53 protein-coding genes, 1 tRNA gene and 2 pseudogenes (2 of these 56 only partly in view) are annotated in these 54,425 nt (G+C 73.9%); 29 read left to right on the forward strand and 27 right to left on the reverse strand.

Features of this window, described 5'->3' with window-relative positions:
• Positions 1-189, forward strand: the 3' portion of a protein-coding gene (locus ACFY32_RS10125; RefSeq protein WP_390673866.1) for a helix-hairpin-helix domain-containing protein. Its footprint begins 2,112 nt before the window's first position; the window shows 189 of its 2,301 coding nt (coding positions 2,113-2,301); its start codon lies beyond the left edge, outside the window; the stop codon is at positions 187-189.
• 70 nt (positions 190-259) lie between these two features.
• Here ACFY32_RS10125 and ACFY32_RS10130 read toward each other — a convergent pair whose 3' ends face one another.
• Positions 260-1,003 (reverse strand): hypothetical protein, encoded by a 744-nt coding sequence (locus ACFY32_RS10130; protein WP_359202203.1) that lies wholly within the window; start codon positions 1,001-1,003, stop codon positions 260-262.
• Between the two features lie 47 nt (positions 1,004-1,050).
• Here ACFY32_RS10130 and ACFY32_RS10135 point away from each other — a divergent pair, with 47 nt between their 5' ends.
• Entirely contained in the window at positions 1,051-1,239 is a 189-nt protein-coding gene (locus tag ACFY32_RS10135) for a DUF5703 family protein (protein ID WP_359202201.1), read from the forward strand.
• A 75-nt stretch (positions 1,240-1,314) separates the two neighbouring features.
• Here the strand turns inward: ACFY32_RS10135 and ACFY32_RS10140 are convergent, their stop codons facing one another.
• The 3 genes from ACFY32_RS10140 to ACFY32_RS10150 all read right to left on the reverse strand — a co-directional run bounded on the left by ACFY32_RS10140 (position 1,315) and on the right by ACFY32_RS10150 (position 4,039).
• The gene (locus ACFY32_RS10140; protein WP_390673867.1) at positions 1,315-2,172 is read right to left on the reverse strand and encodes a chaplin; all 858 of its coding nucleotides are present in this window, start codon (positions 2,170-2,172) and stop codon (positions 1,315-1,317) included.
• 148 nt (positions 2,173-2,320) lie between these two features.
• Entirely contained in the window at positions 2,321-2,554 is a 234-nt protein-coding gene (gene chpH, locus ACFY32_RS10145) for a chaplin ChpH (protein WP_359202197.1), read from the reverse strand.
• A 159-nt stretch (positions 2,555-2,713) separates the two neighbouring features.
• On the reverse strand, positions 2,714-4,039 hold the full coding sequence (locus ACFY32_RS10150; RefSeq protein ID WP_359202195.1) for a M20/M25/M40 family metallo-hydrolase: 1,326 nt from the start codon (positions 4,037-4,039) through the stop codon (positions 2,714-2,716).
• Positions 4,040-4,226: 187 nt separating this feature from the next.
• Between ACFY32_RS10150 and ACFY32_RS10155 the strand changes: the two genes are divergently transcribed.
• Both ACFY32_RS10155 and ACFY32_RS10160 read left to right on the forward strand, forming a co-directional pair.
• Positions 4,227-4,311 (forward strand) — tRNA-Leu (locus ACFY32_RS10155).
• A 77-nt stretch (positions 4,312-4,388) separates the two neighbouring features.
• On the forward strand, positions 4,389-4,763 hold the full coding sequence (locus tag ACFY32_RS10160; RefSeq protein ID WP_390673868.1) for a YchJ family protein: 375 nt from the start codon (positions 4,389-4,391) through the stop codon (positions 4,761-4,763).
• A 19-nt stretch (positions 4,764-4,782) separates the two neighbouring features.
• On the opposite strand, the gene ACFY32_RS10165 is transcribed toward ACFY32_RS10160, so the two are convergent.
• Entirely contained in the window at positions 4,783-5,484 is a 702-nt protein-coding gene (locus ACFY32_RS10165; protein ID WP_359202191.1) for an FCD domain-containing protein, read from the reverse strand.
• A gap of 137 nt (positions 5,485-5,621) precedes the next feature.
• Between ACFY32_RS10165 and ACFY32_RS10170 the strand changes: the two genes are divergently transcribed.
• The 3 genes from ACFY32_RS10170 (at position 5,622) to ACFY32_RS10180 (ending at position 8,722) form a co-directional block, all read left to right on the forward strand.
• The gene (locus ACFY32_RS10170; protein ID WP_390673869.1) at positions 5,622-6,146 is read left to right on the forward strand and encodes a gluconokinase; all 525 of its coding nucleotides are present in this window, start codon (positions 5,622-5,624) and stop codon (positions 6,144-6,146) included.
• Between the two features lie 51 nt (positions 6,147-6,197).
• On the forward strand, positions 6,198-7,595 hold the full coding sequence (locus ACFY32_RS10175) for a GntP family permease (RefSeq protein WP_390673870.1): 1,398 nt from the start codon (positions 6,198-6,200) through the stop codon (positions 7,593-7,595).
• 83 nt (positions 7,596-7,678) lie between these two features.
• On the forward strand, positions 7,679-8,722 hold the full coding sequence (locus ACFY32_RS10180; RefSeq protein WP_390673871.1) for a hypothetical protein: 1,044 nt from the start codon (positions 7,679-7,681) through the stop codon (positions 8,720-8,722).
• Position 8,723: 1 nt separating this feature from the next.
• Here the strand turns inward: ACFY32_RS10180 and ACFY32_RS10185 are convergent, their stop codons facing one another.
• A complete protein-coding gene (locus ACFY32_RS10185; protein WP_390673872.1) occupies positions 8,724-10,268 on the reverse strand; it encodes an APC family permease in 1,545 nt (514 codons plus the stop codon).
• Between the two features lie 103 nt (positions 10,269-10,371).
• The gene (locus tag ACFY32_RS10190; RefSeq protein ID WP_390673873.1) at positions 10,372-11,322 is read right to left on the reverse strand and encodes a hypothetical protein; all 951 of its coding nucleotides are present in this window, start codon (positions 11,320-11,322) and stop codon (positions 10,372-10,374) included.
• Between the two features lie 247 nt (positions 11,323-11,569).
• Here ACFY32_RS10190 and ACFY32_RS10195 point away from each other — a divergent pair, with 247 nt between their 5' ends.
• From ACFY32_RS10195 to ACFY32_RS10220, 6 genes and pseudogenes are all read left to right on the forward strand, one after another.
• Positions 11,570-12,079: an NUDIX hydrolase gene (locus ACFY32_RS10195; protein ID WP_390673874.1), complete on the forward strand. Its 510-nt coding sequence runs from the start codon at positions 11,570-11,572 to the stop codon at positions 12,077-12,079.
• Between the two features lie 387 nt (positions 12,080-12,466).
• Positions 12,467-12,859: a YidH family protein gene (locus ACFY32_RS10200; protein WP_390673875.1), complete on the forward strand. Its 393-nt coding sequence runs from the start codon at positions 12,467-12,469 to the stop codon at positions 12,857-12,859.
• Positions 12,856-13,224, forward strand: a complete 369-nt coding sequence (locus tag ACFY32_RS10205) for a DUF202 domain-containing protein (protein WP_390673876.1) — start codon at positions 12,856-12,858, stop codon at positions 13,222-13,224. Before ACFY32_RS10200 ends, ACFY32_RS10205 begins: the two co-directional genes overlap by 4 nt.
• Positions 13,225-13,307: 83 nt before the next feature.
• Positions 13,308-13,622, forward strand: a pseudogene (locus tag ACFY32_RS10210) (hypothetical protein); the annotation flags it as partial.
• A 157-nt stretch (positions 13,623-13,779) separates the two neighbouring features.
• Positions 13,780-14,802, forward strand: a complete 1,023-nt coding sequence (locus ACFY32_RS10215) for a phosphotransferase family protein (RefSeq protein WP_390673877.1) — start codon at positions 13,780-13,782, stop codon at positions 14,800-14,802.
• A gap of 6 nt (positions 14,803-14,808) precedes the next feature.
• On the forward strand, positions 14,809-16,023 hold the full coding sequence (locus ACFY32_RS10220) for an acyl-CoA dehydrogenase family protein (protein WP_390673878.1): 1,215 nt from the start codon (positions 14,809-14,811) through the stop codon (positions 16,021-16,023).
• Between the two features lie 6 nt (positions 16,024-16,029).
• Here ACFY32_RS10220 and ACFY32_RS10225 read toward each other — a convergent pair whose 3' ends face one another.
• The 3 genes from ACFY32_RS10225 to ACFY32_RS10235 are packed head-to-tail and all read right to left on the reverse strand — an operon-like array spanning position 16,030 to position 19,083.
• Positions 16,030-16,623 carry a TetR/AcrR family transcriptional regulator gene (locus ACFY32_RS10225; RefSeq protein ID WP_359202167.1) on the reverse strand — a complete coding sequence of 198 codons (594 nt, stop codon included), beginning with the start codon at positions 16,621-16,623 and terminating at the stop codon, positions 16,030-16,032.
• Between the two features lie 19 nt (positions 16,624-16,642).
• Positions 16,643-18,316 carry a class I adenylate-forming enzyme family protein gene (locus ACFY32_RS10230; RefSeq protein WP_390673879.1) on the reverse strand — a complete coding sequence of 558 codons (1,674 nt, stop codon included), beginning with the start codon at positions 18,314-18,316 and terminating at the stop codon, positions 16,643-16,645.
• Positions 18,313-19,083 (reverse strand): SDR family oxidoreductase, encoded by a 771-nt coding sequence (locus ACFY32_RS10235; RefSeq protein ID WP_359202163.1) that lies wholly within the window; start codon positions 19,081-19,083, stop codon positions 18,313-18,315. Before ACFY32_RS10235 ends, ACFY32_RS10230 begins: the two co-directional genes overlap by 4 nt.
• A 208-nt stretch (positions 19,084-19,291) precedes the next feature.
• Here ACFY32_RS10235 and ACFY32_RS10240 point away from each other — a divergent pair, with 208 nt between their 5' ends.
• The gene (locus ACFY32_RS10240) at positions 19,292-20,533 is read left to right on the forward strand and encodes an exo-beta-N-acetylmuramidase NamZ domain-containing protein (RefSeq protein ID WP_390673915.1); all 1,242 of its coding nucleotides are present in this window, start codon (positions 19,292-19,294) and stop codon (positions 20,531-20,533) included.
• An 82-nt stretch (positions 20,534-20,615) separates the two neighbouring features.
• Here the strand turns inward: ACFY32_RS10240 and ACFY32_RS10245 are convergent, their stop codons facing one another.
• Complete coding sequence (locus ACFY32_RS10245) at positions 20,616-23,417, reverse strand: penicillin acylase family protein (protein ID WP_390673880.1); 2,802 nt, start codon at positions 23,415-23,417, stop codon at positions 20,616-20,618.
• A 276-nt stretch (positions 23,418-23,693) separates the two neighbouring features.
• On the opposite strand from ACFY32_RS10245, the gene ACFY32_RS10250 reads away from it, so the two are divergent.
• Entirely contained in the window at positions 23,694-24,296 is a 603-nt protein-coding gene (locus ACFY32_RS10250; RefSeq protein WP_359202157.1) for a hypothetical protein, read from the forward strand.
• 414 nt (positions 24,297-24,710) lie between these two features.
• On the opposite strand, the gene soxR is transcribed toward ACFY32_RS10250, so the two are convergent.
• Positions 24,711-25,190 carry a redox-sensitive transcriptional activator SoxR gene (gene soxR / locus ACFY32_RS10255; protein ID WP_359202155.1) on the reverse strand — a complete coding sequence of 160 codons (480 nt, stop codon included), beginning with the start codon at positions 25,188-25,190 and terminating at the stop codon, positions 24,711-24,713.
• 120 nt (positions 25,191-25,310) lie between these two features.
• On the opposite strand from soxR, the gene ACFY32_RS10260 reads away from it, so the two are divergent.
• Positions 25,311-25,772 carry a MaoC family dehydratase gene (locus ACFY32_RS10260; protein WP_359202153.1) on the forward strand — a complete coding sequence of 154 codons (462 nt, stop codon included), beginning with the start codon at positions 25,311-25,313 and terminating at the stop codon, positions 25,770-25,772.
• Here ACFY32_RS10260 and ACFY32_RS10265 read toward each other — a convergent pair.
• The 3 genes from ACFY32_RS10265 to ACFY32_RS10275 all read right to left on the reverse strand — a co-directional run bounded on the left by ACFY32_RS10265 (position 25,763) and on the right by ACFY32_RS10275 (position 27,983).
• Entirely contained in the window at positions 25,763-26,407 is a 645-nt protein-coding gene (locus ACFY32_RS10265) for a TetR/AcrR family transcriptional regulator (RefSeq protein ID WP_359202151.1), read from the reverse strand. The genes ACFY32_RS10260 and ACFY32_RS10265 overlap by 10 nt on opposite strands.
• Positions 26,408-26,482: 75 nt before the next feature.
• Positions 26,483-26,770, reverse strand: a complete 288-nt coding sequence (locus ACFY32_RS10270; RefSeq protein WP_359202149.1) for a YiaA/YiaB family inner membrane protein — start codon at positions 26,768-26,770, stop codon at positions 26,483-26,485.
• Positions 26,771-26,831: 61 nt separating this feature from the next.
• On the reverse strand, positions 26,832-27,983 hold the full coding sequence (locus tag ACFY32_RS10275; protein ID WP_390673881.1) for an acyl-CoA dehydrogenase family protein: 1,152 nt from the start codon (positions 27,981-27,983) through the stop codon (positions 26,832-26,834).
• 64 nt (positions 27,984-28,047) lie between these two features.
• Between ACFY32_RS10275 and ACFY32_RS10280 the strand changes: the two genes are divergently transcribed.
• Entirely contained in the window at positions 28,048-28,689 is a 642-nt protein-coding gene (locus tag ACFY32_RS10280; RefSeq protein ID WP_359202145.1) for a TetR/AcrR family transcriptional regulator, read from the forward strand.
• An 18-nt stretch (positions 28,690-28,707) separates the two neighbouring features.
• Here ACFY32_RS10280 and ACFY32_RS10285 read toward each other — a convergent pair.
• Positions 28,708-28,875: pseudogene (locus ACFY32_RS10285) on the reverse strand (transcriptional regulator); the annotation flags it as partial.
• Between the two features lie 61 nt (positions 28,876-28,936).
• Between ACFY32_RS10285 and ACFY32_RS10290 the strand changes: the two are divergent.
• Both ACFY32_RS10290 and ACFY32_RS10295 read left to right on the forward strand, forming a co-directional pair.
• Positions 28,937-29,356 carry a hypothetical protein gene (locus tag ACFY32_RS10290; RefSeq protein ID WP_390673882.1) on the forward strand — a complete coding sequence of 140 codons (420 nt, stop codon included), beginning with the start codon at positions 28,937-28,939 and terminating at the stop codon, positions 29,354-29,356.
• Between the two features lie 65 nt (positions 29,357-29,421).
• Positions 29,422-30,132 carry a winged helix-turn-helix domain-containing protein gene (locus ACFY32_RS10295; RefSeq protein WP_359202141.1) on the forward strand — a complete coding sequence of 237 codons (711 nt, stop codon included), beginning with the start codon at positions 29,422-29,424 and terminating at the stop codon, positions 30,130-30,132.
• Positions 30,133-30,238: 106 nt separating this feature from the next.
• Here the strand turns inward: ACFY32_RS10295 and ACFY32_RS10300 are convergent, their stop codons facing one another.
• The 8 genes from ACFY32_RS10300 to ACFY32_RS10335 all read right to left on the reverse strand — a co-directional run bounded on the left by ACFY32_RS10300 (position 30,239) and on the right by ACFY32_RS10335 (position 41,403).
• Positions 30,239-31,327: a Zn-dependent alcohol dehydrogenase gene (locus tag ACFY32_RS10300; protein WP_359202139.1), complete on the reverse strand. Its 1,089-nt coding sequence runs from the start codon at positions 31,325-31,327 to the stop codon at positions 30,239-30,241.
• A gap of 16 nt (positions 31,328-31,343) precedes the next feature.
• Entirely contained in the window at positions 31,344-32,732 is a 1,389-nt protein-coding gene (locus ACFY32_RS10305; protein ID WP_359202137.1) for an aldehyde dehydrogenase family protein, read from the reverse strand.
• A 109-nt stretch (positions 32,733-32,841) separates the two neighbouring features.
• Entirely contained in the window at positions 32,842-34,230 is a 1,389-nt protein-coding gene (locus ACFY32_RS10310) for an ABC transporter ATP-binding protein (protein WP_359202135.1), read from the reverse strand.
• A gap of 730 nt (positions 34,231-34,960) precedes the next feature.
• Positions 34,961-36,181, reverse strand: coding sequence for an MFS transporter (locus tag ACFY32_RS10315; RefSeq protein WP_390673883.1), 1,221 nt, complete (start codon positions 36,179-36,181; stop codon positions 34,961-34,963).
• A 23-nt stretch (positions 36,182-36,204) separates the two neighbouring features.
• On the reverse strand, positions 36,205-37,587 hold the full coding sequence (locus tag ACFY32_RS10320) for a citrate:proton symporter (RefSeq protein WP_359203120.1): 1,383 nt from the start codon (positions 37,585-37,587) through the stop codon (positions 36,205-36,207).
• 123 nt (positions 37,588-37,710) lie between these two features.
• Positions 37,711-39,942, reverse strand: a complete 2,232-nt coding sequence (locus ACFY32_RS10325; RefSeq protein ID WP_359203122.1) for a molybdopterin oxidoreductase family protein — start codon at positions 39,940-39,942, stop codon at positions 37,711-37,713.
• A gap of 286 nt (positions 39,943-40,228) precedes the next feature.
• Entirely contained in the window at positions 40,229-40,849 is a 621-nt protein-coding gene (locus tag ACFY32_RS10330; RefSeq protein WP_390673884.1) for a TetR/AcrR family transcriptional regulator, read from the reverse strand.
• Positions 40,846-41,403, reverse strand: a complete 558-nt coding sequence (locus ACFY32_RS10335; protein ID WP_359203128.1) for a hypothetical protein — start codon at positions 41,401-41,403, stop codon at positions 40,846-40,848. The genes ACFY32_RS10330 and ACFY32_RS10335 overlap by 4 nt, the downstream gene beginning before the upstream one ends.
• Before the next feature lie 125 nt (positions 41,404-41,528).
• Between ACFY32_RS10335 and hmgA the strand changes: the two genes are divergently transcribed.
• The 3 genes from hmgA to ACFY32_RS10350 are packed head-to-tail and all read left to right on the forward strand — an operon-like array spanning position 41,529 to position 44,801.
• Positions 41,529-42,845, forward strand: coding sequence for a homogentisate 1,2-dioxygenase (gene hmgA, locus ACFY32_RS10340; RefSeq protein ID WP_359203130.1), 1,317 nt, complete (start codon positions 41,529-41,531; stop codon positions 42,843-42,845).
• A gap of 28 nt (positions 42,846-42,873) precedes the next feature.
• Positions 42,874-43,623 (forward strand): GntR family transcriptional regulator, encoded by a 750-nt coding sequence (locus ACFY32_RS10345; protein ID WP_390673885.1) that lies wholly within the window; start codon positions 42,874-42,876, stop codon positions 43,621-43,623.
• A gap of 23 nt (positions 43,624-43,646) precedes the next feature.
• A complete protein-coding gene (locus ACFY32_RS10350; protein WP_390673886.1) occupies positions 43,647-44,801 on the forward strand; it encodes a type ISP restriction/modification enzyme in 1,155 nt (384 codons plus the stop codon).
• Positions 44,802-45,081: 280 nt separating this feature from the next.
• Here ACFY32_RS10350 and ACFY32_RS10355 read toward each other — a convergent pair whose 3' ends face one another.
• On the reverse strand, positions 45,082-45,351 hold the full coding sequence (locus tag ACFY32_RS10355) for a hypothetical protein (protein WP_359203137.1): 270 nt from the start codon (positions 45,349-45,351) through the stop codon (positions 45,082-45,084).
• A gap of 358 nt (positions 45,352-45,709) precedes the next feature.
• Between ACFY32_RS10355 and ACFY32_RS10360 the strand changes: the two genes are divergently transcribed.
• Positions 45,710-47,341, forward strand: a complete 1,632-nt coding sequence (locus tag ACFY32_RS10360; RefSeq protein WP_390673887.1) for a serine/threonine-protein kinase — start codon at positions 45,710-45,712, stop codon at positions 47,339-47,341.
• 4 nt (positions 47,342-47,345) lie between these two features.
• On the opposite strand, the gene ACFY32_RS10365 is transcribed toward ACFY32_RS10360, so the two are convergent.
• Positions 47,346-48,158 (reverse strand): SGNH/GDSL hydrolase family protein, encoded by an 813-nt coding sequence (locus ACFY32_RS10365; RefSeq protein WP_390673888.1) that lies wholly within the window; start codon positions 48,156-48,158, stop codon positions 47,346-47,348.
• 512 nt (positions 48,159-48,670) lie between these two features.
• Here ACFY32_RS10365 and ACFY32_RS10370 point away from each other — a divergent pair.
• From ACFY32_RS10370 to ACFY32_RS10390, 5 genes are all read left to right on the forward strand, one after another.
• Entirely contained in the window at positions 48,671-49,489 is an 819-nt protein-coding gene (locus tag ACFY32_RS10370; protein WP_359203143.1) for a glycosyltransferase family 2 protein, read from the forward strand.
• Positions 49,486-50,526 carry a glycosyltransferase family 2 protein gene (locus ACFY32_RS10375; RefSeq protein WP_390673889.1) on the forward strand — a complete coding sequence of 347 codons (1,041 nt, stop codon included), beginning with the start codon at positions 49,486-49,488 and terminating at the stop codon, positions 50,524-50,526. Before ACFY32_RS10370 ends, ACFY32_RS10375 begins: the two co-directional genes overlap by 4 nt.
• Positions 50,519-51,319, forward strand: coding sequence for a polysaccharide deacetylase family protein (locus ACFY32_RS10380; protein WP_390673890.1), 801 nt, complete (start codon positions 50,519-50,521; stop codon positions 51,317-51,319). Before ACFY32_RS10375 ends, ACFY32_RS10380 begins: the two co-directional genes overlap by 8 nt.
• Positions 51,320-51,386: 67 nt before the next feature.
• Positions 51,387-52,484 carry a DUF5925 domain-containing protein gene (locus tag ACFY32_RS10385; RefSeq protein WP_359203151.1) on the forward strand — a complete coding sequence of 366 codons (1,098 nt, stop codon included), beginning with the start codon at positions 51,387-51,389 and terminating at the stop codon, positions 52,482-52,484.
• 16 nt (positions 52,485-52,500) lie between these two features.
• A complete protein-coding gene (locus ACFY32_RS10390) occupies positions 52,501-53,259 on the forward strand; it encodes a DUF72 domain-containing protein (protein WP_390673891.1) in 759 nt (252 codons plus the stop codon).
• An 82-nt stretch (positions 53,260-53,341) separates the two neighbouring features.
• Here the strand turns inward: ACFY32_RS10390 and ACFY32_RS10395 are convergent, their stop codons facing one another.
• Positions 53,342-53,710 carry a GntR family transcriptional regulator gene (locus ACFY32_RS10395; protein ID WP_359203157.1) on the reverse strand — a complete coding sequence of 123 codons (369 nt, stop codon included), beginning with the start codon at positions 53,708-53,710 and terminating at the stop codon, positions 53,342-53,344.
• A 96-nt stretch (positions 53,711-53,806) separates the two neighbouring features.
• On the opposite strand from ACFY32_RS10395, the gene ACFY32_RS10400 reads away from it, so the two are divergent.
• Positions 53,807-54,425, forward strand: the 5' portion of a protein-coding gene (locus ACFY32_RS10400; RefSeq protein ID WP_359203160.1) for a GNAT family N-acetyltransferase. 311 nt of this gene lie beyond the right edge of the window; only the first 619 of its 930 coding nucleotides appear in the window; its start codon is at positions 53,807-53,809; the stop codon falls past the right edge of the window.

Consider the following 54,425-nt stretch of genomic DNA (forward strand, 5'->3'; position numbering starts at 1 on the left):
CCCGGCGACGCGGTGCGGGCGCTCAGCCGGCCCTGGGTCTACACGGCGTTCGGGCGGGCGGCACGCCATCTGTCCGTGGTGCAGGGCGTGGAGCAGGCGCTGCCGCGGGCTGTGGCGGAGGTCACGGCCAAGCCGCGGACGACCCGGCTGCCGGTGCTGCTCGCCCCGCAGGCGCCGGCGGAGGGCTGAGGACGGCGACGGCGGTGGCCCGGGGAGGTGTCTCCCCCGGCCACCGCCGTCCTGCCGGGCGCCGTCCGCTCTAGCGGTCGGCGTCCAGTGGCTCCAGATCCTCCTCGTCGTCGTCCACGAGTTCCTCGTCCAGGTCGGTGTCGAGGTCGTCGTCCCGCCCGGTGTGCACCGGGTCGCCGAGGTCATCGTCGTCGTCGAGGCCGTGGCCGATGTCGTCGAAGACCGCGCTGACGTCGAACCGGCACACCACCCGCTGGGGGTCGGCCTGTTCGAACGGCGCCTCCAGCCACTCACCGGCCTCGGGGGGCTCGTCGGCGGCGGTCACCCACAGCGTGGAGTCGCCCTCCTCCAGGCCGAACTCCTTGTGCCGGGAGGCGATCTCGTCCGGTTCGAACTCGCCGAACAGGATGCCGAGCGCCCCGTGGACGGTGCTCGCGGTGTCCACGGCCGGGCCCTCGTCGTCGTCAGCCGCCGCCACCCGCCGGGCCTGCGCCAGCAGCCGCTGGGGCTCCGCCACGGCGTAGTCGCGGCGGATCAGCACGCTCAGCGCGTTCGGTTCCTCGGGCCCCGTGTACGGCGGCATCGTGTCCTCCGCGCCGGGGATCTCGAAGGGGGTGACCTCGTCGTAACGGTCGTAGAGCAGCTCGTCGTACGCCTCGGCGGCAGCGGCCAGGTGGTTGAACGCGTCGTAGACGGCCGGGTCGTCCTCACCCGACCGTTGCTCGACCGCGGCCAGGTGGCGGTCGAGCGCGGTCTTGACCGCCTCGGCGGCGGCGCGTACCTCGGCAGCGGTGGGCTGCACAGCATCAGACATACTGCAGACGCTATCCGTACCGGGCCCCAGACCGCACAATAGATGCGATGCCGGAATACGAATTTGTCGACGTGCACCTGCCGCGCGGGGTCTCCCGCAAGGAGACCACACGTCTGCTGACCGACCACGCCGAGTACGGACACTGGGAGTTGTACCGCCTGAGCCTGTTGCGCGACGGCAGCCGCAGGGTGCGGTTGCGTCGGCGGATCATCCGACAGGTGCGCGCCACCTGGTGAACCGGGACGGACCGCAGGCCACGGAGACGGAGCGGGCCCCGCCGGGGCGGGGGCCGCTCCGCTCGCGCGGGGGTGTCAGGCCGAGGCGCGGGCCCTGCGGTAGAGCACCGCACCGGCGAGCACCGCGCCGGCCGCGGCCGGGAGGGCGAGGCCCAGCGGCAGGTCGCTGCCGGTCTGCGCGAGCTGCACGCTCTCACGGGGCCGGCTGACGGACTGGGCGCCGGGCCCGTGGGGCTGCCCGTCGTCCGAGCCGGGCGGGGTGCCGGGCCGCTCCGGGGTTTCGGGAGCGCCGGGCTCACCAGGCTGACCGGGTTCACCAGGCTCCCCGGGTTCACCGGGCTCACCGGGCTGGCCCGGTTCTCCGGGCTCTCCCGGCTCACCGGGGTGACCGGGCTCACCCGGCTCGCCCGGGTGTTCCGGCTCCCCGCCCGGTGGGTTCGTGTGGTGGTGGCCGCCGTTGGCGCAGTCGTTGCCCGTCGAGGCGTTGCCGACGCCGATGACGTCGACGCTGTTGCCGCAGACGTTGACCGGCGCGTCCACCGGTACCTGGACGTGGTTGCCGGAGGCGACGCCCGGCGAGTCGGTGGCGTGGCCGGCGGCGTCCGAGCCGCCGCCTCCCGCCCCGTGGCCGCCGTAGCCGCCGTGGCCGCCGTAGCCGCCGTGGTCGCCGTAGCCGCCGGAGCCGCCGCCCCGGTTGGCGCAGGTGTTGCCGACCGAGGGGTTGAGGACGCCGACGACGTCGACCGTGTTGCCGCAGAGGTTGACCGGCACGTGCACCGGCGCCTGCACCGTGTTGCCGGAGAGTACGCCGGGCGAGCCCGTGGCGGAGCCGTGCGCCCCGGCGTCCGTGGCGTGGGCGGTGCCGCCCGCGGCGGCGAGCACACCGGTGGCGGCGGCCATCGTCATCAGACCCTTGCGGGTGACCTGTCGCATGTAGTGAATCCCCTGTCTTCGACCTTGTGCCGACGAAAGTCTTGGTATTTCGCGCTGTCGCAGTTCCGAAAGGCCGGTCGGCCCCGGAGCGCATGGCACGCGCTCCGGGGCCGACGGGCTCAAGCCCTCACGGGGCGAGGCACAGACGTCACTTGTTGACGCAGGTGTTGCCGAAGGCGGGGTTCAGCAGCCCGATCACGTTGACCGTGTTGCCGCAGACGTTGACCGGCACGTGCACGGGCACCTGTACGACGTTGCCGGACGCGACGCCCGGGGAGTGGGCGGCGACGCCCTGGGCGCCCGAGTCGGCGACGGCCAGTCCCGCACCGGCGAGAACGAGACCACCGGTGGCGGCGGCAGCGGCGACGACCTTCTTGAACATTTATTCCTCCTAGTTGGCAAGCGCGATCCCAAAATGCGGATCACATGACCAGTAACGAGGAGGGAGTAATGGGGCTACGAGCTTATGGTCGCATTCACCCTTCCCGGTCGGACCCCGTACGTCCGAACGATTAAAGGAGTGTCGTTTCAGTGGCCCAAATCAGGACGCATCGATGAAGCGGTCGAGGACGCGCACGCCGAACTTCAGGCCGTCGACCGGGACCCGCTCGTCCACGCCGTGGAACATGCCCGCGAAGTCCAGCTCCGGCGGCAGCTTCAGCGGCGCGAAGCCGAAGCCCCGGATGCCCAGGTCGTCGAAGGACTTGGCGTCGGTGCCGCCGGAGAGCATGTAGGGGATGGCCTTGGCGGCCGGGTCCTCCGCGATCAGCGCGGACTGCATGGCGTCCACCAGCGCCCCGTCGAAGGTGGTCTCGACGGCCTTGTCGGCGTGCACGTCCTCGCGGCGCACCTTCGGGCCGAGGATGCGGTCGAGGTCGGCGAGGAACTCCTCCTCGTGACCGGGCAGGAACCGTCCGTCGATGTGCGCGGTGGCCTCGCCGGGAATGACGTTGACCTTGTAACCGGCGCCGAGCTGGGTGGGGTTGGCGGTGTTGCTCAGGGTCGCGCCGATCAGCTTGGCGATGCCGCCGAGCCTGGCGAGGGTCCCCTCCATGTTCTCCGGGTCCAGCTCGGTGCCGAGCGCGTCGCCGAGTTCGTCCAGGAAGGCCCGGGTCGTCTTGGTGACGCGGACGGGGAACTCGTGCCGGCCGAGGCGGGCGACGGCCTCGGACAGTTCGGTGATGGCGTTGTCGCGGTGGATCATCGAGCCGTGCCCGGCGGTGCCGGCCACGGTCAGCTTCATCCAGTGCATGCCCTTCTCGGCGGTCTGGATCAGGTAGAGCCGGCGCTGCTCGCTCACGGTGAAGGAGAAGCCGCCCACCTCACTGATCGCCTCGGTGACGCCCTCGAAGAGGTCGGGGTGCTGGTCGACGAGGTACCGGGCGCCGTACGTGCCGCCCGCCTCCTCGTCGGCGAGGAAGGCGAGGACGATGTCGCGGGGCGGCTTGCGTCCGCTGCGCAGCCGGTCGCGGACGACCGCGAGGGTCATCGCGTCCATGTCCTTCATGTCGACGGCGCCGCGGCCCCACACGCACCCGTCGGCGACCTCGCCGGAGAAGGGGTGGTGGGTCCAGTCGTCCGCGTTGGCCGGAACGACGTCGGTGTGGCCGTGGATGAGCAGCGCGGGCCGGGTCGGGTCCGCGCCCTCGATGCGGGCCACCGTGGAGGCGCGGCCCGGGTGGGACTCGAAGATCCGCGGCTCCAGGCCCACCTCGGCGAGCTTCTCGGCGACGTACTCCGCCGCCTTGCGCTCGCCCGGTCCCGAGTGGTCGCCGTAGTTGCTGGTGTCGATCCGGATCAGCTCGCGGCAGAGGTCCACGACCTCGTCCTCGCCGGTGACGCTCCTGGTCGTGCCCGTCTCGCTCACGTGCTTCCTCCCGCTGTCACTGCTGGTGGGTCCCCCTCATCCTCCCTCTCCGCGAGGGCGACCCCCAAGACCGGTCCCGGCCCGTCACACGCCGTTCACACCGGATCGGGGGGTGATCGGACACCCCGGAAAGCCTGGTAATGTTTACGTCGTCGCCGCGGGCAACGTCCCGTGCGGCAGACACCTTGTCCGGGTGGCGGAATGGCAGACGCGCTAGCTTGAGGTGCTAGTGCCCTTTATCGGGCGTGGGGGTTCAAGTCCCCCCTCGGACACATCGGATGCGAGGGCCGTGACCGCGAGGTCACGGCCCTCGCGCGTTGACTCACCGAGCTGTCGCGGAGGGGTGGCCATGACCACGCGTTCCTGCCCGTGCGGGCTGCCCGAGCCGTACGAGAAGTGCTGCGGCCGCTTCCTCTCCGGTGCGGCGGCGGCGCCGACGGCCGAGGCGCTGATGCGGTCCCGCTACACGGCGTTCGTGCGGCGGGACCCGGTGTATCTGCTGCGGACCTGGCACCCGCGGACGCGGCCGGCCCGGCTGGACCTCGATCCGGGGACGCGCTGGAGCGGGCTGGAGATCCTGGACACCGCCGACGGCTCGGCGTTCCACTCCACCGGCACGGTGACCTTCCGCGCCTCGTACCGGGGCGGGTCGCTGCACGAGCGCAGCCGCTTCCAGCGGGTGGACGGGGCGTGGGTGTACGTGGACGGGGAGTTCCTCGCCTGACCTCGCTCGACCCGCCCGACTAGGGCGCGAGGATGTCCAGTTCGTGCAGGGCGCCGACGGTGATCTCGCGGGTGAGCCGTTCGGCGCGCTCGGCGTCGCGGGCGCGGACCGCCTCGGCGACGCGGACGTGCAGGGTGACGGCGGCCGGGTCGGGGTCCTCGAACATCACGTCGTGCTGGGTGCGGCCGGTGAGCACCTCGGCGACCACGTCGCCGAGGCGGGCGAACATCTCGTTGCCCGAGGCGTTGAGGATGACGCGGTGGAAGGCCACGTCGTGGAAGAGGTACCGCTCCAGCCTGTGACCACTGGAGTTGGCGACCATCCCCAGGGCGCACTCGGTGAGTTCGGCGCACTGCTCGTGGGTGGCGTTCCGCGCGGCGAGGCCGGCCGCCACCGGTTCCACCGCCGAGCGCAGCACGGTCAGCGAGCGCAGTTGGCGCGGCCGGTCGGCGCCGGCCAGGCGCCAGCGGATGACCTGGGGGTCGTAGACGTTCCAGTCGCGCTCGGGCAGGACGGTGACGCCCACCCGGCGGCGTGAGGCGACCAGGTGCATGGACTCAAGGACGCGGACGGCCTCGCGCATCACGGAGCGCGACACCTCGAAACGCTGGGCGAGTTCGTCGGTGCGCAGAACGCTGCCCGCGGGGTACTCACCCGCGGTGATCGCGGGGCCGAGGGTGTCCAGTACGCGGCCGTGCAGCCCCCTGCCCGGTGTGCTCATGCACTCAGCGTACGGGGCGGATCACGGGATGAAAAAGTCAGACTTATATGTCACACCCTCTTGAATTCGTCGTACCTAATGCGTTTCAGTTGCGTCTACATCACGTGTCGACGAAGACAGCAGACAGCGAGAGCACGATGCAGCAACCGCAGACCTCCCATGTCGTCGTGGTCATGGGCGTGGCGGGCACCGGGAAGACCACGATCGGTCCCCTGCTCGCGGCCCGGCTCGGCGTTCCCTACGCCGAGGGCGACGACTTCCATCCGCCGGCCAACATCGCCAAGATGACCGCCGGCACGCCCCTCACCGACGACGACCGATGGCCCTGGCTGGACGCCATCGGCGCCTGGGCGCACGGGCGGGCGGGGCTCGGCGGGGTGGTCAGCAGCTCGGCGCTGAAGCGGTCCTACCGCGACCGGCTGCGGGCCGCCGCGCCCGGTATCGTCTTCGTCCATCTCACGGGCAGCCGCGAGCTGATCGAGGACCGGATGTCCCACCGGCAGGGCCACTTCATGCCGACCGCCCTGCTCGACTCCCAGTTCGCCACGCTCCAGCCCCTCCAGCCCGGCGAGGCCGGTGTCGCGGTGGACGTCTCCGGCTCCCCGGAGGAGATCACCGAACGGGCGGCGTACGCCCTGCGGACCCTCCCCGACCCCGCGTAACCCCTTTCACGCGCCCCTCCCCCGCATCCCCATCACCGCAAGGAAAACACCGTGACCAGACTCAGCGTCGAGATGCTGGCAGCGGACACCGTCGAGCCGATCACCTCGGCCGGTCATGCCCAGTTGGGCATCGCCGTGCTGTTGGGCATCGCCGTCATCGTTCTGCTCATCACCAAGTTCAAGCTGCACGCCTTCCTGGCGCTGACCATCGGCTCACTGGCGCTCGGCGCGTTCGCCGGGGCGCCCCTGGACAAGGTCATCACCAGCTTCACCGCCGGACTCGGCTCCACCGTGGCCGGCGTGGGCGTGCTGATCGCCCTGGGCGCGATCCTCGGCAAGATGCTCGCCGACTCCGGCGGCGCCGACCAGATCGTGGACACCATCCTCGGCCGGGCGAGCAAGCGCTCGATGCCGTGGACGATGGTGCTGATCGCCTCCGTGATCGGGCTGCCGCTCTTCTTCGAGGTCGGCATCGTGCTGCTGATCCCGGTGGTGCTGATGGTCGCCAAGCGCGGCAACTACTCCCTGATGCGCATCGGCATCCCGGCGCTGGCCGGTCTCTCCGTGATGCACGGCCTGGTGCCGCCGCATCCCGGTCCGCTGGTCGCGATCGACGCGCTGGGCGCCAACCTCGGTGTGACGCTGGCGCTCGGCGTGCTGGTCGCGGTCCCGACGGTGATCATCGCCGGCCCGCTGTTCTCCAGGTACGCCGCCCGCTGGGTGGACGTGCCCGCCCCGGACCGGATGATCCCGCAGCGCGCCTCCGAGGAACTGGAGCGGCGTCCCGGGTTCGGCGCCACGCTGGCCACCATCCTGCTGCCGGTCGTCCTGATGCTGGCCAAGGCCCTCGTCGACATCATCGTCGACGACTCGGACGCCCTGGTGCAGCGCACCTTCGACGTCATCGGCAACCCGCTGATCGCCCTGCTCGCCGCCGTGATCGTGGGCATCTTCACGCTGCTGCGGCCCGCCGGGTTCGCCAAGGACCGCGTCTCGGGCCTGGTGGAGAAGGGGCTCGCGCCGATCGCGGGCATCCTGCTGATCGTCGGCGCGGGCGGCGGCTTCAAGCAGACGCTGATCGACTCCGGCGTGGGCAGGATGATCCTGGAGATCTCCGAGGACTGGTCGATCCCGGCGCTGCTGCTGGCCTGGCTGATCGCGGTGGCGATCCGGCTGGCGACCGGTTCGGCGACCGTGGCGACGGTCTCGGCGGCCGGTCTGGTCGCGCCGCTGGCCGCCGACATGTCGACCACCCACACGGCCCTGCTGGTCCTGGCGGTCGGCGCCGGCTCGCTGTTCTTCAGCCATGTCAACGACGCCGGTTTCTGGCTGGTGAAGGAGTACTTCGGCCTGAACGTCGGCCAGACCGTCAAGACCTGGTCGGTGATGGAGACGATCATCTCGGTGGTCGCCGGGGCCCTGGTGCTGCTCCTGTCGCTGATCATCTAGCGGGACTTCCCCCGCGGGGCGCGCTTCCGGATGATGGGAGCGCGCCCTTTCCATGTCCGGGGGTGTTCACGACGGGGGGCGTCATGGGGGTTTCGCTCGGCACGCGGATCACGGGGCTGTGCCTGGCCGGCACGCTGGCGGTGATCGCGGCCTCCTGCGCCGGTGACCCGAGCGGGCCGCCACCGTACGTCGCGCTGCCCAGCGTCCCGGGCGGAGCGGCGGACGGCGGCCCGGCCGGCGGGCCGCCCGGCACGGTGGCCGCGCCCCGGCCCGTCCCCTCCTGGCGGGCGGACGGCGCCCCCGGCCCCGTCGCCACCCCCCGGCCGCCCGCCCCGACCCGCGCTCCCGCCTCCCCCCGCCGCGCCCCGGCCGGCCCGTCCCCCGCGGCCAGCCCGGCGCCGAGCGGTGAACCCCGGCCGCCGACCGCCCCCGCCTGGCTGCCGCCGGGCCCGGTCTCGCCGGACACCGACGCGCTCCCCGACCCGCAGAGCGCGTACGACCGGCTGCGCTCCCCCGAGCGGTGCGGCGAGGTCCGCGACACCCTCGCGAACACGCCGCCGACCGGCGAGTGGCGGGTGCTGCGCGGCCTGGCCGAGGGCTGCCTCGCCGTCCAGGGCCGCGGCGGCGACTGGGAGGCGGCGGCCCGGGAGCACGCGGCGCTGGCGGGACGGCTGGACACCTGCAAGGGCCGGGCCGCGTACGCGGTCCTCGACGGGCTGCTGCGCTTCCACCGGCGCCACCCGGGGGCCACCGCGCGGCTCGCCGCGCCCTCCGGCGGCGGGACGGCGTGCGCGTACGGCATCACCGGGGCGGACGCGGGCGAGGACGGGACGGTCCGGCCGGGCGAGACGGTCCGCGTCCACCTGCGCGGCGCCTACTTCGACCCCGCCGAACTGCCGCGCGACGGCGGCGTGTCCGTCGGCGGGGTGCCGGTGCCGGGTCCGCCGGTCGTGGCGGCCCGGTCCGGCGACCGGCTGACGCTCGCCGTCCTGGTCCCGGCGCTGCCGGCGGACCCGGCCGCGCCGGTCGACGTGCGGGTCCGCCTCGGGGCGGCGGAGGCGGTGCTGGAGGGGGCGTTCCGGATCGCCGGGGTGGCGTCCCCGCAGCCTTCCCCGGCCGCGTCCTGAGTCACTCCGGGCGGCTCGACGCGGCGTTGTCCAGCCGGAACGCCTCGTTGCCCAGGCCGATCCGGGCGTGCCGTTCGGGGGCGCGGGAGCGCAGCAGCAGGCCCTGGACCAGGCCGGCGACGAGCGCGAGGCCGATGACGCCGGGCAGGACCCAGCTCAGCGACGAGCCGGGGCCGGCGCCGACCAGGACGTCGAAGTCCTTGACCGTGTAACCGGCGATCACCAGCAGGGCGAGGCCCGCGAGGGCGGACGCCGCCAGCCGGGCGCCCTGCGCGCGTCCGGCGCCCCGGCGGACGAAGAAGGCGACCACCGAGAAGGAGGCCGCCGCCATCAGCACGATCACGCCGAGGGCGCCGATGTTGCCGGCCCAGGTGAACAGGTGCAGGACCGGTTCGGTGGGGTCGCCGGCCGGGCGGTCGTCGGCGATCGCGAAGCCGACGACGACCAGCGCGGACACGGCCGTCTGGAGCACCGAGCCGGTGCCCGGGGCGCCGCTGGTGCCGCTGGTCCGCCCGAACGCGGCCGGCAGCAGCCCCTCGCGGCCCATGGCGAAGGCGTACCGGGCGACGACGTTGTGGAAGCTGAGCAGCGCCGCGAACATGCCGGTGACGAACAGCACGTGCAGGACGTCGGTGAAGGTGCCGCCGAGCCGTGACTCGGTGAGGGAGAACAGCAGCCCGGCGCTCTGCTCCCGGGCGGCGCCGACGATGTGCGCGGGGCCGGTGGCGACGGTCAGCGCCCAACTGCTGAGCGCGAAGAACACGGCGACGCCGCCGACCGCGAGGAACATCACGCGCGGCACCAGGACGTGGGGGCGGCTGGTCTCCTCGGCGTACACCGGCGCCTGTTCGAAGCCGAGGAAGGCGGCGATGCAGAAGCACAGGGCGGTGCCGACGCCCGCGCCGGTGAGGGTGTCGGGGTCGAAGGCGTGCAGGGACAGGCCCTGCGCGCCGGGGTCGGCGACGGCGGCGACGTCGAAGGCGACGACGAGGGCGACCTCGATCAGCAGCAGGACGCCCAGCACGCGTGCGTTGACGTCGATCTTCAGCCAGCCCAGCGCGCCGACGGCCAGCACGGCCGCCAGTGCCGGTATCCACCAGGCGATCTCCAGGTCGGCGTAGGTGGCGAGGAGACCGGAGACCTCGAAGCCGAAGATGCCGTAGATGCCGACCTGGAGGGCGTTGTAGGCGAGCAGCGCGACCAGCGCGGCGCTCGCGCCGGCGGTGCCGCCCAGGCCGCGGGAGATGTACGCGTAGAAGGCGCCCGCGTTGTGCACGTGCCGGCTCATCTCGGCGTACCCGACGCTGAACAGGACCAGCACCACGCCCAGCACGACGAAGAGCAGGGGCTGTCCGACGATGCCCATCACCGCGAACGTGGTGGGCATGACCCCGGCGACCACCATCAGGGGGGCGGTCGCGGCGAGGACGGAGAGCAGCAGGCCGCCGGTGCCCAGGCGGTCGGCACGCAGCGCCCGCTCCTCCCCCTTGAAGGTGCTGATGCGGTCGGGCGCGGACGTGGCCGTGCGCGAACTGTCCGTGGTCATCCAGGGCCGTCCTTCTCTCGTTGGCTGCGTGGGACTGCGATTGCCGTGCGGGTTGCCGTGCGGGTTGCCGTGCGGTGGCGGTGCGGAGGCCCGCGCGGTCGCCTCAGGCCGTGCCGAGGGCGGCGGCGCGGGCGGCGCGGAAGGCGGAGTACGGGTCGCGGTCGGGGTAGGACCACGGGGCCGGTGTGACGTGGTCGCCGATGCGGTGGAACAGGGCGGCGGCCTCGGCGCCGCGGCGGCCGCAGGACTTGGCGTGGGCGAGGTAGTTCAGGTCGATCAGGCGGCGCGGGTGGCCGTCCTGCTCCCACTCCAGCCACCAGTCGAACGCGGCCTTCATCACCTGCCGGGCGCGGCGGCCGGACCAGTGGCCCGAGGCGGCGGGGTCGGCGGGCTCGTGCCCGGCGGCGGCCAGTACGCGGTACCGCTCGGCGTGCGCGACGACCGGCAGCACGGCCAGCGGGGAGTCGGCGGGGGCCTGTTCGGCGGCCCAGTTGGCGAAGTCGTACACCTCGTGCAGCGGGTCGGAGCCGGTGTCGGCGCGGCGTTCGGCGAGGCGGGCGACCATCAGGTGGTGGGCGTGGTGGTGGTCGGCGTAGCGGGCGCGCACCTGCTCGTAGGCGCGGACGAGGTCCTCGTCGGTGCCGCGTGCGCGTTCCAGCATGAGGACGCCGAGCCAGGGGGTGGGGTCGGCGGGGACCTGCCGGGCGGCCTCCCGGCAGGCCGTCCGGGCGCGGTCCGGGTCCTCCTTGCCGTCGAGCGCCCGGCGTATCCGGGCCAGGGCGAGCAGCACGGTGGCGTCGGGGGAGCCGGGTTCGACGAGGAGCCACTCGCGGGTCCAGGCGGCGCAGGAGGGCTCCCGGGCGAGGACCGTGACGCGGTGGCCGCGGCGGTCCCAGTCGTCGCCGGTGCGGGCGAGCAGGGAGCGGGCGGACTGCCATCTGCCCTGCGCGAGCGCGGCGCGGGTGGCGGCGAGTTCCGCGTCGTCCAGGGCCTCGTCGAAGGACTGGGCCGCGGGTCTGCGGCCGCGGCCGAGGGGAGGCGGGGGTGGGGACACCGCGGGGACTTCCTCACGCGACGCGGGGTGTCGGTTGCCGGGTCTGGGTTGTGGGTGGTGGGTGGTGGGTGGTGACTGGCGGGTCGTGCGGGGTGGCTGGTGTTGCGGGGTGCCATGGGTTGGTCACGGACAGCAAAGCGGCAGCCAAGGGTTGGCGTCAAGAGCGAGAAGGGCGTTACACGCTTCAACTTCCGGTGTTTCTGGGGTAGTTGAGGAATGGAGTACTGGCGCTGCTTGGATGGTGCGCATGAGTGCTGCTGACGAGATTCTTGACGTCGTCGACGAGAACGACCGGGTGGTCGGGCGGGCGCCACGGGGTGAGGTGTACGCCCGGGGGCTGCGGCACCGGTGTGTGTTCGTGCAGGTCCGTGACGCGCACGGGCGGATCTTCGTGCACCGGCGGACGGCGGGGAAGCTGGTGTTCCCGTCCCTGTACGACATGTTCGTCGGCGGGGTGGTGGGGGCGGGCGAGTCCTACGACGACGCGGCGCTGCGGGAGGCGGAGGAGGAGTTGGGGGTCACGGGGTTGGGGCGGCCCCGGTTCCTGTTCAAGTTCCTGTACGACGGCGGGGGCGGGCGCACCTGGTGGTCGTCGGTGTACGAGGCGCGGTGGGAGGGTGCGGTGCGGCCGCAGGTGGAGGAGGTGGCGTGGTTCGACTTCCTGACGGAGGAGGAGGTGGGGCGGCGGCTCGGGGAGTGGGAGTGGGTGCCGGACGGGTTGGCGGCGTATGAGCGGTTGGGGGGGTATCGGGGGTGAGGTGACGTCGCGGGTTGGGCACGTGACCCGGCGTCGGGGGTTGGGCACGTGACCCGGCGTGGGGGGTTGGGCACGTGACCCGGCGTCGGGGTGCGTGGCCCGGCGATCGGCCTGAGGGCGGGTGGGTCGCGCGGCCCGGCGTTGGCGGGGTGCCGCCCGCGCCCACCCGTGCCGCCCCAGGCGGCACGACTGCCCGCGGTTGGGCGGGGTTGGGCGCCCGCCCGGGGTTGGGTGGGGCGGGTGGGCGCGGCCGGGTGGGGCGGGTGCGCGCGGCCCGGCGGGAGGGGTGGGTGTGCGGGTTGGCTGGGAGGGCCGGGGGTTGTGTGTGGGCTGGTCAGGGTCGTGGCTGGGTGGGGGGTGGGGTGGGTGGGTCGTTAGAGTCGGGGGGTGAGTGAGTTTGTGCGGGGTGTGCGGTTGTGGTTCGTGCCGGAGGAGGTGCGGCGGGAGGGAAAGACGCCGGACTACCGGTTCTCGCTGGCGAACGAGCGGACGTTCCTCGCCTGGCTGCGGACCGCGCTGGCGCTGGTCGGCGGAGGGTTCGCCGTCGACCAGTTCCTGCCGGATCTGCGCGGCACCTGGCGGGTCGGGATCGCGCTGGCGCTGCTCGGCGCGGGCGTGCTGTGCGCGCTGCGGGCCGTGAACCACTGGGTGCGCTGCGAACGGGCCATGCGGCGCGGCGAGGACCTCCCCGCCTCCCGCTTCCCCGCCCTGCTCGGTGTCGTCGTCGCCGCCCTGGCCGTCGCCATGGTCGTCGTGGTCCTCGTCGGGTGGGAGGGTTGACCGGCACCCCGCGCGCCCCGGGCGCCGGCACCGGCACCGGCAGCACCGCCACCGCCGACCGTGACCCCGGGCTCCAGCCCGAGCGCACCCGGCTCGCCTGGCGCCGTACCACCCTCGCGGGCGCCGTCGCCGCCGTGCTCGCCACGAAGGCCGCCCTGCACGGACCCGGCGCCTCGGCGGTCACCGTCGCCGCCGGCGCCGTCTGCTGCGTGCTGTGGCTCGGCGTCCTGCGCCTCGCCCACCGCCGTATCCGCGCCCTCGCGGCCACCGGCCGCCCGCCCGCGCTCACTCCCGCGCACGCCGCCGCCGTCGCCCTGTGCACGGTGGCGACGGCGGCGTGCGGCATGGTGCTGGTACTGGCCTGACGCGCCCTCCTGGTCCGCCGGCAGCACTGCCGCGCCTGGCAGGGTGGGCCGCGGCAGCCGCCGTACCACCGCCCCCGTCGAAGGTGAGCGACCCATGGCCAGGTCCGCCCCGCACCAGGTCCGCCCCGCACCAGGAGCACGCCGCCCATCCGCACGTCCACGGCCCCGACCGCGGGCACGCCCGCGTGACGCACGGCGGCCACATGGAGTACACCCACGACGGGCATCCGCACCGCGAGCACGGCCGCCACCGGGACGAGTGCGATCCCCCGGGCCACATCGCCCACGAGGGACACGAACACCGGCACGGCGAGGGGTGCGGGCACCCGCGCGTGCGACACGGCGACCACGCGGACCACCTGCACGACGGACACCGGCACGCCGCGCACAACGGACACCGGCACGCCGCGCACGACGGGCACCCGGACGACCACTGGGCGGGCGGCGACGCGGTGATCACCGTGGCGCCGATCACGTTCCGCTTCCCCTCTGGACGCCATACCGACCGGTCGGCATCATGAAGCGGGTATTGTTCACCTGCCCGTAGGAGCGACGATGAGCCCCGACCACCCGCCCGGACTCGATCTCGACCGGCTGCGCGGCCTGCTCGACCGGGAGCGGCCCGGCCTGGTGAACGGGCCGCTGTCCGGCCGGCTGATCGAGGGCGGACGGTCGAACCTCACCTACGCGGTCACCGACGGCGTCTCGCGGTGGGTCGTCCGGCGCCCCCCGCTCGGCCACGTACTGGCCACCGCGCACGACATGCGGCGCGAGCACCGGGTGATCAGCGCGCTGCGGGCGACCGCCGTGCCGGTGCCCGGGACCGTGCTGCTGTGCGAGGACGAGGAGGTCCTAGGCGCCCCGTTCTACGTGATGGACTTCGTCGAGGGCACCCCGTACCGCACCGCCGACCAGCTCCGCCCGCTGGGCCCCGGACGCACCCGGGACGCGGTGCTGAACCTGGTCGACACGCTCGTCGAGCTGCACGCCGTGGACCCGGCCGAGGCCGGCCTCGCGGACTTCGGGCGTCCGGCGGGCTTCCTGGACCGCCAGTTGCGCCGCTGGGGCAAGCAGCTCGACGCCTCCCGCAACCGCGAGCTGCCCGGCATCGACGAGCTGCACGCCACCCTCGGCCGGGAGCTGCCCGGCTCCCCCGCCCCCGCGGTCGTGCACGGCGACTACCGGATGGACAACGTCCTGATCGGCGAGGACGACCGGATCAAGGCGGTCCTCGACTGGGAGATGTCCACGCTCGGCGACCCGCTGACCGACCTGGGGCTGCTGGTGATGTACAGCCGGCCGCTCGGAATGCCGGACTCCCCCGTCTCCACCACCGCCGAGGCGCCGGGGCACCCGGGCCCCGGCGAGCTGATCGAGCGGTACGCCACGCGTTCGGGGCGGGACGTCTCCGCGGTCTCCTGGTACACGGCGTTCGCCTTCTTCAAGCTGGCCGTGATCCTGGAGGGCATCCACTACCGCTACACGCTGGGCCAGACGGTCGGCCGCGGCTTCGACCGCATCGGCGAGCTGGTCCCCGTCTTCATCGAGCACGGCCTGACCACCCTTCAGGAAGGCTGACCCGTCATGGACTTCGCGTTCGACGCACGCACCGAGGAACTGCGCGCCCGGCTCCTCGCCTTCATGGACGAGTACGTCTACCCGGCCGAGCCGGTCGCCCACGAGCAGCGGGCCCGGCTCGCCTCGCCGTGGCAGGAGCCGCAGGTCGTGGAGGACCTGAAGGCGGAGGCCAAGCGGCAGGGCCTGTGGAACCTGTTCCTGCCCGACGCCGAGTACGGCGCCGGCCTCACCAACCTCCAGTACGCGCCGCTCGCCGAGATCATGGGCCGCTCCCCGCAGTTGGCGCCGACGGCGACGAACTGCGCGGCGCCCGACACCGGCAACATGGAGGTGCTCGCCCAGTTCGGTGACGAGACGCAGAAGAAGCAGTGGCTCCGGTCGCTGCTCGCCGGCGAGATCCGCTCGGCGTTCGCGATGACCGAGCCGGAGGTGGCCTCCTCCGACGCCACCAACATCACCACGCGCATCGAGCGCGACGGCGACGAGTACGTGATCACCGGCCGCAAGTGGTACATCTCCGGGGCGATGCACCCGGACTGCAACATCTTCATCGTGATGGGCAAGACCGACCCGGACGGCGAGGACATCCGCCGCCAGCAGTCGATGGTGCTGGTCCCGCGCGACACCCCCGGCGTCACGATCGAACGCGCCATGCAGGTGTTCGGGTACGAGGACCACTACCACGGCGGCCACGCGGAGGTCGTCTTCGACCACGCACGCGTACCGGTGGCGAACCTGATCGGCGAGGAGGGCGGCGGCTTCGCCATCGCGCAGGCCCGGCTCGGCCCCGGCCGCATCCACCACTGCATGCGGCTGATCGGCATGGCGGAGCGGGCGATCGAGCTGATGTGCCGGCGGGCCGCGTCCCGGACGGCGTTCGGCAAGGCGCTGGCCCAGCAGGGCGTGGTGCAGAACTGGATCGCGGACGCCCGGGTCGCGGTCGAGCAACTGCGGCTGCTGGTGCTGAAGACGGCCTGGATGATGGACACCGTCGGCAACCGGGGCGCCCACACCGAGATCCAGGCCATCAAGATCGCCACGCCCCGCACGGTGGTCGGCATCCTCGACCGGGCGATCCAGTTGCACGGCGCGGGCGGGGTCAGCCAGGACTTCCCGCTGGCCGAGCTGTACGCCGGGGCGCGCACGCTGATGCTGGCCGACGGGCCGGACGAGGTGCACCAGCGCTCGCTGGCCCGCCGGGAGCTGAAGAAGTACCTCTGAGCCCGCTCAGGGCCGCAGCGCCCGCAGCAGGAGGTCGGCGAGATGGTCGGCGACCTCCTGCTTGCTGAGCGGGCCGTCGGGGCGGTACCAGGTGGACAGGTGGTGGATGGAGCCGAAGTGGTAGTCCACCACCAGGTCGGCCGGCGTCTCCTTGGTGAAGACGCCGGTCCGCTGGCCCTCCTCGACGAGCGCGCGGAACCGCTCGTGGTAGCGCCGCCGCTCGGCGCGCACCTGGCGGTTCTTGTCCGGGCTCAGGTGGTGCATGGAGCGGAAGAAGATCGACGCGTCGTCGAGGTTGTCGATGGTGGTGACGACGACGTCGGCCGCCGCGTCCCGCAGCCGCTTCTCCACCGGCTCGTCGGCGTCCGCGAAGGCGTCCAGGCGTTCCTGCTGGACGCGCAGCACACGCGCGTACACCTCGTGCAGGAGGTCGTCCTTGGAGCCGAAGTAGTGGTAGAGCGCCCCCTTGGTGACGCCCGCCGCCTCGACGATCTCCTGCACCGAGGTGCGGTCGTAGCCCCGCTCGGCGAAGAGCCGGGTGGCGGCGGCCAGGAGCCGCTGCGGCACCGGAGTACCGTCCCCGTCCGTGGTTCTGGGCACTGCCGCCACCTGCCTTTCGTCACTGTCGCTGCTGGTCCGCGCGGGAGCGCAGTTCCCGCCGGAGGATCTTCCCACTCGCCGTCTTCGGCAGCTCGGGCAGGATCTCCACCTGGCGCGGGTACTTGTACGCCGCCAGTCTCTCCTTGCAGTACGCGGCGAGGTCGTCCGGGTCCGTGGCGGCGCCCGGCCGGAGGCTGATGTATGCCTTGACGGTCTCCCCGCGGTACCCGTCGGGCACCCCGACGACGGCCGCCTCGCGGACCGCCGGGTGGGTGTAGAGGACGTCCTCGACCTCGCGCGGCCAGACCTTGAAGCCGGAGGCGTTGATCATGTCCTTCTTGCGGTCGACGACGTACAGCCAGCCGCGCTCGTCCATGAAGCCGATGTCGCCGGTGCGCAGTTCGCCGCCGGGGAAGGTCTCGGCGGTGGCGTCCGGGCGGTGCCAGTAGCCGGGCACGACCTGGGGGCCGCTGACGACGATCTCGCCCTGTTCCCCGAAGGGCACCTCGGCGCCCTGGTCGTCGACGATCCGCACGACCGTCTCGGGCCCCGGCACGCCCACCGCGAGGGTCCCGGAGGCCGGGTCGACGGGCGCCTCCAGATGGGGCGGGACGGAGGCGCAGGGGGCGGTGCACTCGGTGAGGCCGTAGCCGTTGCGGATGTACGGGCCGAAGCCGGCCCGGAACTTCTCCACCAGGGCGGGCGGCAGCGGGGCGCCGCCGGAGGAGAGCACCGTGAAGGACGCGAAGTGCTCCCGGTTGACGGACGGGTGGGCGGCCAGCGCCATGAAGGCGGTGGACGGGCCGACGGTGTAGTGCGGCCGGTGCTCGGCGAACGCGTCCAGGACGACGCCCGCCTCGAAGCGGTACGCCAGGACGAGCGTGCCGGCGCTGTTCAGACAGGCGCCGAACTGGCAGACCATGCCGGTGATGTGGAACAGCGGGGCCAGCGCGAAGTAGACCGGGGCCGCGGGCAGTCCGAGGCCGGTGCGCTGCCGCTCGGCGTTGTACATGATGTTGCGGTGGGTGTTGGTGGCGCCCTTGGGGGCGCCGCTGGTGCCCGAGGTGTAGCTGATCAGCGCGATGTCACCGGGCTCCGGGTCGCGGCCCTCGGGGGCCGGGTGGCCGGCGCGGGCCGCCTCGGTGAGGTCGTCGGCGTCGGTGACGTCGAGCCTGTCGAAGGACAGCACGCGCGTGTCGCCGCGGCTCTGGAAGTCCAGTTCGCAGGCGGTGAGCGCGATCCGCACCGGCGAGTCGGCCGCCGCCTCGCGCAGATACGACTGCCAGGCCCGGTCCGAGCAGATCAGCGCGGCCACCTCGCCGTCCCGCAGGACGTGTCCGACCTCGCCCGCCTTGTACATCGGGTTGACCGGCACCACCACCGCGCCCGCCTTCCAGGCGCCGAGCACGGCGAGCACGAAGTGCGGGGAGTTCTGCAGCAGGACGGCCACGCGGTCGCCGCGCCGAAGTCCCCGGGCGGCGAGGTGCCCGGCGACGGAGTCGCTCAGCTCGTCCGTCTCGCGGTAGGTCAGGCGGCCGTCGAAGTAGGCCAGGAAGGCGCGGTCGGGGGCCTCGGCGGCGGCCCGGCGCAGGGCGTGCACGAGGGACGCCTCGGGGTGCAGCGGTGCCTTCTGGGCGTCAGTGAGCAGGTCCAGCCAGGGCTTGGCGGCGTACCGGGAGCCGGGGGCGGTCATCGGGCGGTCGCCTCCTCCCACTGCCGCTGGAGGCGGTTCATGCCGCGCAGCCAGCGGTCGGGCTCGGTGGCGCGGGCCCGGTAGTACTCGGCGACCTCGGGGTGCGGCAGGATCAGGAAGCGGTCCTCCTCGATGCCCTTGAACAGGGCGTCGGCCACGTCGTCCGGTTCGATGGCGGTCGGGGTGAGGACGAGTTCGCCGGCGCTGCCGCTGGCGGTGAGCATGTCGGTGCGCACGCCCTGCGGGCAGATGGCGTGCACCTTGACGCCCCGGTGGCGGTAGGTCAGCGACAGCCACTCGGCGAAGGCGTAGGCGCCGTGCTTGGTGACGCTGTAGGGGGCGGCGCCGATCATGGTGAGCAGACCGGCCGCCGAGACGGTGGAGACGAAGCGGCCGCTGCCGCGCGCCAGCCAGTCCGGGAGCAGTTCGTGGGCCGCGCGGACGTGGGCCATGACGTTGACGTCCCAGGCGAGCGCCCAGACCGTCTCGTCGGCCGCCTCCGTGCCGCCGGAGGCGACGCCCGCGTTGGCGCAGTACACGTCGACCGTGCCGCCGAGCGCGTCGCGGGCGTCGGTGACGATCGCGGCGGCGTCGCCCGGGACCGCGATGCCGCCGATCTCCCGGGCCACCGCCTCGGCCTTCGCCGGGTCGAGGTCGTTGACGACGACCCGGGCGCCCCCGGCGGCGAAGCGGCGGGCGAGCGCGGCGCCGATGCCGCCTCCCGCCCCGGTCACGACGACTGCGGCATCCTGCACGGCTTCCACCATCGGTCTCCTTCGACACGGTGCGACACGGCGCGGCCCGGCCCGCGGCGGCGTGTGGACGGCGCGGCGCGGACCGGCTCGGCGACGCCAGACTAACCAGTCGGTATGTGCGGCGGAAGGGGTCTCCCGCGGTTCGCCTCGTTCCGCCGGGGCCGTGCGGACGCTAGCGTGCGTGGCCATGTCAGCCGCCGCGACCACGGAGGTCACCGCCATGACACTGTCCAGACGGACCCTGCTCGCCGCCCCGGCCGTGGTGGCGGCCACCGGCGGCGCCGCCGAGGCGGCCCCCGCACGCGGCGGCGGGCGCGGGCTGCGCACCGGCTTCGAGCGGCTCGCGGCCGGCGGCTACGCGCTCCTGGAGGGGCAGCGGGTCGGCGTCGTCACCAACCCGACCGGCGTCACCCGGGACGTACGTCACATCGTGGACGTGATGCACGCCGACGACCGGGTCGGCCTGACCGCCGTCTTCGGCCCGGAGCACGGCTTCCGGGGCACCGCGCAGGCGGGCGGCTCCGAGGGCCGCTACGACGACCCGGCGACCGGCCTGCCGGTCTACGACACGTACCTCAAGAGCGGGCAGCCGCTCGCCGACGTGTTCACGGCCTCGGGCGTGGACACCGTCGTCTTCGACATCCAGGACGTCGGCGCGCGCTTCTACACGTACATCTGGACGCTGTACGACTGCATGGCGGCCGCGCGACTGGCGGGCAAGCGGTTCGTGGTGCTGGACCGGCCGAACCCGGTGACCGGGCGGGCGGCGCTGGGGCCGGTGCTGCACCGGGAGTTCGCGACCTTCGTGGGGCGCGAGCCGATCGCCCAGGCGCACGGCATGACCGTCGCGGAGCTGGCACGCCTGTTCAACGGCGAGTTCCTGACCGCGCCGGTGGAGCTGTCGACGGTGCCGATGACGGGCTGGCGGCGGTCGGAGTTCTACGACGCCTGGGGGCTGCCCTGGGTGCCGCCGAGCCCGAACATGCCGACGCCGGACACCGCCCTGGTGTACTCCGGCACCTGTCTGTTCGAGGGCACCAACCTGTCGGAGGGGCGCGGCACCACCCGCCCCTTCGAACTGCTCGGCGCGGAGGGTATCGACGGGGCGTGGGCCGCCGCCGCCAACGAGCTGGAGCTGCCCGGGGTGCGCTTGCGGGAGGCGTACTTCGCGCCGAGCTTCTCCAAGTTCCAGGGGAAGACGGTCGGGGGCGTGCAGCTCCATGTGCACGACCGGGCCGCGTTCGACCCGGTGCGCACCGGGATCGGCCTGCTGGTGACCGCCAAGCGGGTCTGGTCGGGCTTCGCCTGGCGGCCGGACCAGTGGATCGACAGGCTGACCGGTTCCACCCGGGTGCGCACGATGATCGACGCGGGCGCGGACACCGACGAGGTGGTGGGCGCCTGGCAGGAGGAGCTGGCGGCCTTCCGCCGGGTGCGCGGCCGGTACTTGCTGTACCGGTGACCTCCGGCGGTCGTGCGGCACGGCCGGCTCCGGTGTGCGGGCGGCGGGGCGGACCGGCCGGCCGCCCCGCCGCCCGCCCGCGTCACCGGTGCGAGGTGAACTCCACGACCTGCTGGTAGGTCGGCCGGTTCTGCCAACTGATCCCGCCGTGCTTGATGCCGCCCAGGGTGCGGTGGACGATCGAGTCGGCACACCACTGGTCGCCCGCCGCGCAGGCGTCGTCGCCGGGGTAGACCTGCGCGGCCGTCTTCGCCGCCGCCTCCTTCAGGGTGCCCAGCAGCGCGTCCCGGCAGGCGCCCAGGTCGCCGCCGCCGCAGTAGGTGCGGGCCAGCGGGCCCTTGACGGGCTCGCCGAGCACCGCCCGTATGTCCTTGTCGACATAGCTCCACCAGCCGTACTGGAAGGCGCTGCCGGCGTGCGCGCCGGTCGCGCCGTGGGCGGCGGACGGGGACTCGTCGACGGACAGATTGCGGGTGAAGGCGGTGTAGAGGTCGTCGCCCAGGCCGGGGGCGAACTCGGCCCGCACCAGCAGCGGCCACCAGGCGTCCAGGACCCGGATGGCGTCGGCGTGGGCGTACTTCTTGGAGCCGGCCGAGGTCTCGGTGCGCTTGCCGCCCGCCGCGAGCCAGGCCCGCAGCCGGTCGACGGCCGCCTTGGCGGCGGTGTCGGTCACCGGCGCGGAGTCGATCACTTCGAGCAGCTTCGGCAGGACGTCCTCCGCGCGGAGGTCGGCCAGCCCCGCGTCGGCCATCGCCCGGACCAGCGCGGCCCGGGTCACCCCGCCCTCCGCGACCAGGGCGCGCACCCGGTCGTCGAGCAGGTCGCCGCGGTGCACGGAGCCGTTGCCCCAGGAGGCCGCCGAGTAGTCCGCGGCCACCTTGTTGTTCCAGGAGACGTAGTAGTCCTGGTCGGTGGAGCGGGGGTGGGCGGAGGGCGGCGTGTACTCGGCGGTGTTGGCCGCCGGGTCCCAGCCCCGCCACTCGTGCTCCGGCCGCGCCCGGACGGGGAAGTCGGCGTCCACGCCGGCCGCCCGGACCGGGTTGTCACCGCTGTTGTAGTACGCGGTGTGCTCGGCGTCGGCGTAGAACCAGTTGAAGGTGTAGTTGATGTGCTGGGTCGCCCGCTGGAAGTCCTCGGGACCCTTGACGTAGTCGGGGTCGTTCAGCATCTGGAAGCCGATGATCGAGTCGGTCTCGTGCAGGAACGAGGAGCGCAGCGAGGTGTAGGCGACCTTCTTGCCGTCGACGGTCGCGCGGTACTCCACCGGCCCGTACTCGGTGCGCCAGACCCGCATCGTGTACGACCCGGCGGCGGTGCCGTCGGCGACGGTGGGCTTCCAGGCGTTCTTCCGCTCGATCTTCTCCATCGGCGTGCAGGTGCCGCGGTACAGGTAGTGGTAGTCGTCCTGGCACAGCTCGACGGCGTAGGTGTCGATGATGTCCTGCCCGGAGGTGGTCGCGCTCCAGGCGTAGTCCTGGCCGCGGCCCAGCTCGACGTACATGCTCAGGCCCGCGAAGGAGGCGCCGCGGGCGCTGATGCCGGGGCCCTGGATCTCCTGGAGCATCAGCAGTTGCGGGGCGAAGTACCCGGTCTGCGGGCCGAAGACGGCGACGGGGTGGCCGCTGGCGGTGTGCTCGCCGCTGACGACCAGGGCGTTGGACATCCCGCGCCGGGCCGAGCCGAGGGCCGCCTGTGCCGAGGCCCGGTCGGCGGTGGTGGACGCCGCGCTGCCGGTACGGTCGTGGAGCAGCGGTTCCGGCGTCACCGAACCGGGGTCGGGCAGGGCGCGGCCCTGCGGGTCCGCGGGGCGGGGCAGGTACGGGAAGCTGCCGTCGCGGACGGTGCGGACGGCCTCGGGGTCGTTGCGCTGGCGGAAGGACTCCCAGACCTCGGTGCCCTCGCGCACGCCGTACTTCTGCTGGGCGGCCAGCAGCGACAGGGCGTTGTCCACCTCGCCCCCGCCGCCGGAGCCGAACAGGGCGCCGATCACCGAGGCGAGCGCGACCAGGTCGGTGGGCTTGAAGTGCTCGATGGTGCCGGCGTTGGTGATCGCGTCCTTGTGGCCGGTCAGGACGTACTCGCCGGGGAAGTAGCGGCCCTTGTCGGAGGCGTCGATGTAGGCGTTGACCCCGGCGACGTAGGCGTCGACGTCGGCGAGGGCCAGTTCGCCGCGCTCGCCCGCTCGGGCGGCGGCGCTGTCGATCTGCGCCTGGAGTTCGGCCTCGGTGTAGGGAGCCGTGCGCCAGAACTGCTGTTCGAGGCCCTGGTTGGCGGGGGCGCCGCCCGCGAAGGGCGTCAACTGGCCGCGTCCGACGTGCCGGAAGAGGTCCATCAGCCACAGCCGGTCCTGGGCCGCCGCGTAACCGGCGCCGAACTCGGTGCCGTAGCGGGTGGTGCCGGTGATGTGCGGGACGCCGGTCTTCTTGTCCCGGACGATCGTCACGTCGGTGCGGCCGGCCGGGCGGGTGGTGGAGGCGACCTGGTCGGCGGGGACACCGAACGAGGCATCGTTGAAGAAGCTGTTGATCTTGTCGTCGGTGAGCGAGGTGTGGCCGGTGGCGAGGTTCGCGTACGGGCCGAGCTGGTCCTCGGCGTGCGCGGGCTGGGTGCCGAACGCCTGGTTGAGCAGGATCTGGGCGAGGGTGGCGTTGCCGTTCTGGCCGGGCGGCAGGATGTCGGAACACCGACCGCCGCAGTGGTCGTCTGCGGCGGCCGCGGCCGTGTCCTGATTCGTGCCCGGGGTTGTGTCCGCAGCCAATGCCGGGGAAAGCGGTGACAAAAGCCCGGCAATGAGGACGCATATGGACGCGGACTTCAGGAACCCGTGGAATCCGCGGGGAGTTCTCAGTCTGACGAGGACGTTGCGTGGGGTGCGCCGAAACATGGCGGCTCCTCCCGACGGGGATGGGCCCGGGACGTTACCGCCGGTATCCCGGGGAATGAAGATGAACATGCGTCACTTTTCGGAGCGGGCACAGGGGATACACAGATCACGGAGGCCGACTCACGCGACACGGGGAAGGACTGACGACAGCCGTCGGACACCGGATGGAGCCGATTCGGGTGTCGATACGTCTATTCGGCGACGTCCGTGCGACGGCCGTACAGCGACGCCGAAGTGACCGGAACACAGGTGCAGATGTGACGGAGGTGCAGGGCGATGGCCGGTTTCCGGAGTCTGGCGAGACAAGTCCGCGATCCACGCTGCGATCTGGCGCTGCGGCGCTACTCGCTGCGCAAGTGCCTTGAGCGGTTCGCCCCTTACGGGCACCGGGCGACCTGGGACCACTTGTGCTCGCGGTGGGGATTCGGGCCCGAGGACAGGTCACCCGACCCGGCGCGGCTGGTGGCCGCGCTGGACGAGCTGGAAGAGGCGCGGAAGGTGTGGCTCGCCTATGAGGTGGACTTCGCCGCGCGCCGCAGGAAGGAGAAGCACGACGGGCTGCGCAGGCCCGGCAGCGTGGACGACTGGCACCGCATGACCTGGGGCGGTTTCGGCGTGGCGTGGTGCGACGACCCGAGGCTGCACCCCCGTGAGCCGCTGGCCGAGGTGCTGCGCCGGCTGATCGCCGCGCTGGAACGGGAGCCGGGGGCGGTCTGCCCGGCGTGCGCGGGCGAGCAGTTGACCTGGCGGTACGACCTCGACCACGAGCCCTCGGAGGGCCCGGTCTGCACGGACTGCGGAATCCTGGTGCCGTGCCCCGTGCTCACCCAGGAGGCCCTGGCCATGGCCAGGCGCGAACGCCTGCTGGTCCCGGCGTGACGCCGGCCGGGCACGGCGACGGGCCCGCGTGACGGCGATCGGCGCGGCGACGGGTCGGCACGAGAGCGAACGGGCGCGGCGACGGGTCGGCACGAGGCCGGGCGCGGCGACGGGTCGGCACGAGAGCGAACGGGCGCGGCGACGGGTCGGCACGAGGCCGGGCACGGCGACGGGTCGGCACGAGAGCGAACGGGTGCGGGCGACGCGGCGCGCGAGGCCGGGTGCGGGCGACGCGGCGCGCGAGGCCGGGTGCGGGCGACGCGGCGCGCGAGGCCGGGTGCGGGCGACGGGGGACGCCGTCCGGTCCCGCCGCGGGTCATCCCACGGCCACGGCGGGCAGCAGCGGAACCCCGGCGGTGCTGAACCCGCCGCCGCCCGCCCGGGTGACTCGGCGCGGGCGGTCCGGAGCGGGAGCTACCGCCGGGGCGGCCCGCCGCGGTGCTCGACCAGCAGGCGGGAGCCGGCGCCCCGGCGCTCGCCGAAGACGTCGTCGGGGTTGGACAGCACACAGGTGTCCAGGGAGAGGCAGCCGCAGCCGATGCAGTCGGTGAGGTGGTCCCGCAACCGGTTGAGCTGCTGGATGCGCTCCTCCAGCTCGGAGCGCCACGCCTCGGAGAGGCGGGCCCAGTCCTCCCGGGTGGGGGTGCGCTCCTCGGGCAGTTGCGCGAGCGCCTCGCGGATCGTGGCCAGGGGGATGCCGACGCGCTGGGCGGCGCGGATGAAGGCGACCCGGCGCAGGGTGTCCCGGCAGTAGCGGCGCTGGTTGCCCGGGGTGCGGCGGCTGCTGATCAGGCCCTTGGACTCGTAGAAGTGCAGGGCGGAGACGGCGGCGCCGCTGCGCGCGGCGAGCTGGCCGACGGTGAGCTCGTGGATCTTCTCTGGAATCTGAGGCACTCCTCAGACCCTACCCACCGGGTCCGTTGACAGGGGCCGCCCGGCCGACCATGCTAAGCAGTTGCTTAGGGGTGACTTCGCGGTCGCTCGGGATCGACATCACGTGGGAGGCCGGAACAGATGGCAGAGCCGAGGATCTTCACCTCCGCCGACGAGCTGAAGGCGGCGGTGGGCGAGCGGTTGGGGTACACCGACTGGCTGGAGGTCGACCAGAAGCGGATCGACCTGTTCGCCGAGGCGACGGGCGACCACCAGTGGATTCACGTGGACCCGGAGAAGGCCGCCGCGGGCCCGTTCGGCACCACGATCGCCCACGGATACCTGACCCTGTCGCTGCTGCCCCTGTTCGGGCCGCAGTTGCTCACCGTCGAGGGCGTGAAGATGGGCGTCAACTACGGCACCAACAAGGTGCGTTTCCCCGCCCCGGTGCCGGTCGGCTCGCGGCTGCGGGCCACGGCGGCGATCGCCGGCGTCGAGGACGTCACGGGCGGCGTGCAGGTGACCGTCGCCTTCACCGTGGAGCGCGAGGGCGGCGACAAGCCGGTGTGCGTCGCGGAGTCCGTCTCGCGCTACTACCTCTGACCCGCGTCCCGGTCCCCGGCGCCCACCATCCGCAGCACGAGGTCGGCGTAGAGCGCGCCGACCTCGTCCGGGGTGCGGGGCCCCTCGATGTTGAACCAGCGGGCCACGTCGATGCAGAGCGACAGCACGGCGAGGGTGGTGCCCTTGACGTCGAGCACCTGGAACTCACCGGTGGCGATGCCGTCCTCGATGATCCCGCGCACCTCGGCGTCGCACTGCCGGCGCAGCGCCACGATCTCGGCCCGCGCCTCGGGGCCGAGGGCGTCCAGCTCGTACTGCACCACCAGCGCGGTGGTGCGCCGGCCCGCGTGCCAGCGGACGAAGGAGCCGACCGCGTCGGCGAGCCGCTCGGTGGCACCGCCCTCGCCCCGGGCCGCGGTGCGCAGGATGTCCAGCGCCCGGTCGTGGCCGATCCGGCTGATGCGGTGCAGCAGCTCTTCCTTGGTCTTGTAGTGGATGTAGAGCGCGGCCGGGCTCATGCCGGCCCGCCCCGCGATGTCCCGGGTGGTCGTGGCGTGGTAACCGCGCTCGGCGAACGCCTCCACGGCGGCGACCAGCAGCTTCCGGGCCGCGTCAGGGGTGACCTCGCTCCAGGGCTCGGTGTCGCCGCCCCTGGTCTCCTCCGCCGTACTCATCGCCTCTTGGCCCCTCTCGGTGACAGGAGCTCCACCATACCGCCGAAGCTGAGCGGGCGCTTAGCGCACCCCTGGTCAGAGCTTCTCGAACGGGTCGTGGGCGGCGAGCAGCTTCTCCAGCCGGGCCTGGTCGACCCGGCTGACGAGCTGCCCGGCCTCCTGCCGGTCGCGGATGATCTTGGCGAGGGTGAAGGCGGAGGTGACGAGGTAGAGGACGGCGATCCCCAGGAAGGCGCGCACCCACGCGTCGGCCTCCAGGTTGAAGATGCCGATGGCGGTGGCGACGATGGCGACCGCGAACGAGGCGACGGCCTGCCCGTAGAAGGCGGCGGTGCTGTGCTGCTTGACCGGTGTGTCACTCATGCGGACAAGCGTCGGCGGACACGGCCGCCGCCGCATCCGCCGGGATACTCAGAGCGGGTACTCAGAACGCCGATACGCCGGTCAGCGCGCGCCCGATGACCAGCTTCTGGATCTGGCTGGTGCCCTCGTAGAGGGTCATCACCCGGGCGTCGCGCAGCAGCTTGCCCGCCGGGTACTCGTCGATGTAGCCGTAGCCGCCGAAGACCTGGAGGGCGTTGTTGGCGGCGCGCACGGCGGCCTCCGAGGCGAACAGCTTGGCCTTGGAGGACTCCACCGCGAAGGGCTGCCCGCGGTCGATCAGGTCGGCGACCCGCCAGGTCAGCAGCCGGGCGGCGTCCACGTCGACGGCGATGTCGCTGATCAGCTCCTGGACGAGCTGGTGGCGGGCGATGGGCTTGCCGAACTGCTCCCGCTCCCCCGCGTACTTCACGGCCGCGTCCAGCGCGGCCTGGGCGATGCCGACGCAGCCGGCCGCGACCGACATCCGGCCCTTGGCGAGGGCGGACATGGCGACCGGGAAGCCCTTCCCCTCCTCGCCCAGCATCGCGGAGGCGGGGACCCGGACGTCCTCGAAGGCCAGTTCGGCGGTGGCCTGGCCGCGCAGGCCGAGCTTGCCGTGGATGGTGCGGCGGGTCAGGCCGGGGGTGTCGGTGGGCACCAGGAAGGCGGAGACGCCCCTGTGGCCGGGGGCGTCGGTGGAGCGGGCGAACAGCAGCACGACGTCGGCCCAGGTGCCGTTGGTGATGAACATCTTGGTGCCGTTGATCACGTAGTCGCCGCCGTCACGGACCGCCCGGGTGGACAGGTTCCCGGCGTCGGAGCCGGTGCCCGGCTCGGTCAGGCCGAAGCAGCCGACGTACTCGCCGGAGGTGAGCCCCGGCAGCCAGCGGCGCTTGTGCTCCTCGTCGCCCCAGGCGGCGATCGTCTTGGCGACCAGGCCCAGGGAGACGGAGACGATGCCGCGCACCGAGGAGTCGCCGCGGCCCAGTTCCTCGGTGACCAGGCAGTACGCGAGGTGGTCGCCGCCGGAGCCGCCGTACTCCTCGTCGACGGTGAGCCCGAGGAAGCCGACCTCGCCGAGCTTCTTCACGATGGCCCGGTCGACCTCCTCGGCCCGGTCCCAGGCCACGACATGGGGGGCGATCTCGCGCTCCACGAAGTCCCGGGCCAGTTGCCGGACGGCCCTCTGCTCCTCGCTCAGCTCCAGGTCCATGGCGCCCCACCTCACAGGAAAATTAGCACTGCTAGTTTCTCTTCGCAGCCCTACTATGTGCGCCATGGCCCGACCGCGCAAGCCCCTGCTCAGCACCGACCGGATCGTCCAGGCGGCTCGCGTCCTGGTGGACACGGAGGGTCTCGCCGCCGTCTCCACCCGCCGCCTCGCCGCGGAACTCGGGGTGAGCGGCCCCTCGCTCTACAACCACTTCCGCACCAAGGACGAGATCCTGGAGGCGGTCGCCGACTCGGTGAGCGCCCAGGTCGACCTGTCGATGTTCGAGGACGGCCGGCCGTGGCGGACGGCGCTGCACGACTGGGCCGTCTCCTACCGGGCCGCCCTGCGCGACCACCCGAACATCGTCCCGGTGCTCGCCCGCGGCCCCGGCCGCCGCCCGGCCGCGCTGCACCTCGCGGACGCGGTGTACGGCGCGATGGTCGCGGCGGGCTGGCCCCCGGCGCAGGCCACCTCGATCGGCGCGCTGATGCGCTACTTCGTCATGGGCTCGGCGCTGGGTTCCTTCGCGGGCGGCTTCCCGGACGACGCCGGCGCCTACGACCCCGAGGACTACCCCCACCTCCAGCAGGCCCACAAGCTCGCCGAGCAGCAGGAGAAGATCGACGAGCGGGCCTTCGAGACCGGTCTGGCCGCGCTGCTGGACGGGCTGGCGCAGCAGTACGAAGAGGTGCGGCGGACGGCCTGACGAGGGCCGCTGGCCGGGTCAGGCGCCCGCCGGCCCCCGGGTGAGCGCCTCGTCGGCGGCGGCGCCCGCCAGGACGGCGTCCAGGAGTCCGGGGTAGCGCGCGTCGAGGTCCTCGCGGCGCAGGGAGAGCAGGTTCTCCCGGCCGGAGGGGTGCTGCCGGATGACTCCGCTCTCGCGCAGCACGCGCCCTGTTCCCGGAGGGCCCCGCGCGGCACCGGGCCCGTCTCGACCAGCGCGAACAGCGGGCGTGGCCGGCACGGTCGCCCTCGCCTTCGGCTTCGACGTGGACGCCGGTTACGCCCTGCTGGTGCCCGGCCTCATCGTCTCCGGCGTCGGCCAGGGCATCGTGTGGACCGCGATGTGGATCGCGGCCGCGACCGGCACCGCCCCGCACGAGCAGGGCGTGGCCAACGGCATGGCGTCGACCGCCCTCGACCTCGGCAACGCCATCGGCCTGGCGGTCTTCACCGTCCTGGCCGACATCGGCACCGAGGGCCGGACCGGCCGGGCGCTGAAGGCCGCCACGGCCGACGGCGAGTTCCGGGTGGTGCTGCTCACCGCGGCGGGCATGGCCGTCGGCCTCCTCGCCACCCTGCTGCTGAAGCGGCGGCCCGCGCCCGCCCCGAAAGCGGCGCCGGAGGGCGGAGAGGTCCTCGCGGCCCGCTGAGCCGCGGACCGGCCCGCACCGACGCTTCGGCCCGCACCGAAGCGTCGGTGCGGCATGCTGGGCCCATGGCACGCAACCCCCAGGCAGGACATCTCGCGCGGCTGGCCGCGCTGATCGCCGACGAGACCCGGGCCGCGTGCCTGCTGGCGCTGCTCGACGGCCGGGCGTGGACCGCCGGTGAGCTGGCCCGGCACGCGGGCGTCGCCGCCTCCACGGTCAGCGAGCACCTCGGCAAGCTGGTCGCGGGCGGACTGCTGACGGAGGAACGCCAGGGGCGGCACCGGTACGTCCGGCTGGCCGACGACCGGGTGGCGCACCTGGTGGAGGACCTCACCGCGCGGATCGCGCCCGAGGCGGCACTCGGGCGACCGCGCACCCTGGCCGCCGCCGGCGCCGGGTCGGCGATGGCCCGCGGCCGGACCTGCTACGACCATCTCGCCGGGCGGCTCGGCATCGCGGTGACCGACGCGCTGACCGCCCGGGGCCTGCTCCGCCAGGACACCGGGTTCGCGCTGACGGAACCGGGGCTGGCCTGGTTCGACGGTGCCGGTATACCGCTCCCCCGCACCGGCCGCCGCCCGCTCGCCCGGCCCTGCCTGGACTGGACCGAGCGGCGGCCCCACCTCGCGGGCGTGGCGGGCGCGGCCCTGTGCCGGCACGCCCTGGACGCGGGCTGGTGCGTCCGCATCGGCACCGAGCGGGCGGTGAAGGTGACCCCGGCGGGCGAACGCGCGCTGTCCGGGCTGCTCGGCATCGGGCCGGCGGCCCTGCGCTGACCCCAGGGGCCCCGGAGCCCCGGGCCCGGTCCGCGGCACGCGGGCCCCGGGGCGGAGCGGCGGCGGCCGGGGAGCGGCCCCCGGCGCTGGGCCTGCCGGACAGGCCCTAGAAGACGACCAGGGCCCGGCCGCCCTTGCCGGCCAGCATGTTGTCGAAGGCCGCCGGGATGCCGTCCAGGGCGATGCGTTCGGTCACCAGGGCCCCGAGGTCGAGGCGGCCGGCCCGCACGTGGTCGGCGATGACCGGCAGGTCGCGGGCCGGGTCGCAGTTGCCGTAGACACAGCCGGCGAGGGTGCGGCCCCAGTGGAAGATCTCCAGGGCGTTGAAGGTGACCTGCTGGTCCTTGCCGCCGATGCCGACGACGGTGGTGCGTCCGCCGCGCCGGGTGGACTCCCAGGCGGTGCGGATGGTGACCGCGCGGCCGACACACTCGACGGCCACGTCGACGCCCTGCTTGCCGGTGAGGCCCCGGATCTCGCGGGCGGTGGTCTCGGAGGCGATCAGGTAGTGGGTGGCGCCGGCGGCGCGGGCCAGTTCCTCCTTCTCCGGGGAGACGTCGACGGCGACGATCGTGGACGCCCCGGCGATCCGGGCGGCCTGGAGGGTGGCCAGGCCCACTCCCCCGACGCCGAAGACGGCGACCGTCTCGCCGGGCCGCACCTTCGCCGAGTGGTGGACGGCGCCGTAGCCGGTGAGGACGGCGCAGCCGAGCAGGGCGGCGTCGGCGAGGGGGACGCCCTCGGGGGCGGGCAGCACGCAGGAGGCGTCGACCACCGTCTCCTCGGCGAACGCGGCGACGTTCAGGCCGGGGTGCAGGCCGGTGCCGTCGTCGGCGCGGCGGGCGTGCGTGTTGGCGGCGCCGGCCAGGGCGTTGGCGCAGAGCCAGACCTCGCCGAGGGTGCAGGGGTGGCAGGTGCCGCAGGACGGCGCCCAGTTGAGGACCACCTCGTCGCCGGGGGCGAGGTGGGTGACGTCCGCGCCGACGGCGAGGACGGTGCCGGCGCCCTCGTGGCCGAGGACGGCGGGCAGCGGCACCCGCATGGTGCCGTTGGACAGGGACAGGTCGGAGTGGCAGACCCCGGCGGCGGCCAGCTTGACGCGGACCTGGCCGGGGCCGGGCTCGGGCAGCTCGATGCCGGTGATCTCCAGCGGGGAGCCGATCGCGGGGACGACGGCGGCGCGAACGAGGGCCATGGCGGAGGCAACTCTCCTAGAACTGGAGGGACTTGGTCTGGAGGTACTCGGTCAGTCCGTGCGCGCCGAGTTCCCGGCCGACGCCCGACTGCTTGTATCCGCCGAAGGGGGCGAGGGGGTTGAACCGGCCGCCGTTGATGTCGACCTGCCCGGTGTCCATCCGCCGGGCGAAGGCGACCGCCTCCGCCTCCTGACCGGCCCAGACCGCGCCCGCCAGGCCGTAGACCGTGCCGTTGGCGATGCGCAGGGCGTCGTCCTCGTCCTCGTACTCCAGGATCGTCAGGACGGGGCCGAAGATCTCCTCCTGGGCGATGGCCATCTCGGGGGTGACGTCGGCGAAGACGGTGGGGCTGACGTAGTAGCCGCGCTCGCGCGGGGCGTCGGGGCCGCCCGCGACCAGCCGGGCGCCCTCGGCGACGCCCTTCTCGATGTAGCCGCGTACGCGCTCCTGCTGCTTGGCGTTGACGACCGGGCCGATGCGCTCGCCGTACTTCGCGGCGGCGGCCGCGGCCAGTTCGACGGCCTCCTCGTAGCGGTCCCGGTGGACCAGCATCCGGGTCCAGGCGCTGCACGTCTGGCCGGAGTTGGACATGACGTTGGCGACGCCGACGTTGACCGCCTTGGCGAGGTCGGCGCTGGGCAGGATCACGTTGGCGGACTTGCCGCCGAGTTCGAGGGCGACCCGCTTGACGGCGGCGCCGGCCGTCGCGCCGATCCGGCGGCCGACGGCGGTGGAGCCGGTGAACGACACCATGTCCACCCCCTCGTGCTCGGCGAGGGCCTGCCCGGCGACCGGGCCGAGCCCGGTGACCAGGTTGAACACGCCCGCCGGGAGGCCGGCCTCGTCCACCGCCTCGGCGAACAGTTGCGCGACGAGCGGGGTGTCCTCGGCGGGCTTCAGGACAATGGTGCAGCCCGCGGCGAGGGCCGGGGCGACCTTGGCGACGATCTGGTGCAGCGGGTAGTTCCAGGGGGTGATGGCGCCGACCACGCCGATCGGCTCCTGGTACACCACCGAGTTGCCGACCTTCTCCTCGAAGGCGTACGTCCCCGCCAGTTCGGCGTACGAACCCGCCACGGCGATCGGCGCCCCGGCGTGCACGGCCTCGGAGAACTTCAGCGGCGAGCCCAGCTCGGCGGTGACGGTCTCGGCGATCTCATCCTTGCGGGCCACCAGGGCGTCCCGCAGGGCGGCCAGGCGCGCGGCCCGTTCGGCGGGCGGGGTGGCGGCCCAGCCCGCGAGGGCGCGGCGGGCGGCGGTCACGGCGGTGTCGACGTCCAGGGCGGTGCCCGCCGGGACCCGGCCGATCACCTGCTCGTCGGCCGGGTTCACGACCTCGATCGTGTCCCGGCCGGCGGGGGGTCGCCAGGCGCCGTCGATGTACATGCCGTCGTGTGCCTTCATGGCGTTCCTTCCGGGCGGTCCTCGTCGTCCGAGGCCCAAACTAGCGCCGTTAGTTTTCCGGCACCAGAGGCGGCCGCCATGGCGCGGCTCACCCTCCCCCGCCCGGCCCTCACTCCTCCAGGTCCGGCAGCCTCGCCGGGGCGGGGCAGATCCGCTCGCCGTGCTGGTCGAAGACGAACAGGTGGGCGAGGTCGACGAGGAGGGGGACCTGCATGCCCCGGCGCAGGTCGATGTCCGGGGTGGTACGGACGATCAGGTCGCCGGGGAGGCGGCCCTCGGGGGGTACGGGGTCCTCCCGGCCACCGGGGTCCCCGTCCCCGTCCCGGTCGCGGTGGCGGTCCCGGTCGCGGTCCCGGTCCTGCGGGTCGTCCAGGACGACCACGGGGCCGGCGCGCAGGGCGCCCGCGCGCTCCTTCAGCTTGTCCAGAACGGTGCCCTCGCGGCGGCGGCGCCGGGCCGGGCGGACGGGGCGCGGGGCCTCCAGTTCGGGGACGACGGCGGGGCGGGAGCCGGTGTCGAAGTGCACGAGGGCCTCGTGGCCCTGGAACTCCACGTGCTCCACCAGCCCGGTGATCAGCACCTCGCCGGGGCGGGCGGAGGCCGGCTTGGCGATCCGGACGGCCTCCGAGCGCAGGCCGACGATGACCTCGCGGCCCTGCTGGACGCGGAGCAACTGGTGGTCGAGGCTGAGCGGTTCGGGCAGCCGCAGGTACTGCTTGCCGAGGCTGATGGTCATCGCGCCGTCCAGCGGGGCGCGGATCAGGCCGCGCAGCAGGTTGATGCGCGGGGTGCCGATGAAGGCGGCGACGAAGACGTTGGCGGGCAGCGCGTAGACCCGGCGGGGCGTGTCGACCTGCTGGAGCACCCCGCCGCGCAGGACGGCGACCCGGTCGCCCAGCGACATCGCCTCGGACTGGTCGTGGGTGACGTACACCGTGGTGACGCCGAGTTCGCGGGTGAGCTTGGTGATCTCGGCGCGCAGGTGGTTGCGGAGTTTGGCGTCCAGGTTGGACAGCGGTTCGTCCATCAGGAAGGCCGAGGGGTGGCGGGCGATGGCCCGGCCCATGGCGACGCGCTGGCGCTCACCGCCGGACAACTGGGCGGGGAGGCGGTCCAGGAGGTCCTCGATGCCGAGCATCCGGGCGGTGGCGTCGACGCGTGGGCCGGGGTCGGCCTGGGGGTTCTCGACGCGCAGGGGGAAGCCGATGTTTCCCCGGCCGGTCATGTTCGGGTACAGGGCGAAGTTCTGGAAGACCATCGCCATGCGGCGCTCGGCGGGGAGCAGGTCGTTGGCGTACGCGCCGTCCAGCAGCAACTGGCCCTCGGTGATCTCCTCCAGGCCGGCGATCATTCTCAGGACGGTGGACTTGCCGCAGCCGGAGGGGCCCAGGAGGACGAGGAACTCGCCGGGCGCGATGTCCAGGGAGAGGCGGTCCACCACGCGGACGCCTCGGGTGTAGGTCTTGCTCACGTCGTGCAGGGAGATGGCGCGTGTCATGAGGGTGCCCCCGAAGGCTCACTTGAACGCTGGTGCGCTGGTGCTCCGCGGTCGGGTCGCCTCGTGCGGGGTGTCGCTGTACGGGGCGGCTTGTGGGTGACGGAAGTTAACGGATTGTGCGGGGGTGGGGAAGGGGTGGGGCGGGATTCGGGGGGAGTATTCGAAGGACGAGAAACCGGACGGGTTGGCTCCGGGGGGGGTGCGGGGCGTTGTTCCGGCGGGGCGTTGTACCGGCGGGGCGTTGTACCGGCGGGGCGTTGCGCGGTCGGCGTGGGTTCGGTTGCCGTCGGGGCGTTGCGCGGCCCGGCGTTGCGGGGTGCCGCCCGCGCCCACCCGTGCCGCCCCAGGCGGCACGACTGCCCGCGGATTGGGCGGGCGCGGCGCCCGCGGACCGGGCCGGTGCGGCCCCCGCGGAGTGGGCCGGTGCGGCGCCCGCGGACCGGGCCGGTGCGGCCCCCGCGGAGTGGGCCGGTGCGGCGCCCGCGGGGTGGGGCGGTGCGGCGCCCGCGGGGTGGGGCGGTGCGGCGCCCGCGGACCGGGCCGGTACGGCCACCGCGGAGTGGGCCGGTGCGGCCCCTGCGGACCGGGCCGGCACGGCCACCGCAGACTGGGCCGAGGCGGCCACTGCGGAGTGGGCCGGCACGACTGCCACCGCGGAGTGGGCCGGTGCGGCGCCCGTGGGGTGGGGCGGTGCGGGGTAGGGCGGTGCGGGGGCTGCCGGGTGGGTGGGTCAGGGGTGGGGGTTCGGGGTTCGGTCGGGGGTCGGGTGGGGGGCCTGGCGGGGGGTGGGGTGGGGGGAGCGGAGGGAGACCGCCGAGGAGGTCAGGAGGAGGGTGGCCAGGAGCAGGAAGGGGGCGGCCGGGCCCGCCGGGCCCGCGATCAGGCCGGCCGCCGCCGGGGCCGCGACCTGGCCGAGGCGGTTGCCGGTGAGGCGCAGGGCGAGGGCGGTGGAGCGGGCCTCGGCCGGGGCGGCCTGGACGACGGTGGTCATGGACAGCGGCTGGCCCACGCCGAGGCAGAAGCCCAGTACGACCAGGACCAGGGCCAGGGCCCAGACCGGCAGCGGCAGCGCGACGCCCGCGCACAGCAGCGCGGCCAGCAGACACGTGGTCGTCAGCAGCGCGGTGCGGCCCATCAGCTTCAGCAGCGGCGTCAGTACCAGCCGGCAGGCGATCGTGGCCGCCGCCCGCAGGCTGAGCAGGACGCCGACCACCGAGGGCGCGATGCCCCGGTGTTCGCCGACCACCGGCAGGTAGGCGGTGAGGATGTCGGTCGCGGAGAGCACGGAGAGGCTGACCAGCATGCCGGCCGGGACGCCCCGGGCCCGCAGGATGCGGCCGACCGGGACGCGGGCGCCCGGCCCGGCGGACGCCTTCACGGCCGTACGGTCCTCGATGCGCCACAGGGACGTCAGCGCGACCGCCCCGCCGGCGCCCGCCGCCACCAGGGCGAGGGCGCTGCTGCGGGCCATGTCGGAGCCGCCGACGACCGCGCCCGCGGCGATGGGGCCGACGAGCTGGCCGAGCGAGGCGCCGATGGTGAAGTGGCCGAAGTTGCGGTCCTGTTCCCGGGGCGCCGACCGGCGGGCGACCAGCGACTGCGCGCCGATCACGAAGCACAGGTGGCCGAGGCCCATCACGCCGCTCCACAGCGCCATCGTGCCCAGCGACCCGGCGAGGCCGCTGAGCGCGCAGCCGCCGGAGATGAGCACGACCCCGGCGGGCAGCAGGGGCGCGCAGCGGCCCTGGTCGGTGCGGCGGCCCAGCGGTACGGCGGCGAACAGCGGCAGCAGCGCGTAGACGCCCGCGATGACGCCGACGGCCCGTTCGTCCGCGCCGAGCGCGAGGGCCCGGTAGGAGACGGCGGGCCGGGCCATCGACACCGCCCCCTGCGCGAAGGAGAAGGCGATGACGAGGCGGAGCAGCCAGCCGCGGTTCCCACCGGGCCCCATGGTCGTTCCCTCCGTACGCGAGGTCAGATGATGCCGAACAGGATGCCCGCGCCGAGGACGACGAGGCAGGTGAGGGCCGCCCACTTCACGACGAACCGGGTGTGGTCGCCGAACTCGACCTTGGCCATGCCGACGAGGACGTACACGGCGGGCACCAGCGGGCTGGACATGTGCAGCGGCTGGCCGACGATGGAGGCGCGGGCGATCTCCAGTGTGGAGACGCCGTGGGCCTGGCCGGCCTCGGCGAGGACCGGCAGGACGCCGAAGTAGAAGCCGTCGTTGGACATGAAGTAGGTGAGCGGCAGGCTGAGCAGGCCGGTGACCAGGGCCATGTGCGGGCCCATGCCCTCGGGGACGGCGCCCACCAGCCAGTCGGCCATGTGGTCGACCATGCCGGTGCCGGTGAGGACGCCGGTGAAGACGGCGGCGGCGAAGACCATGCCGGAGACGTTGAGGACGTTCTCGGCGTGGGCGGCGATCCGGGCCTTCTGGTCGGGCATGTGCGGGAAGTTGACGGTGAGCGCGAGGGCGGCGCCGATCAGGAAGAGCACCGGGATCGGCAGCAGCTCCATGATCATGGCGGCGAGCAGGGCGACCGTGAGCAGCGCGTTGAACCAGTACAGCTTGGGCCGCAGGGTGGGCCGGTCGGGGTCCAGGCCCTGGAAGCCGTCGTCGTCGGTCCCGGGGGCGCCGGAGCCGGTCGTCCGGGCGGGCCCGGTACCGCTCGCGTCACCGCCCGCGCCGACCAGGACGGTCTCCTTCTCCTCGGCCGGCACCTCGTCCAGCGTCAGGGTCCCCAGCCGCCTGCGTTCGCGGACGCCGAGGACGTAGGAGAGGACGATGACGAACAGCAGGCCGGCGGCGAGGGCCGGGATCATCGGGACGAAGATGTCGGTGGCGTCCACCTTGAGGGCGGTGGCCGCGCGGGCGGTGGGGCCGCCCCAGGGGAGGGTGTTCATCACGCCGTTGGCCATGGCGGCGACGCCGGTCAGCACGACCATGCTCATCTTCAGCCGCTTGTAGAGCGGGTACATCGCCGACACGGTGATCATGAACGTGGTGGAGCCGTCGCCGTCCAGGGAGACGATCGCGGCGAGCAGCGCGGTGCCGACGACGATGCGCATCGGGTCGGCCTTGCAGAAGCGCAGGATCGCGCGGACGACCGGGTCGAACAGGCCGACGTCGATCATCACCCCGAAGTAGACGATCGCGAACATGAGCATCGCGGCGGTGGGGGCGAGGCTGGAGACGCCGTCGATGACGTAGTCGCCGAGGTGGGCACCCTTGCCGACGATCACGCAGAACAGCGCGGGGATCAGCACGAGCGCCGCGATCGGCGACATCTTCTTCAGCATGATCAGGACCAGGAAGGTCGCGATCATGGCGAAGCCGAGGATGGTCAGCATGAGTGAGTACCTAACGTTCGCCTTTGAACATCCCACCTGGGACCGGCGGTGCGACGACGTTAGGTGCCCCCGGACGGCGTTAACAAGATGTTGACACGCGAGCAATAAGCGCAGAACTCCTGGTCACGCGGTGGTGCTGACCGTCACTGGTACGCCGTTGAGGACCGCGTTGCCGGACAGCGGGTCCAGCGCCGCGCCGTCGAGGAGCTGGTTGACGTTGGCGCCGGGCGCGGTCGCGGCGTGGGTCAGCCGGGTGCCGGGGCGGTCGTGGCCCCAGCCGTGCGGGAGGCTGACCACGCCGGGCCGGACGCCGTCGGTGATCTCGGCGGGGACGGTCACCGCTCCCCCGGCGCCCTTGACCCGTACCGGCGCCCCGTCGCGGACGCCGAGGCGGGCGGCGTCCTCGGGGTGGAGGTGCAGCGTGCAGCGGTTGGAGCCGCCGGTGAGGGCGGGGACGTTGTGCAGCCAACTGTTGTTGGAGCGCAGATGGCGGCGGCCGACCAGGACCAGTCCGGCGGGGCGGTCGGTCAGGGCCCGCTTCAGCCGGGGCAGGTCGGCGGCGAGGGGGGCGGGCAGGAGTTCCACCTTGCCGGTGCGGGTCTTGAGCGGTTGCGGGAGGCGGGGGCGGAGCGGGCCGAGGTCGATGCCGTGCGGGTGGGCGAGGAGTCTGTCCAGGGTCAGGCCGTCGGGGCGGGCGCCGAAGCCGTCGCCGTACGGGCCGAGGCGCAGCATCAGGTCGAGCCGTCGTTCGGGGCCGTCCGCGCCGGTGAGCAGGGAGGCCAGGGCGCGGGGGTCGCGGCCGTGGACCGGGGAGTGCGGTTCGGTGACGGCCTTGGCGAGGGTCCGGTCGACGACCAGGGCGTCGACGGCGCCGGGGTCGGTGCCGTGTCCGCCGGTGGCGGCGAGGACCAGGCGGGCGAGGATCTCGGTCTCGGCCATCCGGCCCGGTTCCAGGGGGACGGCGGGGCGGGTGTAGCGGACCTGGTTGCGGACGGCGAGGGTGTTGAGGGCGAAGTCGTGGTGCGGGCTCTGGGCGGGCGGGGGCGGCGGCAGGACGACGTGCGCGTGGCGTGCGGTCTCGTTGAGGTAGGGGTCGACGCTCACCATGAAGTCCAGGGAGCCCAGCGCCTTGTCGAGGCGGTCGCCGTCGGGTGCGGAGAGCACGGGGTTGGCGGCGACGGCGACGAGCGCGCGGATCGGTTCGCCGTCGGGGGTGGGGGTGTCGATCTCCTCGGCGAGCGCGGAGAGCGGCAGTTCGCCCTTGGCCTCGGGGTGCCGGCTCACCCGGGAGTGCCAGCGGCCCAGGGCGAAGCCGTGCCCGGGTCCGGCGGGGCGCGGGGTCCGGTCGGTGGCGGCCTGCGGGAAGAGCGCGCCGCCGGGCCGGTCGAGGTTGCCGGTGAGGATGTTGAGGACGTCCACCAGCCAGCTCGCCAGGGTGCCGTACGGGACGGTGCAGGTGCCGATGCGGCCGTAGACGGCGGCGGTGGGGGCGGCGGCGAGTTCACGGGCGAGGGCGCGGGTCTCGTCGGGCGTCACGTCGCAGGCGCCGGCGACGGCCTCCGGGGTGAAGTCCTGGAGCGCGGCGCGGAGTTCGGCGACGCCGTGCAGGTGCGGGGCGAGCGCGCCGAGGTCGGTCAGCTCCTCCTGGAAGAGGACCTGGGCGATCGCCGCCAGCAGCAGCGCGTCGGTGCCGGGGCGGATCGGCACGTGCCGGTCGGCGAGCCGGGCGGTGCGGGTGCGGCGCGGGTCGACGACGGTGAGGGTGCCGCCGCGGGCGCGCAGCGCCTTGAGCTTGCCGGGGAAGTCGGGGGCGGTGCACAGGCTGCCGTTGGACTCCAGGGGGTTGGCGCCGAGCAGCAGGAGGTGGTCGGTGCGGTCCAGGTCCGGTACGGGGATGGCATTGGCGTCGCCGAAGAGGAGTCCGCTGGAGACGTGCTTGGGCATCTGGTCGAGGGTGGAGGCGGTGAAGACGCTGTGGGTGCCGAGGCCGCCGATCAGGAGGGACGGGTAGAGGGCTCCGGCCACGGTGTGCACGTTGGGGTTGCCGAGGACGACGCCGACGGCATGGGGGCCGTACCGCTCGGCGACCGGCCGGACGCCCGCGGCGACCGCGTCGAACGCCTCTTCCCAACTGGCCGGGCGGAGTTCGCCGTCGCGGCGTACCAGGGGGGTGCGCAGCCGGTCCGGGTCGGCGTCGAGGGCGCCGAAGGAGGCGCCCTTGGGGCAGACGAACCCCCGGCTGAACACGTCGTCGGCGTCGCCGCGGGCGGCGGTCACCCGGCTGCCGTCGACGGTCAGGGTCAGGCCACAGGTGGCCTCGCACAGGGGGCAGATACGCAGGGCGGTGCGGGACACGGGTCCTCCCGGTGAGCGGGGCGGCGGCACACGGACGTGGAGCGTGGCAGCGAGCATACCGACCGGTTGGCATGCCGGGGAGGGAGATGCGGGACACTCCGTGGCCACGGGGCGCGCACGGGGCCCCTCCACCCCGGGCATGGGACGCACCGTCGGCGCCGGGCGCGCACGAGCCCCTCAGCCCCGGACGTGCGGGACGCACCGCCGCCACCAGGCGCGTACGAACCCCCTCAGCCCCGGACGTGCGGGACGCACCGCCGCCACCGGGCGCGACGGGCGCGGGGCCTCAGTCCAGTACCCGCCCCAGATACGCCCGCAGCAGCCCCCGGGCCTCGTCGATGATCTTCGGGTCGCCCTCCGGGGTGATCCGGAAGGCGAGCTGGACCAGGGTGTCGGCGGTCTCCACGGCGACCAGGAACACCCGGCGCAGATCGTCGTCGGGGCGGCGGTCGAGGTGGCCGGCGAGCAGGTCGGTGAGGCGGTCGGCGACACGGTGGTTGGGGGCGGCGGGGCGGTCGCCGACCGGGATCTGGTTGCCGAAGTCGACGAGGGAGAAGCCGGGCGCGGTCCGCTTCATGGCGAGGTACTCGTCGAGCACCGCGTCCAGCGCCGCGCGCCAGCCACCGTCGCCGCCGGTCTCCGCGAGCCTCTCGGTCACGCGCTGCGCGTACCGCTCCAGGTTGCGCTGGGCCAGCGCGTCGGCCATCTGCCGCTTGTTGCCGAAGAAGCGGTACACCGAGCCGATGGGCACCCCGGCGCGCTGGGCGACCGCCCGGGTGCTCAGCCCGTCGTAGCCGACCTCGTCGAGGAGGTGGGCGCAGGCGTCGAGGATCTTGGTCAGCCGTTCGGCGCTGCGCCGCTGGACGGGGGCGCGGCGCAGCGAGGACGCGGGGGGCACGCCGCTCATGACGCCCTCCCGCCGGAGGCCGGCGCGGCGTCCCCCGCGGCGGGGCCCACGGTCACCGGTCCGGAGGCGGTGATGTCCGCCGTGCTCTGCACCGGCTCGCCGTCGACGGCCCAGACGGTGCCGTCGTCGGCGCCGAGCCGGGCGGTGACGTGGTGGGTGCCGCGCGGCACCAGCTTGTCGGGGATGCGGTGGTCGGGTCCGCGCAGCTCGGCGACCAGGTCGCCGTCGACGAAGAGGTACGCCAGCCCCCGGCCGGCCACCGCCTGCCGCGCGGTGCCGGCGGGCGAGAAGCGGAAGCCGCGGACGGTGAGGCGGACGTCCCAGCCCGCGCCGTCCTCCGGCTGCACCTCGATGCCGACCTCGGGGGCGTCCTCGCCGTCGACCTCGCGCAGCGTCCGGCCGTCCTCGTCGGTGGCGTCCAGGAGCCGGCCCGCGGGCGCGGCCGAGGCCGTCCGCTCCGGCTCGTCGGCGTCACTGGAGCCGCAGCCCGCGGTTCCGGTCAGCAACAGGACACAGACCGCGAGCGCGGCGAAGGGTCTCCGCGTCCACGTCATGAGCGGAGCCTAGAACACGGGTCCGACCGCGGAATCCACCTGGGGTCGGAGGTGCGTACCCCTTGCGCACCGGAAACCGCAATCCTACGGTGATGCAGAGGAATCGAGCGCGCGAGGGAGCGAGCATGAGCGGGGACGCGCGGAAGACCGCCGAAGGGCTGTCCTACCTGTCGGGATTCGGCAACGAGCACAGTTCGCAGGCGGTGCCGGGCGCGCTGCCCGAGGGCCGCAACTCGCCGCAGCGCGCGCCGCTCGGCCTGTACGCGGAGCAACTGAGCGGCACCGCCTTCACCGAGCCGAGGGCCCAGAACCGCCGCTCGTGGCTCTACCGCGTCCGCCCGTCGGCCGCCCACCCGGCGTTCACCCGCACCGGCAACGGCGGCGTGCGGACCGCCCCGTTCACCGAGACGGTCCCCGACCCCAACCGGCTGCGCTGGAACCCGCTGCCCGAGCCGCCCGGGGGCACCGACTTCCTGGCCGGGCTGTGGACCCTGGGCGGCAACGGCGACGCGGCCCAGCGCACCGGCATGGCCGTGCACCTGTACCACGCCACCGCCGGCATGCGCCGCGTCTTCGGCGACTCCGACGGCGAGCTGCTGATCGTCCCCGAGCGCGGCGGCCTGCTGCTGCGCACCGAGTTCGGGCTGCTGCACGCCGAGCCGGGCCACATCGCGCTGGTCCCGCGCGGGGTGCGGTTCCGCGTCGAGCTGCTGGACGGCACGGCCCGGGGGTACGTCTGCGAGAACTACGGCGCCCCGTTCCGCCTCCCCGACCTCGGCCCGATCGGCGCCAACGGACTCGCCAACCCCCGGGACTTCCGTGCCCCGGTCGCGGCGTACGAGGACGTCGAGGGCCCGGTGGAGGTGGTGAACAAGTACTGCGGCAACCTGTGGACGGCCACCTACGACCACTCCCCCCTCGACGTCGTCGCCTGGCACGGCAACCACGTCCCGTACGTCTACGACCTGCGCCGCTTCAACGTGCTGGGGAGCATCTCGTACGACCACCCCGACCCGTCGATCTTCACGGTGCTGACCTCGCCGTCCGACACCCCGGGGCTCGCGAACGTGGACTTCGTGGTGTTCGCGCCGCGCTGGCTGGTGGGCGAGGACACCTTCCGGCCGCCGTACTTCCACCGGAACGTGATGAGCGAGTACATGGGCCTGATCGAAGGGGCGTACGACGCGAAGGCGGAAGGGTTCGTGCCGGGCGGCGGTTCGCTGCACACCATGATGTCGGCGCACGGCCCGGACCGGGAGACCTTCGACCGGGCGAGCGCGGCCGGCCTGCGCCCGCAGAAGGTCGATGACGGGCTGGCATTCATGTTCGAGACCCGCTGGCCGGTGCTCCTGACGCCCCAGGCCGCCGGGGCGCCGCACCTGCAACAGGGGTACGACGACGTGTGGCGGGGCCTCCAGCGGCACTTCCGCCCCTTGCACTGAGCGATCGCCTACCGGTACGGATGGGCCCGTGACCTCCTTCGCCCCGGACTCCGTCGTCCTGAACCGCAAGCTGCCGCTCTGGTATCAGGTCTCGCAGTCGCTGCGCGCCTCGATACTGGGCCGCTCGCCCCAGGACCCGCTGCGGCTGCCCACCGAGGAGCAGTTGGCCGGGCACTACGGGGTGAGCGTGCTGACCATGCGGCAGGCGCTGAAGGAGCTGGAGGACGAGGGGCTGATCACCCGGCACCGGCGGCGCGGCACCTTCATCGAGCCGCACGCGCTGCGGGCCGCCCCGGTGAAGCTGCTGGGCTCGGTGGACGCGATCGTGGCCCAGCAGTCCGGCATGAAGACCGAGCTGCTGGACCGGGGCACCGTCCCCGTGCCGCCCGGCCTCGCCGAGTACTTCCCGGATCTGGCGGAGGTGGCGACGTACCACCGGCTGCGCAGCGACGAGAAGACGGGTGAGCCCACCAACCACGCGCACAACCACGTCCGTCCGGAACTGGCGGCCCGGATCGACCCGGACGACCTGGCCCGCTGGCCGATGACGAAGGTGCTGCGGGACGTGGTGGGCGCGGACATCAGCCGCATCACGGACACCGTCGAGGCCCGGCTCGCGGACCCGGAGACGGCCCGGCTGCTGGACGTGCCGCTGCTCAGCCCGATCCTGCACTACACGGGCATCACCTACGACTCGGCGGGGCGGGTGCTGGACGTGGCGGTCATCCACTACCGGGGGGACCGTTTCTCCTTCACCGTCACGCTGGACGCCACCTGACCGCCGGGGCCGCCCGTCGTACGATGCCGGGCGTGACGCACGACGACGCTCCGCCGCTGGCGGACCTCATGCCGTGGTCCGTCGCACCGCCCCGGCTCGGCCGGGGCTGGCCGGCGGCTCCCGACGCGGCGTCCCTGAAGGCGCGTTGGGACGCGCTGATGAAGGCCGAGGGCCCGGACCGGGAAGCGCTGCTGGAACCGACCCGCGCCCGGTCCCTGCACACGGCGGTCGGGCGGCTGCCGGGCGGCGCGGGCGGCACCGGGAGGCTGGCCCGCGCCTCGGGTCCGTGCCCGGAGCCGGTACGGGTGCTGCGGGCGCCCTTCGACGAGCAGTGGCTGATCCCGGACCACCGGCTGATCGACGCGGCCCGTCCGGAGCTGTGGCGGGTGGCGGACGCGCGGCAGGTCTTCGTCGTCGAGACTCCCGACGCGCCCGCCCCGCTCCTGGCCACCTCGCTGCTCCCGCTGTTCGGGCCGGGCCGGGTCCGCCCGTTCCACCGGCGCCCCGGCGGCGCGGAACCCAACCTGGCGCCGGGTCTGCTGGACCACCTGGCCGCCCGTCTCGGCACCCGCCCCGACCCGCTGGACGTACTGGCCTGGACGGTGACCGCGGTCCGCCCCGGCCCGGTCGTGCCGCTCACCGCGGACCCCGGGCTGTGGGCGCGCGGGGTCGCGCTCGGCCACCGGGCGCTGTGGCTGATGCGCCGCGACGGCGAGCGCCCCAAGCTGCCGGGCGGCCGGCGCCCGTACGTCCGCGCCCCGCTGCCGCCCCGCCCGCTGACCCTGCGCTACGACCGCGAGGAGGAGGCCCTGTACCTCGACGAGGGCCGCGTCTCACCGGTGCCGCCGGCCGCCTGGGACGCCGAGGCGGGCGGGCAGCGGGTGCTGGAGCGCTGGTTCGCGGCCCGCACCGCCGAGGCCGAGCCGGGCACCCTCGCCGCGATCCGCCCCGCGCACTGGCCGCAGAGCTGGACCTCCGAGCTGCTGGAACTGATCACGGTCCTGGCCCTGCTCGCCGAGGTCCGCTCGACGGCCGGCGACTTGACCCTCACCGCCCCGATCACCACGCCCGAACTCCACGAGGCGGGCGTCCTCCCGATCCCCGCCGCGGCCCGCCGCCCCGCCTCCGTCCTGGACGACCGCGAAGAGGGACCCGAGGGGCAACTGGCCTTGATCTAGTGCCGGGCGGGCTGGAGCCGGGCCGGTCGGTGTTCCGGTGCGCGGCGATGCGGGCCGGGGTCCGCGCGGGACTGCTCGTACGGGACTGCTCGTGCGGGACGAGGGTCGCCGGGCCGGCCGGGCGGCGCGGTTCCCTCGCGGGGTGAGCCGGGCGGGGTACCGGGCCGGGTGAGGGCCCGCACCCGGGAGCACACCGGGGCGCCGCCGCGTGCCGTGGGGATGACGGTCGACGCGGGCGCGGCGCGTGCCGGGACGGTGTGGCCGCCGGGGTGCGGGTCTTTCAGTTACCGCCGAAGAGGGAGCGGCGCAGTCGGCGCAGTGGTGCGAAGAGCGAGACCCGGCGTACCCGGGCACGTCGGCCGCTGCTCTCGTGCGCGGGCTCACGCGTGGTCAGCTCGACGATCAGCGAGGTCGCCTCGACCGTCTCGCGCTGCGGGACGGCGGGGCCGCCCAGCACCGCGAGATGGCGGTCCAGACGCGAGCTGGTCGCGCTGCTCCCGCAGGTGATCGCAGGGACCCTCGCCCTGCTGCGCACTGTTATCTGTTCCATGTCACTCCCCACCCGTACGAGTCCACCCGGCCCGGGAAGGGTAACCCTATCGCCCCCTCGGGGCACTCGTGTATCGCGGTCACAGGATTTACCTACCCCGCAAGGGTGTTGACGATCACTCTCCGAATCCGTCAGCTTTCAGGGCGAGTTGGACAACATGCCTCGTCGGGGGCCGGTCCGGGCCACGGACGGGTGGCACCGTCACGGCCCGTGATGACGCGGCCGGCTCCCGGCCGGTGGCGGCCCGGGGCGTGTCGCCGTCCCGGACCGGTGCCCAGGAGGGCGGCATCCGCACTCGGTTGGGCTACTTTTGGGAAGAGATCCGGCAGAATCACCCGAGACGTCATAGGGGGCGCCGGTGTTCGGAGAACCCGGTGGGGAGCGTGTGATCGCCGGCCGCTACCGCCTGCTGTCCCCGCTGGGCGAGGGCGGCATGGGCACGGTGTGGCGCGCCCGCGACGAGGTGCTGCACCGCGAGGTCGCCGTCAAGGAGGTCCGGGCGCCCGCCGGGCTGCCGGACACCGACGTGCGGCGCATGTACGCCCGGCTGGAGCGCGAGGCGTGGGCGGCGGCCCGGATCTCCCACCCCGGCGTGGTCACCGTGTACGACGTGGCCACCGACGGCGGCCGCCCCTGGATCGTCATGGAGCTGGTCCGGGGCCTGTCCCTGGCCGGACACCTGGAGGCGGACGGCCCGCTGCCGCCCGCGCGGGCCGCGCACATCGGCGCGGAGGTACTGGCCGCGCTGCGGGCGGCGCACGGGGCGGGGGTGCTGCACCGGGACGTGAAGCCGGGCAATGTGCTGCTGGCCGACGACGGCCGGGTGGTGCTCACCGACTTCGGGATCGCCATGGTCGAGGGCAGCTCGGCGCTGACCCTGACCGGTGAGGTCATCGGCTCCCCGGAGTTCCTCGCGCCGGAGCGGGCGCTGGGGCGCACGCCGGGGCCCGAGTCCGACCTGTGGTCGCTGGGCGTGCTGCTGTACGCGGCGGTCGAGGGGGTCTCCCCGTTCCGTCAGGACACGCCGCTGAGCACGCTGCGGGCGATCGTGGACGAGGAGTTGCCGCCGCCCCGGCGGGCCGGTGCCCTCGCCCCCGTCATCGAGGAGCTGCTGCGCAAGGACCCGGCGGCGCGGCCGCCCGCCGAGCGGGCCGAGCGGGAACTGCGGATCGTCGGGGCGGGCGGCACCCCGCGGGCGGACACGGTGCCGGTCCCCCCGCTCGCGCCGACGGCCGTGGCGCGTCCCGTGCCCGGCCCGCCGGCCCCTCCCTTCCCGGGGCCGCCCCCGGCGACGACGGCCGCGCCGGACGGTACGGCGGCGGCCGGTTCCCCGCGCCGGGACCGCCGGGCGGCCGTCGCGCTGGTCGCCGGCCTGGCCGCCCTGGTGCTGGCGCTGGCCGCACTGACGTACGTACTGCTGGACCGGGAGGACGGGGGCGGGGAGTACGACGGGCGGGGCGGGGGCGCGAGTTCCGCCGCGCCGGGCCCCTCGGAGAGCGGGGCGGAACCGAGCCCGGAGCCCAGCACGGCCGCTTCCGGCGGCGAGGACGAGGAGGGCGGTCCGAGCGGTTCGCCGACGCCGCAGTCGGTGCGGGTGCGCGTGGCCGGCTCGCACCCGGAGTACTCGGGGTCCTGTCCGCCGCCGCACGCGGACGCGCCCGGGTTCACGGCGACGTTCACGGTGGGGAGGCTGCCGGCGGAGGTCGAGTACCGCTGGGTGACCGGCGACGGGGCGCTGCCGGGGCACACCTGGCGGACACTGTCGCTGCCCGAGGGCGGCGGGAGGTCCGCCGAGGACACGCTGACCGTGACGGCGTACGAGGAGGGCGGCACGGTGACCGGACGGATCGGGGTGGAGGTGCGGGGCCCGGTGGACGTCACGTCGAACCGGGTGGCGTTCTCGGTGACCTGTGAGACGGGGACCGGGACGGAGACCCCGACGGGCGGGGCCTCCTCTCCTTCCGCTTCCGGCTCCCCGGGAGGGGGCTGACGGGTCAGGCGTTGTCGGCGCTGTTCAGGGCGGGGAGGTAGCCGCCGGACTGGCCGGCCGCCGTGGGGTGGTAGGACTCGCCGATGTTCAGCCAGTTCACGCTGTGCAGCCAGGAGCTGCCGGAGCAGATCTCGTGGCCGGTGAAGGTCGTACGGACGTCACCGAAGGTGAAGCCGTGGTCGGCGGCGCGCTTCGCGATCGTGGTGTTCAGCAGGTCGGAGCCATCGTTTATGGCCTTGCGCTTGGTCTCCGACAGACCGATGCAGGTGGTGCCCAGCTTGTAGAAGCGGGGGTAACCGAGGACGACGACATGGGCGTTGGGGGCCTTGCTGCGGACGGCCGTGTAGACACTGTCCAGGCGGCCGGGCAGCGTGGATTCGACGTAGGCGCGGGCGGTGGCGATCCGGTCCAGGCAGGCGCTGTCGGACTGCAGGACACACGTCGTCATGGCGTCGCCGAAACCGGCGTCGTTGCCGCCGATGGTGATCGAGACCAGGTCGGTGGCGGCGGAGAGCGGGGCGAGCTGGCCGGCGGTGACGTCACTCGTACGAGCGCCGGCGCAGGCCGTGAAGTCGAAGGACGAGGGGGCGTGGGCGGCGGCCCACAACTGGGGGTACGCCTTGGTGCTGCGCTTGCAGTCACCGCTGGCGGCGATGTAGGAGCCCGCTCCCACCCCGGAGGCGTAGGAGTCGCCGAGGGCCACATAGCCACCGGGGGCGAGCTGTTCGGACGTATGAGCGGAGGCGGCGCCGGTGAGGGTGACACCGACGGCGAGGAAGAGGGAACTCAGAAAACCGGCGAGCCGGAAACGTCTCATGGAACCTCCCTTTAGCAGGTTCTCTGCCAGGACCGTCGTACCAGCTACGCGTGTTGACAGGAAGTCCTCATGCCGAATAGGCGGTCTTGACGGCCCTTGCCGACTACGCCAGATTGAGGCCCGGCATCTGAACGGATGACAGCAAAACAACAAAAACGTGAGGGCTCGATCCGAGCCTTGCCATACGGGTTCAATCGTCAATACCGTCAGACAACTCACCCGCACAGGTACGTCGGTACGCGGCTCCAGGGGAGGGCTCAGGGACCGCGGCGGACCGGGTGAGGGCGCGGTAGGGGGGTGCCGTGCCCGGTGACCGTCGAGGTGGCCGGGCCGGTCGTGCCGCAAGGCCGGCTGCCGTTCTGCCGCGGCACCGGCCGGTTTTGCCGACTCCTCCGACGGACACGGAGCGTGAGTCGTCCGTGACGCGGAGGAGAACCACCCCCCTTTCGAACCGGGATACAGTGCCGGACCGCTCCGGGGCGGCGGTCCGCCGGACGAGAGGGACCAGACCCATGAGTTCATTCCCGCAGCCGGCGACGAGGGGCGGGCATCCGCCGGCCGTCGGCAAATACCGGCCCGTCTCCACCCATTTGGCCATCGCGCCGCCGGTGAGCGTGGTGATTCCCGCGATGAACGAGGCGGAGAACCTGCCGTACGTCTTCAAGACGCTGCCCGACTGGGTGCACGAGGTGGTGCTCGTGGACGGCAACTCCACCGACGGCACCGTCGAGGTCGCGCGGGAGCTGTGGCCGGACGTCAAGGTGATCGAGCAGCGCGGCAAGGGCAAGGGGGACGCGCTGATCACCGGGTTCCAGGCGTGCACCGGCGACATCATCGTGATGGTCGACGCGGACGGCTCCGCCGACGGCCAGGAGATCCTCTCCTACGTCTCCGCGCTGGTCTCCGGCGCGGACTTCGCCAAGGGCTCGCGGTTCGCCAACGGCGGCGGCACCGACGACATGACGTTCGTCCGCAGGCTCGGCAACCGCGTCCTGTGCGCGGCCGTCAACCAGAAGTTCGGCGCCCGCTACACCGACCTGTGCTACGGCTACAACGCCTTCTGGCGGCACTGCCTGGACAAGATCGACCTGGACTGCACCGGCTTCGAGGTCGAGACCCTGATGAACATCCGGGTCGTCAAGGCGGGACTCAGGGTCCAGGAGATACCCAGCCACGAATATCTGCGCATCCACGGCGTGAGCAATCTGCGGGCGGTGCGGGACGGGCTGCGGGTGCTCAGGGTGATCCTCCGGGAGCGGTCCAACCGGCGGGCGCTGCGCGGCCGTACACCCGCGCCGGCGCCCGACGCGGTGCGCGGGAGGACGCCTTGAGCGGTTCGCCCGGCATCTCCGTGGTGATCTGCGCCTACACCGAGGACCGCTGGGCGGACATCCTCGCCGCGGTCTCCTCGGTGCGGGCGCAGTCCCGGCCGGCCCTGGAGACGCTGCTGGTCGTCGACCACCACGAGGCGCTCCTGGACCGGCTGGCCAGGGAGTACAAGGAGGTCCCGGACGTGCGGGTGCTCGCCAACGCGGGCCCGCGCGGGCTGTCCGCGGGCCGCAACACGGGGATCGCCGCCTCCCGGGGGGAGGTGGTCGCCTTCCTCGACGACGACGCGGTGGCCGAGCGGGAGTGGCTGGCGTACTTCGCCTCGGCGTACGCCGACCCGGCGGTCATGGCCGTCGGCGGGCGCACCGAACCCGTCTGGGCGTCGGGGCGGCGGCCCGCCTGGTTCCCGGAGGAGTTCGACTGGGTGGTGGGCTGCACGTACCGCGGCCTGCCGCCGGGCCGGGCGCGGGTGCGCAACGTGCTCGGCGGCAACGCCTCCTTCCGGCGCGCGGCGTTCGACGCGGCGGGCGGTTTCGCCACCGGCATCGGACGCGACGGCGACCGGCGCCCGCTGGGCGGCGAGGAGACGGAACTCTGCATCCGCCTCACCCGGGCCCGCCCCGGCGCGGTGCTGCTCATCGACGACCGCGCGGTCGTCCACCACCGGGTGCCCGCGCCCCGCGAGCGCTTCGCCTACTTCCGCGCCCGCACCTACGCCGAGGGCCTGTCCAAGGCCCTGGTCGCGCGGAGCGTCGGCGCGGCGAAGGGGCTCGAATCCGAACGCCGGTACGTCACCCGGGTGCTGCCCGCCGGGGTGGCCCGCGGCCTGCGGGACGCCCTGCTCGCCCGCCCCGGCGGCGCCGCCCGCGCGGGCGCCATCGTCACCGGCGTGCTCACGGCGGCGAGCGCCTATCTGCTGGGCACGGTCCGCGCCCGCCGGGGGGCGGCGGCGTTCGCGCCGGGTCCGGTCGGCGGGGGCGGCCCCGGGCCGGGTGCCGGGCAGGCGGGCGTTCCGGGGCGAGGAGGCGGCGATGGCTGACGCCCCCGTGCCGGTGCTGATGTATCACGCCGTCGCCGACGAGCCGGACGACGCCACCCGGGCGCTGTCGGTGACCCCCCGGGCGTTCGCGGAGCAGATGGCGGCGGTGGCCGAGCGGGGGCTGACCCCGGTGACGACGGCGGACCTGGCCGGGGCCTGGCGCTCCGGCCGCCCGCTGCCGCGCCGCCCGGTGCTGATCACCTTCGACGACGGCTACGAGGGCGTGCACCGCCACGCCCTGCCGGTGCTCGCGAAACACGGCTTCCCGGCCACCCTGTTCGTCTCCACCGGCTGGCTCCGGGGCCCGTACGACACCGGCGGCGCCCTGGACACCATGCTCGACTGGGACCAGGTCCGCGCGCTCGCCGACGCCGGCCTGGAGATCGGCGGGCACAGCCACACCCACCCGCAGCTCGACCAGCTCGGCGCCGGCGCCCTGCGGCACGAGCTGATCCGCTGCACGGAGATCCTCACCGGCCAACTGGGCACCGTCCCCGTGTCGTTCGCGTACCCGTACGGCTATTCCGACCGCCGGGTGCGGGCCGCGGTCCGCGAGGCGGGGTACGCGCAGGCCCTCGCCGTGGGCAACGGGCCGGCCCGCCGCTCCCAGGGCCCGTACGCTCTGCGCCGCCTGACGGTGCGCCGCACCACCGGGGCGCGGGAGTTCGCCCGGTTGCTGGAGGGCCGCGGGATCGCCCGCGCCTTCGCCCGGGACCGGGCCCTGACCAAGGGGTACGCGGTGCTCCGCCGGGCCCGGCGGCTGCGCGGGCGGCTCGGCGGCGCGGACGCCTGAGCGCGGGGGCGGCGGGGGCCCGGGGAAACCGGGTGCACGCGCCGCCCCCCTGCCGGATCATGGCGGTATGTCAGCGAACCCGCACGACACACTGCCGATCCGGCTTCACCTCGACGACAGCGACTCCCCCACCGATGTCGTCGACGCGCTGTTCCTCGGCCGGTTCGCGACGGGCGAGCAGCCGTACTCGCAGGCGGCCGGCATCGACCGGGTGCGTTCCGGCGCGACGCTCCTGCCGCCCGGCGCGCGGGTCCTGCGGGCCGCCCAGGACGACGGCCGCAGCTCCGTCCTCGCGGAGGGCGACGGCTGGACCGTGCTGGTCTCCCGCTGGAACCGGCGCGCCGACGTCACCGTGACCGCGACCGGCCCGGAGCTGGCCGAGAAGGTCCTCGCCGAGGCCACCGACGGCGCGGCGGACGAGCCCGAGCCCCGGCCGGAGAACGTGCCGATGGGCTTCTGGCACCTCTCCCCGCGCTGCGGCCCGCGCCGCACCACCCGGCAGATCTCCGCCGGTACGTGGGAGGAGGTGCGGCCCAACTACACCGCGCCGGTGGCGGACGCGCTGGACCGCCTGATGAAGACCGGCCCGGAGAACATCGCGGGCCGGCTGCTCCTGCTGCACGGCCCGCCCGGCACCGGCAAGACCTCCGCGCTGCGCACCCTGGCCCGGTCCTGGCGGGACTGGTGCCAGGTGGACTGCGTCCTCGACCCCGAGCGCCTCTTCGCCGACGTGGGCTATCTGATGGACATCGCCATCGGCGAGGACGACGACTCCACCGGCACCGGCCGCTGGCGGCTGCTGCTCCTGGAGGACTGCGACGAGCTGATCCGCGGCGAGGCCAAGCACACCGCCGGGCAGGCCCTGTCCCGGCTGCTGAACCTCACCGACGGCCTGCTCGGCCAGGGCCGCAACGTCCTGGTCGGCGTCACCACCAACGAGGACCTGGAGCGCCTGCACCCCGCCGTCGTCCGTCCCGGCCGCTGTCTGGCCCGGATCGAGGTCGGCCCGCTCACCCGCGCGGAGGCGGCGCACTGGCTCGGCACCGAGGAGGGCCTCGGCCGCGAGGGCGCCACGCTGGCGGAGCTGTACGCGCTGCGCCGGGGCACCTCGCCGACCGCGCTGCCCCAGATGCGGACCGGTGCGCAGGCCGGGCTGTACCTGTAGCTGTTTTGATGGGGGTATGACCCTGTTCGTCGGCACGTCGGGCTGGCAGTACCGGGACTGGCGGGGCGTGCTGTACCCGGCCGGGCTGCCGGTGCGGCGCTGGCTGGAGGAGTACGCGGCGGGCTTCGCGACCGTCGAGGTGAACAACGCGTTCTACCGGCTGCCGGCGCCGGAGACGTTCGCGGCGTGGCGGGAGCGGGTGCCGGGGGACTTCGTGGTCGCGGTCAAGGCGAGCCGGTTCCTGACCCACGTCAAGCGGCTGCGGGACCCCGAGGAGCCGGTGCGGCGCCTGCTGACCCACGCGGCCGGGCTCGGCGACCGGCTCGGGCCGGTACTCCTCCAGCTCCCGCCGACCCTGCGCGCCGACGCGGGCCTGCTGGACGCCTGCCTCGCCTGCTTCCCGGCGCACGTCCGGGTCGCGGTGGAGCCCCGGCACGACTCCTGGTGGACGCCGGAGGTGGCCGACGTCCTCACCGCCCGGGGCGCGGCCCTGTGCTGGGCCGACGTCCGCGCCCGCCCGGTCACCCCGCTGTGGCGCACCGCCGACTGGGGTTACGTCCGCTTCCACCAGGGCCGCGCCCGCGACCGGCCCCGGTACGGCCGCCGCTCCCTGTCGACCTGGGTCACCCGCATCGGCGCGGCCTGGCCGGACGACCAGGACGTCTACGCGTACTTCAACAACGACCCGAACGCGGCAGCCGTCCACGACGCGATCACCTTCGCCGGCCTGGCCCGCACCGCGTCCCTGACGGTCACCCGCACGCCCGGCCCCTGAAAGAAGCCCGCGCGGTCACCCCGAGAAGAGGCGCGGGGAACCGCGCGCCCGGCCCCGCCGAACCCGCACCCGAAACCGGGCCTCACCCCCCGTAAGCCGCGCGCAGCGCGTCCCGCACGGCGGCCAGCGCCTCCTCCTGCGACACCCCCAGCCGCCGGGCCCGCACCGCGAACCCCTCCGCGTCGGACGCCACCTCCCGCCGCGCCGCCGGCCCCGCGGCGGCGACGAACGTGCCGTTGCGCCCCCGCGTCTCGATCACCCCGTCCGCCTCCAGCGCCCGGTACGCCTTGGCGACCGTGTTCGCGGCGAGCCCCAGCGACTCGGCCAGGCCCCGCACGGTCGGCAGCCGGTACCCGACCGGCAGCGCTCCCGACCGCGCCTGCTCGGAGATCTGGGCGCGCACCTGCTCGTAGGGCGGTGCGCCGTCATGGATACGGATCTTCAGGGTCACGAGCCGATTCTCCCGTACCCGCCGGGGAACGACGGTGCCGTACCCACCGGAAAATGGGAGGCAGACCTCCGCGCCCGGCCCGTAGCGTGCCCGCACATGACCGTCCTCGTGCGCGATCTGCGAGCCGGCGTCCGGGCCGACGTCGAGAACTTCGCCCATGTCCGCCATCTGGCGCTGCCGTTCGTCCTGTGGACGCCGGACGCCGTGCTGCACCACCTCGCCCGCACCCACCCCGGCACCCGGGCCCGCGCCCTGGTCGCGGAGGAGGACGGCGAGGTGATCGGCACCGCCCAGGTCGGGCTGGTCCGGGACAGCCCGGAGCCGGGACAGGCGTACCTCAACGTCTACGTACGGCCGGACCGGCTCCGCCGGGGCGCCGGCGCGCTGCTGGTCCGGACGGCGGAGGAGTACCTGGCCGGCGAGGGCGCGACCAGGCTCTACGCGTGGGTGCTGGACGAGCCGGGCAACCGGGCCTTCGCCGGGCGGCGCGGGTACCGGGAGGGACGCCGCGCGCACTTCCTGCGCCGGGACCTGACGCGGGGCGCGCTCCCGCCGCTCGCCTCCCCTCCCCCGGGCGTCGAACTGCGCACCGCCGCCGACTTCGCGGACGACCCGCGTCCGCTGTTCGCGCTGGACGCGGAGACGGTGGCGGACGAACCGGGCGATGTGGACACGGAGTTCACGGACTACGCGGCGTGGGTCGAGGAGACCTGGC

This window comes from Streptomyces sp. NPDC000134, from assembly GCF_042899225.1.
GTDB lineage: Bacteria > Actinomycetota > Actinomycetes > Streptomycetales > Streptomycetaceae > Streptomyces.

Coding starts and splice junctions, on each gene's coding strand:
- ACFY32_RS10390 (WP_390673891.1), top strand. CDS start 52,501: ATGACCCTGTTCGTCGGCACGTCGGGCTGGCAGTACCGGGACTGGCGG.
- ACFY32_RS10215 (WP_390673877.1), top strand. CDS start 13,780: ATGAGCCCCGACCACCCGCCCGGACTCGATCTCGACCGGCTGCGCGGC.
- ACFY32_RS10140 (WP_390673867.1), bottom strand. CDS start 2,172: ATGCGACAGGTCACCCGCAAGGGTCTGATGACGATGGCCGCCGCCACC.
- ACFY32_RS10320 (WP_359203120.1), bottom strand. CDS start 37,587: ATGCTGACCATCCTCGGCTTCGCCATGATCGCGACCTTCCTGGTCCTG.
- chpH (WP_359202197.1), bottom strand. CDS start 2,554: ATGTTCAAGAAGGTCGTCGCCGCTGCCGCCGCCACCGGTGGTCTCGTT.
- ACFY32_RS10275 (WP_390673881.1), bottom strand. CDS start 27,983: ATGGACCTGGAGCTGAGCGAGGAGCAGAGGGCCGTCCGGCAACTGGCC.
- ACFY32_RS10300 (WP_359202139.1), bottom strand. CDS start 31,327: ATGGCCCTCGTTCGCGCCGCCGTCGTCCCCGCGATCGGCTCCCCGCTG.
- ACFY32_RS10280 (WP_359202145.1), top strand. CDS start 28,048: ATGGCCCGACCGCGCAAGCCCCTGCTCAGCACCGACCGGATCGTCCAG.
- ACFY32_RS10370 (WP_359203143.1), top strand. CDS start 48,671: ATGAGTTCATTCCCGCAGCCGGCGACGAGGGGCGGGCATCCGCCGGCC.
- ACFY32_RS10315 (WP_390673883.1), bottom strand. CDS start 36,181: ATGGGGCCCGGTGGGAACCGCGGCTGGCTGCTCCGCCTCGTCATCGCC.
- ACFY32_RS10295 (WP_359202141.1), top strand. CDS start 29,422: ATGGCACGCAACCCCCAGGCAGGACATCTCGCGCGGCTGGCCGCGCTG.
- ACFY32_RS10310 (WP_359202135.1), bottom strand. CDS start 34,230: ATGACACGCGCCATCTCCCTGCACGACGTGAGCAAGACCTACACCCGA.
- ACFY32_RS10250 (WP_359202157.1), top strand. CDS start 23,694: ATGGCCGGTTTCCGGAGTCTGGCGAGACAAGTCCGCGATCCACGCTGC.
- ACFY32_RS10240 (WP_390673915.1), top strand. CDS start 19,292: ATGACACTGTCCAGACGGACCCTGCTCGCCGCCCCGGCCGTGGTGGCG.
- ACFY32_RS10165 (WP_359202191.1), bottom strand. CDS start 5,484: ATGAGCACACCGGGCAGGGGGCTGCACGGCCGCGTACTGGACACCCTC.
- ACFY32_RS10270 (WP_359202149.1), bottom strand. CDS start 26,770: ATGAGTGACACACCGGTCAAGCAGCACAGCACCGCCGCCTTCTACGGG.
- ACFY32_RS10130 (WP_359202203.1), bottom strand. CDS start 1,003: ATGTCTGATGCTGTGCAGCCCACCGCTGCCGAGGTACGCGCCGCCGCC.
- ACFY32_RS10385 (WP_359203151.1), top strand. CDS start 51,387: ATGTCAGCGAACCCGCACGACACACTGCCGATCCGGCTTCACCTCGAC.
- ACFY32_RS10235 (WP_359202163.1), bottom strand. CDS start 19,083: ATGGTGGAAGCCGTGCAGGATGCCGCAGTCGTCGTGACCGGGGCGGGA.
- ACFY32_RS10185 (WP_390673872.1), bottom strand. CDS start 10,268: ATGACCACGGACAGTTCGCGCACGGCCACGTCCGCGCCCGACCGCATC.
- ACFY32_RS10220 (WP_390673878.1), top strand. CDS start 14,809: ATGGACTTCGCGTTCGACGCACGCACCGAGGAACTGCGCGCCCGGCTC.
- ACFY32_RS10335 (WP_359203128.1), bottom strand. CDS start 41,403: ATGACGTGGACGCGGAGACCCTTCGCCGCGCTCGCGGTCTGTGTCCTG.
- ACFY32_RS10195 (WP_390673874.1), top strand. CDS start 11,570: ATGAGTGCTGCTGACGAGATTCTTGACGTCGTCGACGAGAACGACCGG.
- ACFY32_RS10260 (WP_359202153.1), top strand. CDS start 25,311: ATGGCAGAGCCGAGGATCTTCACCTCCGCCGACGAGCTGAAGGCGGCG.
- ACFY32_RS10230 (WP_390673879.1), bottom strand. CDS start 18,316: ATGACCGCCCCCGGCTCCCGGTACGCCGCCAAGCCCTGGCTGGACCTG.
- ACFY32_RS10245 (WP_390673880.1), bottom strand. CDS start 23,417: ATGTTTCGGCGCACCCCACGCAACGTCCTCGTCAGACTGAGAACTCCC.
- ACFY32_RS10135 (WP_359202201.1), top strand. CDS start 1,051: ATGCCGGAATACGAATTTGTCGACGTGCACCTGCCGCGCGGGGTCTCC.
- ACFY32_RS10170 (WP_390673869.1), top strand. CDS start 5,622: ATGCAGCAACCGCAGACCTCCCATGTCGTCGTGGTCATGGGCGTGGCG.
- ACFY32_RS10355 (WP_359203137.1), bottom strand. CDS start 45,351: ATGGAACAGATAACAGTGCGCAGCAGGGCGAGGGTCCCTGCGATCACC.
- ACFY32_RS10330 (WP_390673884.1), bottom strand. CDS start 40,849: ATGAGCGGCGTGCCCCCCGCGTCCTCGCTGCGCCGCGCCCCCGTCCAG.
- ACFY32_RS10265 (WP_359202151.1), bottom strand. CDS start 26,407: ATGAGTACGGCGGAGGAGACCAGGGGCGGCGACACCGAGCCCTGGAGC.
- ACFY32_RS10365 (WP_390673888.1), bottom strand. CDS start 48,158: ATGAGACGTTTCCGGCTCGCCGGTTTTCTGAGTTCCCTCTTCCTCGCC.
- ACFY32_RS10350 (WP_390673886.1), top strand. CDS start 43,647: ATGCCGGGCGTGACGCACGACGACGCTCCGCCGCTGGCGGACCTCATG.
- hmgA (WP_359203130.1), top strand. CDS start 41,529: ATGAGCGGGGACGCGCGGAAGACCGCCGAAGGGCTGTCCTACCTGTCG.
- ACFY32_RS10305 (WP_359202137.1), bottom strand. CDS start 32,732: ATGAAGGCACACGACGGCATGTACATCGACGGCGCCTGGCGACCCCCC.
- ACFY32_RS10180 (WP_390673871.1), top strand. CDS start 7,679: ATGGGGGTTTCGCTCGGCACGCGGATCACGGGGCTGTGCCTGGCCGGC.
- ACFY32_RS10160 (WP_390673868.1), top strand. CDS start 4,389: ATGACCACGCGTTCCTGCCCGTGCGGGCTGCCCGAGCCGTACGAGAAG.
- ACFY32_RS10380 (WP_390673890.1), top strand. CDS start 50,519: ATGGCTGACGCCCCCGTGCCGGTGCTGATGTATCACGCCGTCGCCGAC.